At 63.7% G+C, this 48,411-nt stretch carries 38 protein-coding genes and 1 pseudogene; 14 read left to right on the plus strand and 25 right to left on the minus strand.

Going from position 1 to position 48,411, the window contains the following annotated elements; translation table 11 throughout:
• Positions 1 to 315: 315 nt before the first annotated feature.
• Genes BLV04_RS09825 through BLV04_RS09835 form a run of 3 tightly spaced genes read left to right on the plus strand, consistent with a single transcriptional unit; the run spans position 316 to position 6,134 of the window.
• Positions 316 to 2,514 (plus strand): bifunctional serine/threonine-protein kinase/formylglycine-generating enzyme family protein, encoded by a 2,199-nt coding sequence (locus BLV04_RS09825; RefSeq protein WP_139191898.1) that lies wholly within the window; start codon positions 316 to 318, stop codon positions 2,512 to 2,514.
• Positions 2,511 to 3,608, plus strand: a complete 1,098-nt coding sequence (locus tag BLV04_RS09830) for a tetratricopeptide repeat protein (protein WP_093030704.1) — start codon at positions 2,511 to 2,513, stop codon at positions 3,606 to 3,608. The genes BLV04_RS09825 and BLV04_RS09830 overlap by 4 nt, the downstream gene beginning before the upstream one ends.
• A 39-nt stretch (positions 3,609 to 3,647) precedes the next feature.
• Positions 3,648 to 6,134 carry an autotransporter domain-containing protein gene (locus tag BLV04_RS09835; RefSeq protein ID WP_093030707.1) on the plus strand — a complete coding sequence of 829 codons (2,487 nt, stop codon included), beginning with the start codon at positions 3,648 to 3,650 and terminating at the stop codon, positions 6,132 to 6,134.
• Positions 6,135 to 6,164: 30 nt separating this feature from the next.
• On the opposite strand, the gene BLV04_RS09840 is transcribed toward BLV04_RS09835, so the two are convergent.
• From BLV04_RS09840 to BLV04_RS09920, 17 genes are all read right to left on the minus strand, one after another.
• Positions 6,165 to 6,893 carry an alpha/beta fold hydrolase gene (locus BLV04_RS09840; RefSeq protein ID WP_139191899.1) on the minus strand — a complete coding sequence of 243 codons (729 nt, stop codon included), beginning with the start codon at positions 6,891 to 6,893 and terminating at the stop codon, positions 6,165 to 6,167.
• Positions 6,894 to 7,035: 142 nt separating this feature from the next.
• Positions 7,036 to 8,454: a transglycosylase SLT domain-containing protein gene (locus tag BLV04_RS09845; RefSeq protein ID WP_175534572.1), complete on the minus strand. Its 1,419-nt coding sequence runs from the start codon at positions 8,452 to 8,454 to the stop codon at positions 7,036 to 7,038.
• 184 nt (positions 8,455 to 8,638) lie between these two features.
• Complete coding sequence (locus tag BLV04_RS09850; protein WP_093030716.1) at positions 8,639 to 9,055, minus strand: PAAR-like domain-containing protein; 417 nt, start codon at positions 9,053 to 9,055, stop codon at positions 8,639 to 8,641.
• Between the two features lie 11 nt (positions 9,056 to 9,066).
• Entirely contained in the window at positions 9,067 to 9,615 is a 549-nt protein-coding gene (locus tag BLV04_RS09855) for a DUF3540 domain-containing protein (protein ID WP_093030719.1), read from the minus strand.
• Positions 9,612 to 11,555: a pentapeptide repeat-containing protein gene (locus BLV04_RS09860; RefSeq protein WP_093030722.1), complete on the minus strand. Its 1,944-nt coding sequence runs from the start codon at positions 11,553 to 11,555 to the stop codon at positions 9,612 to 9,614. The genes BLV04_RS09855 and BLV04_RS09860 overlap by 4 nt, the downstream gene beginning before the upstream one ends.
• A complete protein-coding gene (locus BLV04_RS09865) occupies positions 11,545 to 13,815 on the minus strand; it encodes a DUF2169 family type VI secretion system accessory protein (RefSeq protein ID WP_093030725.1) in 2,271 nt (756 codons plus the stop codon). Before BLV04_RS09865 ends, BLV04_RS09860 begins: the two co-directional genes overlap by 11 nt.
• Positions 13,816 to 13,844: 29 nt before the next feature.
• Entirely contained in the window at positions 13,845 to 16,094 is a 2,250-nt protein-coding gene (locus BLV04_RS09870) for a type VI secretion system Vgr family protein (protein ID WP_093030728.1), read from the minus strand.
• Between the two features lie 82 nt (positions 16,095 to 16,176).
• Positions 16,177 to 18,984, minus strand: a complete 2,808-nt coding sequence (gene tssH, locus BLV04_RS09875) for a type VI secretion system ATPase TssH (protein ID WP_093030731.1) — start codon at positions 18,982 to 18,984, stop codon at positions 16,177 to 16,179.
• The gene (gene tssG / locus BLV04_RS09880; RefSeq protein ID WP_093030734.1) at positions 18,981 to 20,159 is read right to left on the minus strand and encodes a type VI secretion system baseplate subunit TssG; all 1,179 of its coding nucleotides are present in this window, start codon (positions 20,157 to 20,159) and stop codon (positions 18,981 to 18,983) included. The genes tssH and tssG overlap by 4 nt, the downstream gene beginning before the upstream one ends.
• Positions 20,123 to 22,012: a type VI secretion system baseplate subunit TssF gene (gene tssF / locus BLV04_RS09885; RefSeq protein ID WP_093030737.1), complete on the minus strand. Its 1,890-nt coding sequence runs from the start codon at positions 22,010 to 22,012 to the stop codon at positions 20,123 to 20,125. The genes tssG and tssF overlap by 37 nt, the downstream gene beginning before the upstream one ends.
• A gap of 8 nt (positions 22,013 to 22,020) precedes the next feature.
• Positions 22,021 to 22,533, minus strand: a complete 513-nt coding sequence (gene tssE, locus BLV04_RS09890) for a type VI secretion system baseplate subunit TssE (RefSeq protein WP_093030741.1) — start codon at positions 22,531 to 22,533, stop codon at positions 22,021 to 22,023.
• A gap of 5 nt (positions 22,534 to 22,538) precedes the next feature.
• Positions 22,539 to 23,345, minus strand: coding sequence for a type VI secretion system accessory protein TagJ (locus tag BLV04_RS09895; RefSeq protein ID WP_093030744.1), 807 nt, complete (start codon positions 23,343 to 23,345; stop codon positions 22,539 to 22,541).
• A gap of 275 nt (positions 23,346 to 23,620) precedes the next feature.
• Complete coding sequence (locus tag BLV04_RS09900) at positions 23,621 to 24,109, minus strand: Hcp family type VI secretion system effector (RefSeq protein ID WP_093030747.1); 489 nt, start codon at positions 24,107 to 24,109, stop codon at positions 23,621 to 23,623.
• A 204-nt stretch (positions 24,110 to 24,313) separates the two neighbouring features.
• A complete protein-coding gene (gene tssC, locus BLV04_RS09905; protein WP_093030750.1) occupies positions 24,314 to 25,813 on the minus strand; it encodes a type VI secretion system contractile sheath large subunit in 1,500 nt (499 codons plus the stop codon).
• 1 nt (position 25,814) lies between these two features.
• A complete protein-coding gene (gene tssB, locus BLV04_RS09910) occupies positions 25,815 to 26,339 on the minus strand; it encodes a type VI secretion system contractile sheath small subunit (RefSeq protein ID WP_093030753.1) in 525 nt (174 codons plus the stop codon).
• A 67-nt stretch (positions 26,340 to 26,406) separates the two neighbouring features.
• Positions 26,407 to 27,450 carry a type VI secretion system protein TssA gene (gene tssA / locus BLV04_RS09915; protein WP_093030756.1) on the minus strand — a complete coding sequence of 348 codons (1,044 nt, stop codon included), beginning with the start codon at positions 27,448 to 27,450 and terminating at the stop codon, positions 26,407 to 26,409.
• A 172-nt stretch (positions 27,451 to 27,622) separates the two neighbouring features.
• Positions 27,623 to 28,921 (minus strand): cobyrinic acid a,c-diamide synthase CobB, encoded by a 1,299-nt coding sequence (locus BLV04_RS09920; protein ID WP_093030878.1) that lies wholly within the window; start codon positions 28,919 to 28,921, stop codon positions 27,623 to 27,625.
• Positions 28,922 to 29,097: 176 nt separating this feature from the next.
• Between BLV04_RS09920 and cobM the strand changes: the two genes are divergently transcribed.
• The 5 genes from cobM (at position 29,098) to lpdA (ending at position 36,987) form a co-directional block, all read left to right on the plus strand.
• On the plus strand, positions 29,098 to 29,886 hold the full coding sequence (gene cobM / locus BLV04_RS09925; RefSeq protein ID WP_093030759.1) for a precorrin-4 C(11)-methyltransferase: 789 nt from the start codon (positions 29,098 to 29,100) through the stop codon (positions 29,884 to 29,886).
• 10 nt (positions 29,887 to 29,896) lie between these two features.
• Positions 29,897 to 30,343 carry a DUF29 domain-containing protein gene (locus BLV04_RS09930; protein WP_093030762.1) on the plus strand — a complete coding sequence of 149 codons (447 nt, stop codon included), beginning with the start codon at positions 29,897 to 29,899 and terminating at the stop codon, positions 30,341 to 30,343.
• A gap of 176 nt (positions 30,344 to 30,519) precedes the next feature.
• Positions 30,520 to 33,174 carry a pyruvate dehydrogenase (acetyl-transferring), homodimeric type gene (aceE, locus tag BLV04_RS09935; RefSeq protein ID WP_093030765.1) on the plus strand — a complete coding sequence of 885 codons (2,655 nt, stop codon included), beginning with the start codon at positions 30,520 to 30,522 and terminating at the stop codon, positions 33,172 to 33,174.
• A 220-nt stretch (positions 33,175 to 33,394) separates the two neighbouring features.
• The gene (aceF, locus tag BLV04_RS09940) at positions 33,395 to 35,101 is read left to right on the plus strand and encodes a dihydrolipoyllysine-residue acetyltransferase (RefSeq protein ID WP_093030768.1); all 1,707 of its coding nucleotides are present in this window, start codon (positions 33,395 to 33,397) and stop codon (positions 35,099 to 35,101) included.
• 155 nt (positions 35,102 to 35,256) lie between these two features.
• A complete protein-coding gene (gene lpdA / locus BLV04_RS09945) occupies positions 35,257 to 36,987 on the plus strand; it encodes a dihydrolipoyl dehydrogenase (protein WP_093030771.1) in 1,731 nt (576 codons plus the stop codon).
• Between the two features lie 266 nt (positions 36,988 to 37,253).
• On the opposite strand, the gene BLV04_RS09950 is transcribed toward lpdA, so the two are convergent.
• The 3 genes from BLV04_RS09950 to BLV04_RS09960 form a co-directional block, all read right to left on the minus strand.
• Positions 37,254 to 37,535: a BPTI/Kunitz domain-containing protein gene (locus BLV04_RS09950; RefSeq protein WP_093030774.1), complete on the minus strand. Its 282-nt coding sequence runs from the start codon at positions 37,533 to 37,535 to the stop codon at positions 37,254 to 37,256.
• A complete protein-coding gene (locus tag BLV04_RS09955; RefSeq protein WP_093030777.1) occupies positions 37,532 to 38,035 on the minus strand; it encodes a hypothetical protein in 504 nt (167 codons plus the stop codon). The genes BLV04_RS09950 and BLV04_RS09955 overlap by 4 nt, the downstream gene beginning before the upstream one ends.
• A 517-nt stretch (positions 38,036 to 38,552) precedes the next feature.
• Positions 38,553 to 38,972 (minus strand): rubrerythrin family protein, encoded by a 420-nt coding sequence (locus tag BLV04_RS09960; protein ID WP_093030780.1) that lies wholly within the window; start codon positions 38,970 to 38,972, stop codon positions 38,553 to 38,555.
• A 211-nt stretch (positions 38,973 to 39,183) separates the two neighbouring features.
• Between BLV04_RS09960 and cpdA the strand changes: the two genes are divergently transcribed.
• Positions 39,184 to 40,062, plus strand: coding sequence for a 3',5'-cyclic-AMP phosphodiesterase (gene cpdA / locus BLV04_RS09965; protein ID WP_093030881.1), 879 nt, complete (start codon positions 39,184 to 39,186; stop codon positions 40,060 to 40,062).
• 41 nt (positions 40,063 to 40,103) lie between these two features.
• Here cpdA and BLV04_RS09970 read toward each other — a convergent pair whose 3' ends face one another.
• Positions 40,104 to 40,394 (minus strand): acylphosphatase, encoded by a 291-nt coding sequence (locus BLV04_RS09970; RefSeq protein WP_093030784.1) that lies wholly within the window; start codon positions 40,392 to 40,394, stop codon positions 40,104 to 40,106.
• A gap of 57 nt (positions 40,395 to 40,451) precedes the next feature.
• A complete protein-coding gene (locus BLV04_RS09975) occupies positions 40,452 to 40,961 on the minus strand; it encodes a thioredoxin family protein (RefSeq protein ID WP_245731826.1) in 510 nt (169 codons plus the stop codon).
• Between the two features lie 501 nt (positions 40,962 to 41,462).
• On the opposite strand from BLV04_RS09975, the gene wrbA reads away from it, so the two are divergent.
• Both wrbA and hda read left to right on the plus strand, forming a co-directional pair.
• The gene (gene wrbA, locus BLV04_RS09980; protein ID WP_093030790.1) at positions 41,463 to 42,062 is read left to right on the plus strand and encodes an NAD(P)H:quinone oxidoreductase; all 600 of its coding nucleotides are present in this window, start codon (positions 41,463 to 41,465) and stop codon (positions 42,060 to 42,062) included.
• Positions 42,063 to 42,098: 36 nt separating this feature from the next.
• Positions 42,099 to 42,803, plus strand: coding sequence for a DnaA regulatory inactivator Hda (gene hda / locus BLV04_RS09985; RefSeq protein WP_093030792.1), 705 nt, complete (start codon positions 42,099 to 42,101; stop codon positions 42,801 to 42,803).
• A 149-nt stretch (positions 42,804 to 42,952) separates the two neighbouring features.
• Here the strand turns inward: hda and BLV04_RS09990 are convergent, their stop codons facing one another.
• Positions 42,953 to 43,411, minus strand: a complete 459-nt coding sequence (locus BLV04_RS09990) for a hypothetical protein (protein ID WP_093030795.1) — start codon at positions 43,409 to 43,411, stop codon at positions 42,953 to 42,955.
• Positions 43,412 to 43,793: 382 nt separating this feature from the next.
• Here BLV04_RS09990 and BLV04_RS09995 point away from each other — a divergent pair, with 382 nt between their 5' ends.
• On the plus strand, positions 43,794 to 44,645 hold the full coding sequence (locus tag BLV04_RS09995) for an alpha/beta hydrolase (protein ID WP_093030798.1): 852 nt from the start codon (positions 43,794 to 43,796) through the stop codon (positions 44,643 to 44,645).
• Positions 44,646 to 44,999: 354 nt separating this feature from the next.
• On the opposite strand, the gene BLV04_RS10000 is transcribed toward BLV04_RS09995, so the two are convergent.
• Positions 45,000 to 45,560, minus strand: coding sequence for a lipocalin family protein (locus tag BLV04_RS10000; protein ID WP_093030801.1), 561 nt, complete (start codon positions 45,558 to 45,560; stop codon positions 45,000 to 45,002).
• 306 nt (positions 45,561 to 45,866) lie between these two features.
• On the opposite strand from BLV04_RS10000, the pseudogene blaOXA reads away from it, so the two are divergent.
• Positions 45,867 to 46,637: pseudogene (gene blaOXA, locus BLV04_RS10005) on the plus strand (class D beta-lactamase); the annotation flags it as partial.
• Positions 46,638 to 46,933: 296 nt separating this feature from the next.
• Positions 46,934 to 47,722 (plus strand): transposase, encoded by a 789-nt coding sequence (locus BLV04_RS10010; RefSeq protein ID WP_093030807.1) that lies wholly within the window; start codon positions 46,934 to 46,936, stop codon positions 47,720 to 47,722.
• On the opposite strand, the gene BLV04_RS10015 is transcribed toward BLV04_RS10010, so the two are convergent.
• A partial coding sequence (locus BLV04_RS10015) for a helix-turn-helix transcriptional regulator (protein WP_093030884.1) occupies positions 47,695 to 48,411 on the minus strand: 717 nt, incomplete at its 5' end. The two genes, BLV04_RS10010 and BLV04_RS10015, sit on opposite strands and share 28 nt — an antisense overlap.

Raw genomic sequence — 48,411 nt, forward strand, 5'->3', positions numbered from 1 at the left:
GCGAAGATAGCGTCCCGGAGGCGTTTTCACGAAGATGCAACCCTTGAGTCATCGTATCGTTCATCGCGAAAGACCATAACTCGATTAAGGTTGATGGTTTATAGCCGGGAGGGCGATCCGACGACATATGATCGAGTATAGTCGAGTCGGTCGATCTGCTCCTAAAGTCGTCCGAGACAGTCACCGCGCATCGCATCTCGAATCCTTGCCGATCATCCGTCACACTCCGGTGATAATCGCACGCAGCGGTGCCGCAACCGCGAGAGGTCATCGCGGGCTCGAATCAAGAACCATGCGTTCAACACAGACAGCATCGTGACTCAAACAGATCAACAAACCATCCCCGTCGGCGGAATGATCGACGAGTTCCGCATCACTCGCGTCTTGGGCGCGGGGAACTTCGGCATCGTCTACGAGTGCGAGAACATCCACCTCGACGAGACGGTCGCCATCAAGGAATTCCTGCCGACCGAGCTTGCGCGGCGCGGCGCGGACGGCCAGATCGCACCGCTGTCGCCGGCTACCGCCGAGGCATTCCTCTGGGCTCGGGACCGGTTTCTCCAAGAGGCACGCACGCTCTGGAATCTCGCACGGCCCGTGCCCCATCGCAACATCGTGCGGGTCACCGGCTACCGCGAGGCCAACGGCAGCGCCTATATGTTCATGGAGTTCGAGCGGGGACAACCGCTGTCGGATCTCCTGGAGCAACGCGGGACACTGACCTTCGAGGAGCTGCGCCCGATCGTCGCCCCGCTGCTCGATGGCCTGGAACGCGTCCACGCGGCGAACGTCCTGCACCGCGACATCAAGCCGGCGAACATCCTGATCCGCCCGGACGGATCCCCGGTCCTGATCGATTTCGGCGCGGCCCGCAACGTCGCCCTGAGCGGCGAGACCTCGGTCTTCACGACCTACACGCCACGCTATGCAGCCATGGAGCAGCACTATCCGGGCGGAGACCAGGGACCCTGGACCGACATCTACGGACTCGGGGCCACCCTGTACCGCGCGGTGACGGGCCGCACGCCCAAAAGCGCATCGGAGCAACTGCTCGGCCATACCCAGGAGCCTGCGGCGGATCTCTGTCGCGGGCGCTACCCGGACGCCTTCCTGCGGGCCATCGATGCCGCCTGCGCGCTCAAGCCAGACGACCGTCCGCAGTCCGTGTGCGCGTGGCGAGCGCAACTGCTTTCCGATGTGTCTGCCGCGGATGATTCGACGATGGTGCTGCCCAGGGTCTCTGCGACGGATGTCACCCGCTTCTCGGCGGCGCCGAAGACGCCGACATCGAGTCAAAGGACCGGGACGGACGCAGTCGAGACCGGACTTCAGCCCACGCCGCGGCGCCGGTCCCGTGCATGGATCCTCGCGACCCTGGTGCTCGCAACCGCCGCCGCGGCCTCCGCGTTGTATTGGTGGACGCAACACCGACCGGCCAGGGAAGCCGAGCGCGAAGCGGTCGAAGAGACCTCGCGGCCACCCGAGGTCGAGCCGATTCGGACGGAGCGCGAGCCTGCGCCCGAGGATCGCGATGTCGCCGAAACCGAGCCGCCGCCGAGTCCCGAACGGACCTTCGAGCCATTCGCCCCCCATCAGCACTTCGCCGACCCCCTGAGCTCGGGAGGCACCGGTCCGAGCATGATCGCAATTCCTGCCGACGAGGTCGCGATGGGTTCACCCGTCGAGGAGGACGGCCGCAATAGCGATGAACGTCTCCACGCCGTCGTGGTCAGCGAGCCCTTCGCCATGAGCCGGACCGAGATCACCATCGGAGAGTTCTCGGAATTCGCTCGATCCGTAGGCTATCGCACCGAGGCCGATCGCGAGAGCGCATGCCTGCGTACCGACGAGGGAGGAATCGAGCTTGTCGCCGACCTGAGCCTGTCTTGGGATAAGCCAGGTTATCCGGTCACGCGGGAACATCCGGTCGTCTGCGTGACCTGGAACGACGCCCGCGCCTATGCCGACTGGCTCGGCGAGCAAACCGGCCGCGAGTACCGTTTACCGACCGAGCTGGAATGGGAATACGCGGCGAGGGCCACCACGACAACCAGCCGTCATTGGGGCGACAACCTCGAGGCGTCATGCGATTTCGCGAACACCGCCGATGAGACCGTGCTCACCGGCGCAGAAGAGACCCGACGCATCGAAGGCGCAAGATCGGCGTGTCGAGATGGCCATCTCTACGCCGCGCCGGTCGCGACCTTTCAATCAAACCAGTTCGGTCTTCACGACATGCTCGGCAATGTCGCGGAATGGACATGTTCGGTCTATGATCCTGTGTATGGCGGAGCCCAAGCCGAATGCCTGGATGCGACACGACGACGCGGCCCCGCACCCATCGTGATCCGGGGCGGCTCTTGGCTGACCTCGCCGGCCTTGGCGCGCTCGGCCGCGCGTGACGGGCTACCTTCGAATTTGGGTCTCAATACGATCGGCTTCCGCGTGCTGGCGACCAATCGCCCGTGGACAGGCCGGGCGAGCGTAATCACTCACGGGAGTGCGGACGAATGAGGCGCATCCGATCGTTTACAGAAGGCTTCTCTCGAATCTCGGCGGGGGCAATTGCCGTCGCCATTACGCTGCTCGTCGGCGGCTGCGCGACCACCGGCTCCGCCACCGACCCCTCCGCCATGTATGGACAGGTCTCCGGGACGGCGGACGCACCCGGCGCGACCGGCTATGTCATCGCCCAGCTGGAAGATCTCACCGTCGTCGATTGTCTGCTGCCCGGGCGACTGCGCAAGATGGGCTCGACCATCACCTGGGTCGGTCGCCCTCGTCCCGTCAAGAAGACCATCAGCGACTGCGAGATCCTCGGCGGGCAATACGTCCTCTTCGACCGCGCCGACTTCGACACCGCCTTGGCCGTCTGGAAATTCGCGGCGGAACAGGGCGACCCGACCGCACAAACCTATGTCGGCGAGATCTTCGAGCGCGGACTGGGGCGCGCGCCCGACTACGCGACGGCGGCGCAATGGTATCGAAAGGCCGCCGTCCAAGGCTCGCCACGCGCCCAGCTCCGGCTCGGCGCACTCTACGAAAAGGGTCTGGGAGTGCAGCGGGATCCCGTCGAGGCCCTGGACTGGTTTCGTCAGGCCGCCGGACTTCAGAAGGACAAGATCGTCTATCTTTCTCAAGCCGTAGCCCAGACGAAACGGCGCTCCGGCGGCTCTGTACCTCGGCCCGCCGCCACATCGCGCACCGCCCCGCAGCGATCGGCTCCGTCATCCCCGCGCCCGGTCGCGGCGACCCAACCGCCCTCGGCGGACCTCGCCCGGCAGCCCGACATCGAACGCGTCTCGACCGTTCAGCCGGACGTGGTCCAGCCCGCCCGAGCGGAGCTCAAGCAGATCGCAGCGGTCTCGCAGACACGCAATCAGGAGCTGATCCGCGCCGAGACCGCGCGTGATCGTGCCAAGGAGGACATCGTGCTCCGCAGTCGGGAGACACGACTCATTGATCAGGCAAAGCCGGCGATCCGCGCCGATCGCCGCTTGATCGACCAATACGTCGCGCTCACGCAAGAGGCCGAGACGCAACGTGTCGCCGCCGAGGGTTTGGAGCGGGTGCTGGAGGTCGCCGCACCTGTGATGGCACAACAGTAACCGAGAGACATCGGTTCGTTATAAGAGGGGGCAAACGTCATGTCGACGTGGAACAACGCGCGCTCGGATTCAGAACAACCAGGGCGGAAGAAGGGCTCAGACGCCTCGACCGTGATCGGCGCTCGACGGTCTGCCGTCGCGCGCTGGCTGCTCGCGGGCCTCGTGCTGCTCGCGGGATCCATGCCGCTCTCGCAAGCCACCGCGGCGCCCGCGACAACGATCACCGCGGATCCTGCCGGCATTCAGGAAGGCGGAGCGCCCGGGGCTTTCATCATCCAGGTCACGGACCCGGATTTTCCCTGTTTCCTGAACACGTCCACTGTCGAGGTCTCCGTCGCCTTCGGGGGCAGCGCAATACCCGACGTCGATTATCTCGCGACCGGCGCACCCGGCAACCTCGTCTCGGTTCCGATGACCCTGGACACGCAGGACTGCGAATTCGGAAAGGCATCCGGGACGGCTTCGGTCAGGATCGATCCGCTCGCCGACGATCTCGCCGAAGGAGACGAGACGGTCGTCCTCGGCAGCTCGACCTGTCGGATCCCGGGTTTCGACGTTCCGCCGAGCGACTGTGTCGCGTCCGCGACCATGACCATCCTGGATGCCACCATGATCGCAAGCATCGTGGCGAGTGACCCGACCGCGTCGAAGGAGCCGCTCGATCCCGGCGAGTTTCTCGTCAGCCTGTCGAGTCCTGCAGGCGAAGGAGGCGTCACGGTCACCTACAGCCTTGGCAGCAGCGCCACTGCCGGGGTCGATTTCGAACCGCTGTCCGGCGCACTCGTGATCCCTGCCGGACAGACCAGCGCCAGCATCAGCGTCACCCCGATATCCGGAGAGCCGGGCAGTCCCGACACCGATCTGACGGTCACCCTCCAGCCCGGGCAGGGCTATGTCGTCGGCACGCCGGCATCGGCAACGCTCTCAATTACCGGTCGGACGGCATTGCCTCTCGCGTTGACCGTCGTCTCGGGCAACGATCAGCTCGTCACCTCGCAGCAGCCGCTGGCGCCATTCATCGTCCGCGCGACCAATACGCTCGGAGCGGTGTCCGGTTTGGCTGTGCTCTGGGAGGTCGTACAGGGTGACGGCAGCCTCTCGACAACCCAGTCGACCACGAACGCATCGGGGGAGGCCAGCGCCGTGCTGACCCCCGGCAACGAAACGCAATATGCCGTGCGCGCCACCTTGAGCGCACAGGGTGGAACGGTCTCGACCACATTCAACGCGATCGCCTCGTCGCCGCTCGCGGATCTGCCCGGACTGAGCCCCGGTCAACGCTCGGTGGCGGGCGCTCTCGATTCCCTCTGCCCCGCCCTGAACACGCTCGGACAGCGCAGCGCACTCTCGGCAGGCGAGCAGGACCTGCTCAATCAGTGCAGAACCCTCATCGCCAACTCGGGGACGAACCTGGGTGCCGTCGCTCAGGGCATCGTCGCCTTGACCCCCGAGCAAGCCAGTGCACCACGCAAGCTCGTCACCCAGATCTCATCCGTCCAGGTCGACAATCTGACCGAGCGGCTTTCGGCCCTGCGAAGCGGCGCGCGCGGGATCAGTCTGCGCGGACTCACGGTCGGGATCGGCGAGCAGACCATTCAAGGCGGGTTGTTGGCGAGCGCCATCGATCGGGGCATCGAATCCGGAGGAGGCGCGAGTGCCGACGAGGCGTGGCCGTTCGAGCGTCTGGGCATCTTCATCACCGGAGATGTCCAATGGGGCTCCAAAGACAAGACGACCAACGAGGACGGCTTCGAGTTCGACACCCTGGGATTGACCGCGGGCGCGGATTATCGCTTCACGGACGGATTGATCCTGGGCGCGGCAATGGGGTTTGCGAGCACCGAGGTCGACATCGATGCCGCAGGCGGCAGTCTCGACGGCGATAGCTGGAGCCTGTCGCTCTACGGCACCTACTATCCCACCGATCATTTCTATCTCGAGGGATCGGCCACTTACGGGTGGGACAGCTACGATCAAGACCGCAATATCGCCTATAGCCTCTTGGGCAACACCAGACAGGCCAAGGCGAATTTCGACGGCGACCAATATACCCTTCTGTTCGGAGCCGGATATGACCTGATCCGCGGCGGCAGTATCATCGACATGTATGGCCGCCTGCGCTACACGAGTGCTTCGCTCGACGACTATCGCGAGCAAGGCGCAAACGGACTCGACCTCGTCATCGCGGGACAGGACGCCACCTCATTGTCGAGCATCCTGGGCGCTCAGCTTTCTCGCTCGATCAGTACCAGTAAAGCCGTGCTCATCCCGCAAGGCTGGATCGAGTGGGAGCACGAGTTCGAGCAGGGCGACGACGAGGTGCAAGGGTATTTCGCGAACGACCCGAACCGGTTTGGATTTGCCTTGCCCACGGATGCGCTGGACACCGATCTCATCCGTCTCGGCGTCGGCCTCGGCGCCCAATTCGGACAGGGACGTATCGCCTTCGTGAGCTTCCAGACCTCGCTCGGCATGGAGAATTACAGTGAGCACAACGTGACCGCGGGGGTTCGGATGGAGTTCTGACCCGCGCCTGTTCGGCTTCGCTCCCCTCGCCTATCGAGGCGAGGGCTGGAGAGTCTCTCCGATGATTTTCGGCCACTGCTCGATCCAGCAACAGCGGTGGTCGAAACCCGGGATGCTCTTGAAGGTCGCGTCGGGATTGACCGCACGGAACCGCTCGATGGTCCAGGGAGGGACCTGACGATCGCGATCTCCGAACAGATGGATCTGCCGGATTCGCGGGTCGAGAGGCCCTTGCCGGGTCGGATTCAGCGATCCAGCCAACCGATTGTAGCCGTGGTGGTCCGCCCAGGCATCGATATCCAGATTGGCCGCGACCGTGATCACGCGCTCGACACCCTCGAACCGCTCCGCGATCAGCATGGTGAGGACGCCGCCTCCGCTGTAGCCGATCAAGGTGATCGGCGGTCGCTCCGACGGCGGCAAGGCGTGCTCGATGGCCGACACCATGCTCTCAACCACCTCCGAGCCATAACGGTCATGTGTCCAGAGCTCGGGGCGGCAGCCTTCGGCGTAAGCAAACCCCTGATAACAGGGTCTCCCGACATACACCACGGGCGCCGGATCTCGCACCATGAGTTTCAGCGCAAGCGGATTGCTCGGCGTCGGGTCGATCGAGACCCGATGACGCGTCTCCCAAGGCCGGCCATCGCCCTCGAGATAAACGTGGATCCCCGCCGGGTGATCGGCGCCCGCCGGTAATGCCGGTCGCCGAAAGATCAGATGATCGAACCCGCGCCCCGATACCACCTCGCGGGTCAAACCATGCGAATCCGCAAGCGCGTCGGCAGATTGACCCGGATCGGTCGCGCAACTCCACAAGAAAAGACTCGACACCAGGACAGATCCGGCCCAAGCACACCGCATCCCTTGCCGCATCATCCGGCGCACATCCGGGTGCACATCAGGGTGCCAACGGATTCTCGAAATCGAATCCGAACAACGCAGGGTTCTCGCCGATCACAGCCGCGGCGACGATGTAGAAGACATAGTCGTAGGTCTCCTTCGGGATCTTATGCTGGCGCAGCAGTTGCCAGAAGTTGCGCTCACGGGGATTCGCCGGCATCTGCCGCACCCGTTTGATGATGTTGCCCTCTCCCCAGTTGTAGGAGGCCATGACCAACAGGCCCGAGGCTTGGGCATCTGTCCGATAGATGTCCTTCAGATACTTGGCGGCGGCCTGGGTCGACTTGACGAAATCGTGCCGCTGATCTGCGGGGTCGTACTCGCCGAGATGTTGCAGCGGCCCGGGTTGCAGCCCGTATCGCTTGCCCGTGTCGGGAATGAACTGCCACATCCCCTTAGCGCGACCGTAGCGGGTCGGCGGACCGACGATCCGGGGCTGAAAATTGCTCTCCTGCAGCGCCAGATAGATGAACTGCGGCGGCAGACCTTGCTCGGTCAGGGCGCGCTGAATGGTCGGAGCGTACCCGTTCTCGTTGAGGCGGCGAATCGCCCGGACGAGTCGCGGCGAGGATTGCCATTTGCGGATGTAGGACTTCACCTCCGCGGTAAAGTCATCGGGAACATCCACCTCGGTCTCGCCGAAGACACGGGCGATATGCAGGATGAGCTTGTCCTCGCTATTCAACGGCACCGGCCTAGCCGCCTGGACCTTCTCGACGAAGGCGTCGTAGCGCTCGCGCATCGCCGCAAGCCGACGCTTCGACTCAGCAACCTGCGCCTTCAGCTCGGCGGAAGCCTCCTCGCCGATGCTGACCTCCAGATTGACGACCTGGAGCTCCAACTCCTTCATGTCGTAAAAGATGTCGTTTGCCAGACGAGCTGTCTGCTGCAGTTGCTGATGCTGAAACCAGGCGAAGCCGCCGACTGCGACCAGAAGTAGAACGACCGCCCCGATGAGCCCGACATAGACTGCACGCTGCCGGCGCCGCAAATCCCGGAACGCCTTGCGCACCATCAGGGTGTGCTCGCCGGCCACGCCCGGTGGGTCATCCTGGAAGTAATGTTTGGCGATCTGCTCCAACGACCCGGACCCCCGCTCCGCCGGCTGCACCCTGGGCAGGATCAACTTGATGCGCGGCCCCCCGGGACCGAGCGCCAATGTCGTGGTTCCTTCAAGCGGGATTTTGTCGATCGCACGACCATCGATCAGCGTGCCGTTGCTGCTTCCCAGATCACGGGCCCACCAGCGTCCCGCCTCGGGAAAAATCGCCAGATGATGACGACTCACCTCCGAATGCAGGATGCGCAGCCCGCAATCATCACCACGACCAATGAGGACCGCTTGGTTGTAATGGCACCGACAGGGGATACCTCGCGCATCCGGATACTCGACCTCGATCGGGGGAAGAGAAGGCATCGAGACCCTCCCGCGAGGAACGAAAACGGTTTCATCGTTGGCCGGCATCTGCAGTGATCGCGACTCGGCTTGAGCTGGTTGCGGAACGGCGAGATTCCGGAGCTAGCTTCCGGGCCAAACCCAACCAGACGCGGAAACCAAACCGCGACGCGCGTTCGCAAGGACCGGTAAGTGCGAAATCGGACTAAGGCATCACCGTCACCTTCGTTTGGCTTGGGGCAATCTGCGCACCCACTGTATTATCGGGAGTTCCGTTCATACCGGTCATCGATCCGAGATAACAGACCTTCTTTCCCTCCGCTTTTACTCGGGAGCTACCCGTCTTAAAGGTGCATTTTCCTTTAATCTTATTCGAAACAACACCGCCGCCCGCGGAGCCAGGCTCGTCTCCTGTCGACAGGCTGATCTTGGTGCCGACAACCACCGTCTTTTTGTTGAGTATCTTGACCTTCTTCGAGGCAGATGAACCCTGAACTTGGGTGTTCTGAGCAATATTCGGATAGGGCATCGGCACTGGTCCCCCGGGGGTCGGAGTCTTGCAGACATCCGTCGGCCCGGTCGTCGCGCAACTACCGCCACCGTTTGTAGATGCCTGCATCATCTCCCGCGCCCCTATCCCAGGTGAATTTTCCGCCCGTCCAGCTTGACCTCATCCTGTGCACGCTGCACGATTCGATCGGCGCGAACCCGGAAATCGCGATCGACCGTTGTCCGTATCCATCCTGCACGTAGGTCGAATGCATCCTTAATGGTTCGCGCGGCATACTCGAACGTTTCTTGAATGCTTTTGGCAATGACGGACATTGCGTCTGTATGGATCACTAGACGGGGGCTGCGCAGGCGCATTCCTTTCGCTGCAACGAGATCGATCCGCCCTCTTGGCGCGCTCAGCTTAAGATCACCGGGTACGGACAAGACCGTGTCTCCGTTGCCCGAAAGCACACCGATCACGTACCAGGATCCATTCTGCGCGATTGCAAGAACCGTATCTCCGATCCGGGCGCGGTACGGGTATCCAAGCGCAAGTTGCGCCCACTCGCACTGCTCGGTGACAGCAATCTTCAGCTTGGCGGGGGTGACGGCAACAACCCGACCCGGCCCAAGATAAAGCGAATGGTCTGCCTCCATCGGGTGAAACGCGGCGTTTGATGTTTGCATCATGGGCTCCCGAGCTCTCTAAGTGGTGGCTGCCACGTCTCGGCGAACAAGCGAGCTTCGTCCGTGCGCCCGACACCATCCAGTTTCACCTCATCCCAAGATGCACCTGCCGCCGCAAATGCATGCAGATTGCTCCCCGAGAGATCGCAGTCTCGAAACTGCGCCCCCGCAGCTGTCGCATACGAAAAGTCGGCGTATCGCAGATCGACATCCCGGAAAGTCGTTCCCGAGAGCCGCGATTTTCCAAACAGGGTCTCGGTTAAGCTGCATCCTTCCAAGATGGCTCCATCGAGAATCGCTTGCTCAAAACAGGATTGGGAAAAATTCGATCGCCTGAGCGCCGCGCCGCTCAGGGCGGCGGATGTGAAGTCCGAAGACGCGCCCTGAACATCCGACAGCTGCGCACCGTTCAAAGAGGCTGCCGTGAAATCGCAGCCTTGGAGCGTGGATCTGTCCAAGACGGCGTTCTCGAGGTTCGCACCGGATAAGTCGGCATCCGTAAAATCGCAGTCCGAAAGGTCCTTTCCGGGCAAGGCGACTCCCGTCATGTCGCACGCGAGGAACTGGGTCTTGCGGATGATCGCTTGCTCGATAGCCACCCCTTCGAAATCGGTTCTGAGAAACCGCGTCTCGGTGAAATTGGCCCCACGCAGGCAAGCCCCGGAGAAGTCGGCTGCGACGAGGTCGGAATTGGAAAAATCGGCACCGTCGAGAACGGCATCGCTGTAGTCCGGCCCTTCGTCTTGATGGCTTGCACGGAGATCAGCTTCCGTTAACCTGGATCCCGAAAAGCTAGCGCCGGTCAAGGTTGCGTGATCGAAGCGCGATTTGCTCAGGTCACAGTCGAGAAAGTGGCAATCGGTCAGGTCCTGCGCCGAGAAGACGGCCCCGACGAGCGAAACATCGCGCAGGCGCGACCCGCGGATGTCCGCCGCCTGCAATTGGACCGAAGCGATTCGCGCCCCGCCCAGGTCCGCGCCGCGCAGCGCGCAATCGCGAAACCGAGCGTTATCGAAGCAGCATCGGGTCAACGTGGCTCGATTCGCTGCGACATCCGCCATGATGGCGGCGGTGAAATCCGCGTCGGCACCCGAACCATCAGAGAGATCTGCTCCTGTCAAGTCGGCTTTCGTAAACCGCGCATCCGAAAAGCGGGCGCTCCTGAATACGCAGTTCCTTAGCGTTGAACCCTCGAAACATGCTTCGCCGAGAAATGACCCGCTGAAATCGGTGCCCGAGAGATCGAGTCTCGTGAAATCGCACCGTGAGAAGTCGAGATTCGATACCTTCTTGGGAAAACTCGCCACTCCGACGAAGCTACCATCCATCCAGGAAGCACCATCAACCAACGCGTCCCCGAGAAACGCTCCGTTAAAGATGCATTCCTGGAATTCAGTTGATCCGAGGCGACTATTGCGGAAAACCGACATCGTCAGGTCTGCAGACAAGACTGCACCAGTGAGATCGGAGTCGGTGAAATCGCAACCCGAGAGATCGCATTCGGTCAACCACGCATCCACCAGCACACAATTGGTCAATACCGCGCCGGTGAGGTTACCCCCGACGAGTGCAAGGCCCTTTAGACAGGAGCTATCCCAGCGCGACCCGGGTAGGACGCAGTCCGACACGACAGCGTCCGTGAGATTCGTAGACCCGAAATCGCCATATTCTCCGATGCAGCCCGACAAAACCGCCCCAATGAAGCTCGCACCGTCAAAGCGTGCCCCATCGACTTTTGCTCCCTGTATGACGGCATCGTCGAATCGTGAATGGCTTAGATCCGACCCCGACAAATCGATCTCCGAAAGAAGGGCCCCTCGGAAGTCGCTGCCTTGGAGGTCCATTCCGCTTAGGTCCAATCGGAACAGCTCGCGCTCCGAGGCAAGCAAGCCATTCGGCAGCATTGCCCGCAGCTCATCGAGCGACAATGGCTCACCCTTCATAGGCTTGCTCCAATACCGTCCCTTTCAGGTTGGCGCCACTGAGCATCACGCCGTCCAATCGTGTGTCGGCGAACGAAACCTCGTACAAATTCGCCCCCTCGAGACAGGCCCCTCCAAGATCGGAGCGTTCGAACGTTGCGCGCAAAAGGTTCGCGCAACGCATGCGCGCACCCCGAAGAAACGCATCATCAAAGGCAGCTGACTCCAGACGAGCTGCATCAAATACGGTGCCCTGCAGATGCCCACCGTCGAATCGCGCATCGCTCAAGACGGCACGCGTGAAATTTGCACCGTCTGCGCTTGAGTCGTCCCATATGGAGCCAGGCGCCCAGAGGTCGGTAAAGCGCCCGTTGGAGAAATCCGATCCATCGCCGGCATGCAGCCCTTGCGCGCGTGCCTGTACCAGAATGATGCCCTCTGCCTGGACCTCTTCCAGTTGCGCGGCCTCAAGGTCGGCTCCGGAGAAATCGGCCCCGAGCATGATGCTTGCCGTGAAGTCGGCCCGACTCAACCGAGCCCCTCGAAAAAGCGCTCCCGTCAGGTTCGATCTGGAGAAATCCGTCCCGACCGCTGTACATCCGGAAAAGTCGATCGCACTGAGATCGAGCTGCGAGAGCGTTGCGTGATCCAAGGCTGTTCTACGGAACGTCGCGCCGGCGAGAGTTGCTTTGGTGAAATCGGAGTCGACCAACGAGGCCCCGTCCAGATTCGCGTCGCCAAGGTCCGCGCCCGACAAGGTCGCGTTGCTTAGGTTCGCCGACGTCAACCGCGCGCGGCACAAGCGGACCCTTCGCAACACCGCGCCACTCAAGTCCATCTCGGCAAGGTCGAGACCTGATAGGTCCAACCCGGACAGGTCCTTCCCGGCGAGACTGACTCCCAGTTTCCTCGCTGCTGCCACATCGGCGGATGACAGGGCGGTTCCCTCCGCCATCTCGGCCTCCATAGCCTCCATTTCCCGCTCCGCCTGTTCCGTCTCCGCAATGAAATGCTCCATCTCCTCCGCAATTGCAGGATCATGGACGGCGACTTCCGCCCGAAACCGAGCGTGATCGAAATCGGGTATCGAATGAGCAACCGAGACGCCCGCCTCGACAAAAGCCATCAGCGCCCTTTGGTGCTCGGCATCCCAATCGGCCTCGATACGCGCAAACTCCTCTTCCGCCTCATGCGCCTCTTCCTCCATCCGGGCAATCTCTTCTCGCCAGGGATCCGGCGGAGCGGAAGGCAACTCGATCTCGGGCTCCGCGCCGCGCAAGAGCTGCGCCAGGCGCACACGATACTGCTCGTGCGGTACGATAGGGACAGCCATCTCCTCGGCGGCGATCAAGACGTGCTCGATCTCCCGGAGTTTCACGGACCGCGTCGAGGCGAGCCCTCTCCACACCAAGTTCATCTTCTCGGCCTGCATATCGATCTGAAGCGTGTCCAGATTCAGCTGTAACTCGTCGAGTTCAAGCGCGCCCGCAGCGCTTCGACGATTCACGAACAATCGCATGCGAAGCCCCGGCAAGCGACTCGTGTAGTGTGCATGAATTGGATGCAGGTTTGTGAGCGAAAGCGATTCATCGCCGCGTAGATAGCCATTGACTTGCTGGTCTTCAGGTGCCGCATTGAAGAACGCCCAATCAAGGTTTTCGGGGTACGACACTCGATCGACTCCGGGCGCGCGTAGACCCCATGTTCCAAACTTTAGGCTCCGTGGCACCCACGACTCGGAAAGAGGTCCAAAGCCAGCCGGGCGCGGTCTCTGGTGTCGTCGTTCGACCAGTTCGCCGGGATACTCGACATTCGGAAGTTCGTCGGAAACCAAACCCTTGCCCACGGGGTTCGGCCGATGACCGGGTCCCCCGTAGGCATTCTCGTATATCAGCGGAATACTGAGGAACGCATCAGGGTCCATTTTCGACCAGCGTCGAGGTCCAATGACAAGCAAGGTTTTTGAGATGTCGCCGACGCAAAGAGTCGTGTCACAGACGGTCACCGCGCGACCCTCGGGCGCATAGGCGACCCCGGAAAGCAGAATATCGGCCCGATGTTTGAAAGGAACAAAGTCTGAAGCGTAGCGCGGGCTCTGCGCGTCCTCGCCCTCGTAGCCGACTTCCCCGATCAGGGTATCCGGCTCTTCCAAAGCCAAGACCGCCTCCCCGTTTCGTAGTAGGAATGTCCCCTTGACGATGAACGACGTCTGATACGTGAACGCATCTTTCTTCCAAACGGTCCAACCAAACGAAACCGGCGTGTCGCAAAAAACATGCATAGGACTCTCCGACTCACCGAGAACCACGTTTATTTGATCACAAGGGTTCCGTCCTTTACATTCATCTTCGCGTTGATCTTGGCATTGGATGCCTTGACCTTCCAATCGTCGGCCTTGCACATCATCGTCTCATACTCTTCGAACGCCTCGGTCGCACTAATCTTGTGTACGCCCCCCTTGAAATCCATGTCCCCGCCGGCGTCCAGATAAATATCCTGTGCCTTCGTATATGCCTTTCCCTCGCATTCGGTTCTCCACGTGGCCATCTTCTGGGCAACAACGCCTTTGACGCTGTAATAGGCCTTGCCGAGGTTGTGTATGAGGAAAGGCGCCTTGTCGGCTTGCTTACTCTTGCCCAATTTCATCTCCGTACCCCAGTGGCCTTTGACCACGCTTCCCTTGACGTACTCGGATTTCCGCCCGCCGATGACCTTGTTCTCCCAACCGAATATGGCTTCGCCCTTGTGCGGACTGATAAGCTTCGTTACCGAGCCCAAAATGGTCTTATGCTGTGCTCCAACGAAGACCTCCGTCACATCGGCACCGACCTTGATCTTCGTGCTGCCGACGATATCCGCCTCCCAGTTACCCTGAAACCGTTCAATGAGATCGCTCAGACTGCTCGCTTCGATACTCTTGCCCAAGACAATTTTCGATTCATGGGACGGGGAATGAATAGTGATGGTTCCGGCAACGGCATCCAGGATGACTTCATTGCCGTACTTATCCCTAAGCTCGATTTTCTCGTTCCCGCTCGAACCGTCCATCAGGAGCTCGTTACCGCAGGATTGCTGAGTATGAATGAACTGCTTGCCCTCAGTGCCTTCCATGATTGTCTCGTTGCCTCCGTGATCCCGCCAGACACTCTGCGTCTGGTGCTCGGGCAGTTTCTCGGGCGGCATGTTGTCCTGGTTGTAGACACGCCCGGTGACAATAGGCTGATCCGGGTCTCCTTCCAGAAAATTGATCAGCACTTCCTGGCCGATGTGCGGCATATACGTCCCGCCCCAGGTCTTCCCTGCCCAGTTCTGGGAGACGCGCACCCAACAGGAGCTGTTCTCGTTCGATACGCTATAGCGGTCCCAGTGAAACTGAACCTTTACACGACCGTACTTATCTGTCCAAATGCGTTCGCCTTCCTTGCCGACCACCGTTGCAGTCTGAATCCCTTGAACGACCGGCTTCGCGGTTACCCGCGCCGGGCGAAACGGGGTTTGCGCATCGATTGCGGTGATTCGGCATTGAACGATAGGATCCTCGGGCATTTCGGCCGCGGAACCAAACGGATCTGACCTCAACACGTAGTCCGTCGACAGGATCAGATATTCCCGATTTTGGTCTTCCCTCCGGTACCCCGTCAGCGTGAAGAGGGCCCCGGATGCCAATCCTCGGACGTTCCCCCCTGCATTGACTCCTTCATAGTCGACCTGTAGCTCTTCAAGGCGGATCCGCGCATAGTTTTCCCCGTCGGCGTTCGACCTGTAGCTTCCCGGGAAGTCATAACGCTCGAGATCTGCAAAGGCATGATCCTTCGGACTGGCACGTTTGGCCAGAAGGTTCTTCTTCGGCGCGGTGAAGTCGTAGTCCGTGTGGGCAAAAGCGCCTGCGCACACGGTGCTGACGATCGCCCAATCACTCAGATGCTCCCGCTCGCGCAGTGACGTTTCGTCCGGCGGGAAATACGGAATCTCCTCGTAACCCTCAACGACCTTGTGAGCACTGTAGCTGTCGGCCAGGACCAGCGTGTGTTTGCCGTCTTCATGCCTGAAGTAGTAGTAGATACCCTCCTGCTCCATCAACCGAGTGACAAAGTCCAGGCAGGTCTCTCGGTACTGCACACAATAGTTCCAGGTTCGATAGGATCCGGAGAGGTGCTCCTCGAAGTCTGTGAATCCATGCTCGCGGAAGATACCTTTGATGATGTCGGGAACCGCCTGTTCCTGAAAGATTCTGCAATCGGAGGTTCGGGAGAGAAGCCACAGCCAAGGGACGAGGGTCGCGCGGTAAAGCCCATTCGCGCCATCGAAACCAACGTGAGAAAAACGGCTGATATGGCCGTTGAAAAAGCGCTTTCCGCCGCGAGGCAGGCGTAAACTGATAGTCGCTGTCTTCCCGAGTAGGTCACCGGGAAGAATATCGACATCTTCGCTGACCAGATCCAGTTCATAGGCGAATGGAGCACCGAGACGCTCCGCACCCGTCACACCACGAAGCAGCAGCACGTCCTCGCCGAGTGGCGTGCTCACCGAAATAGCGCGATGGCTTTGACTCAGAGGCATTGCAGAATCTCGATTGAAGTGTTACCCGAGTATAGTCAAGCCGAGCCTTTCCGCCAGATCACCACGGCGGGCTAGCAACTGATCACTCGAACGCGTAGCCGAACCCGAAATCGTCGACCCCGATCGAGACCCGCGTAAGCCCTTGGCCATCGAGTGTACGATTGAGCAGCTCACGACTGATGGCCGGCAGCACCGTATTGGTGAGGATGGCGTCCACTACGCGCGCACCGCTCTCGACCTCGGCGCAGCGCCGGGCGATCAAATCGATGACGGCCTCGTCGTAGGTCAGCGCGGCACGATGGTTCTCTGCGATCCGCCGAACGATGCGGCCCAGCTGCAACCGGATGATGGCGCCCAGCATCTCGTCGCTCAGCGGATAGTAAGGGATGGCGACGAGTCGCCCGAGCAGCGCGGGCGGGAAGACCTTGAGCAGTGGCTGACGCAGGGCGCTGGCGATCCCCTCGACATCGGGCATCAGCTCGGGATCCTTGCACAGCGACATGATCAGATCCGTGCCGACGTTGGTCGTCAGCAGGATCAGGGTATTGCGAAAGTCGATGTAGCGTCCCTCGGCATCCTCCATCCAGCCCTTGTCGAAGACCTGGAAGAAGATCTCGTGCACGTCGGGGTGGGCCTTCTCGACCTCGTCGAGCAGGACCACGCTGTAGGGCTTGCGCCGCACGGCCTCGGTGAGGATGCCGCCCTCGCCGTAGCCGACATAGCCGGGGGGCGCACCCTTGAGCGTGGAGACCGTATGGGCCTCCTGGAACTCGCTCATGTTGATCGTGATGATGTTCTGCTCGCCGCCGTAAAGGGCCTCGGCGAGGGCGAGGCCGGTCTCGGTCTTGCCGACACCGGAGGGACCGGCGAGCAGGAAGACCCCGATCGGCTTGCTCGGGTTGTCGAGACGCGCGCGCGAGGTCTGGATCCGCTTGGCGATCATCTCGAGCGCATGGCGTTGGCCGATGACACGTTTGTTGAGCGTGTCCGCCAGGTTCAGGACGGCCGTCACCTCATCCTTGACCATGCGTCCGACCGGGATGCCGGTCCAATCGGCGACGACCGAGGCGACGGCCTGAGCGTCGACGCTCGGGAGGATTAGGGGACGTTCCCCTTGGAGGCTCTGCAACTCGGCTTGGAGCGCGCGCAGCCGCTCCAATGCGGACGTGCGCTCGGCGTCCGACAGCGTTGGCGAGACCGCCGAAGACGCCGATCCCGGATCGGAAGACGGCTCCGGCGTCGACGAATCGGCGTCGTTCGGATCTCGATCCGCCGGCGCCGGCGCAACCGCCTCTGCGGCCTGTTCCAACGGACTGCCTGTCCCTTCGACCGGTGCCTGATGGCCGCGCAGCACGGCGCGCAGATCGAGGATCTCGTGGACCAGCGCCTTCTCGGCCTCCCAACGGCCGCGAAGCCCCTCCAGGCGCTCGCGCTCCTCGGCCACCGCCTCCCCTGCCGCGCGTGCCCGCTCCTGCGTATCGACACCCACCGCCGTCTCGCGATCGATGATCGCCAGCTCCGTCTCGAGCCCCTCGATCCGGCGTCGGCAGTCCTCCACCTCGGCCGGCTCGGCCGCCTGACTGATGGCAACTCGGGCACAGGCGGTATCGAGCAGGCTGACGGCCTTGTCGGGCAATTGACGCGCGGGGATATAGCGATGGGAGAGTCGGACCGCACTCTCCAGACCCTCGTCGAGCAGCTGCACCTGGTGATGCTTCTCCAGGGTTGAGGCGATGCCGCGGACCATGAGTATCGCCTTCTCCTCGCTCGGCTCGTCGATGGCGACGACCTGGAAGCGGCGGGTCAGGGCCGGATCCTTCTCGATGTATTTCTTGTACTCGCTCCAGGTCGTCGCCGCGACCGTGCGCAACGTGCCTCGGGCGAGCGCCGGTTTGAGCAGGTTGGCAGCGTCGCCGGTGCCGGCGGTCCCGCCGGCGCCGATCAGCGTGTGGGCCTCGTCGATGAAGAGGATGATCGGCTTCGGGGACGCCTGCACCTCTTCGATGACCTGACGCAGCCGATTCTCGAACTCGCCCTTCATGCTCGCGCCGGCCTGCAGCAGGCCCACGTCCAGGGTCCGCAGGCTGACCTCCTTGAGCGGTGGCGGCACCTCGCCCGAGGCCAGCCGCAAGGCGAAGCCTTCGACGACCGCCGTCTTGCCCACGCCGGCCTCGCCGGTCAGGATGGGGTTGTTCTGGCGCCGACGCATGAGGATGTCGATCATCTGGCGGATCTCCTCGTCACGCCCGACGATAGGATCCAGCTCGCCGTTACGGGCGTGCTCGGTCAGGTCGATGGAAAACTGCTTGAGCGCCTCCTGCTTGCCCATCTGGGCCGGGGCCATGGCCCCGCTCGCCTCTCCCGGCGCTGCGCCGCCGCCGACCTGAAAGCCGTCGCTTGCGCTCAGGCGATCCTCGGGCGAGCCCGAGACGATCTCGGCAAAGCGGTCGGTCAGGGTATCCGTGACGATCTTGTCGAACTGGCGCGAGATCCCGAGCAGGGCGCTGCGCAGACCGCGGGTCTTGAGCATCCCGACCAGGAGATGGCCGGTACGCACCTGCGACTCGCCGAACATCAGGGTCCCGTAGGTCCAGCCCCGCTCGACGGCCTCTTCGACGTCGGAGGACAGATCCGAAATGGAGCGCGAGCCGCGCGGGAGTCGATCCAAAGATTCGGTAAAGTCGCGCGCCAATCCGGCCGGATCCAGGTCGAACTGCCGGATGATCCGATGCAGGTCCGAGTCCTGATTCTGGAGGATCTGATTGAGCCAGTGCACCAGCTCCACGTAGGGATTGCCGCGCATCTTGCAGAAGACGGTGGCACTTTCGATCGCCTTGTAGGCCAGCGGATTGAGCTTGCCGAAGAGGGCGGTGCGGCTGATCTCGGTCATCGTGTGCTCCTCGTCGTATCGAGCCGCTTGTGCGGATCGAGCTTCAAATCGTCTCCGTCGCGACCCAAGGGGCCGCTCGCGAGCCAGGTCGTCCAACCCAGCTGCCCGCCACTGCCTAGACGCAGCGGCGGCACCTCGGCAGCCGCGAGCACCGGGTTCAGATCCCAATCGAGCTGATCCCCGACATAGTTCCGCACCAGCGCCTTGATCCGCTGCAGGGTCTCCCCGCCGGGCAGCAGCCGAAGATAATCGGCCAAGCCGACCGGACCGATCGACACGCGAAACTTCGATTGGTGATCCCACACCCGCCCGCCGAGCGTCGTGGTAAGTCCCAAGGCCCCCGTGCCGGGCGACTCGCCGAGGCGCAACAGGCAATCGGGAGGCAGCACCAGCCAATGCCCGATAAATTCCTCGATCCGCACCGGCAGCCGCAGAAACTCGGCCAACATGGCACGCAGCCCGTCCGGATGGCGCGTCTGGCAGGACAGGTGCCCGGCGAAATGACGCTTGGCCAGATCCGGCATGGCATCGCGGCCCTGATAGGCAGGCATGCCGGTCCCGGCCAGTGCGCCGAGATAGGTCCCGAAACGATCCTGCGTCGGGCGGTCGAAGCTGACGGCCGGCTGGGCCTGGGCCCAGCCGCGATAGAAGAGCGTCAGCATCCGATGGTGAAAGAGATCGAGAAACCGCGCGAAGGTTGGATCCGAGGCGTTGCGTTGCCGCTCGCGCGCGTACTCGGTGAGATGCAGCGGCAGCGGACCGTTGGGGCCAAGCAGGCCAAAGAAGTAGACCAGGAGCCGCGGCGGCCGTCCGGACGCGGGCCGAACCAAGGCGGCGAGCTCGGCCGGCGCGAAGATCATCGAAGGCTGCTGGCCCAGTCGGATCGGATCCTCGACGGGCCGGGCCGAGGCGCCGATCCTCGGGCGCTCGGGCTGCAGGGCTTCGAGCCGGCGCAGTGTCTGATAAAACCCGAAGCGCCAGGGTGCGGCCGCCAGCTCGCCGAGTAGGGTCTGCTTGCCGCGGTCGGAAGCGCGCGCCCTGTCGGGCAGCGCCCGGTTCTGCGTCGCCTGTGACTCGGGTCGAGCACTCTGCTCCGGTTGCGCAAGATCACCCGGAGCAAGGCCAAATGCAGGCGCCGTCACAGGATCGGTCTGCGGCCGATCGTCGCTGGCCATCGCATCACCTCTCCACGGTCGGTCTTGAGCAGGGTCTCGGTAAAACTGTTGATCGAGCAGTAGCGGGCGAAGAAGCGTTCGAGCACGGACCCCAGGAGGAAGACGCCGGTCCCCTCGAAGGCGGTCTCGTCGCAATGCAGACTGATCTCCAAACCGCGCGCATAGGTGACCGGCCGCACGCCGGGCAGGCGTCGGGTGACGGGGCGCGAGGCCACACCGCGCAAACCTTCGACCTGATGACGGACATCGGCGTTGGCGAGATCCGCGTAGAGCGCCAAGAGCTCGCGGAGTGCCGCCGCGCCGGTACCGCCGTCGCTGTCGGCGATCGAGAGATAATTCAGAGACAGATGGCTGATGAGGCGCCAGGCGGTGTCGCCGTGCGCATGCGAAGGCTGCGGTCGCGTCGGCCCGGCCACCACACGCACCGCCTGCACGGGCGCGCCGATCTCGAGCGAGAAATCCGTCGTGCCGGCGCCGACGGGCATCTGCAGCGGCAAATCCCGGTTGGTGCAGAGTCCGGTCACCGCGAGCTGACGCAGCTGACTCGACCAAGGGGCATCCCCGCTGTCGACCAGATTCACATAAACCTCGCTGCCGATGTAGCTCGAACGCGGCCCCTGTCGGCGCTGCCGCGAGGAGAGGCGGCGCGGCACCCGATGCACGCTGTAGTAGGCAGGCTCGGCTTCTTGCGCGCTCATGTCGGTGGCGGAATAGAAGGGCCTGAACTCGCGCATCTCCGTGGTCGCGGCCCCGTAACCCGTCACACCGTCGACGCGATAGACCTCGAAGTCCATCGGGCGGGTCCGGTCCGGAACGACGTGATAGTCCGGCCCGGCATCGCCGAGATGGATTCGGTCGCAGCGCTTGGGAAAGAGGTTGATTGCGGGGGTGCAATGGAGTGCGAAGTTGCCCGCGCCGAGAATGCCGTCGAGTGACGGGGCCGTCTGATCGAAGAGCAGAATCAGATCCACCTCGGGCGCGGCGATGCGTCGCAGGATCGACCCCAGCGCCTCGATGGCCACGAAGAGAAAGCGCTGGGGAAAGGCGAAATATTCATGCAGATGCCGATACCCGTGAAAGGACGTCGGGGCATAGGGCAAGAGGGCCTCGTCCTCTTCGAAGCCGAGCGGATGCAGGACGCTCGGCGGGAGCACCTCGATCCAAGGCACCGGCCGCGCCGTCGGCTGGACCAGCACCGCCGTGGTCTTGCCGAGCAGCTGGGCATAGAGATCGAACGGGATCTGGTCGGTCCCCTGCAGGAAGAGATCCAGGCGGAACAGGCCGGGCCGGCTCGGGGCGAGCTGCGCGAAGGTCAGGCCGGCCGTCATGCGCAGACGCAGCCGGATCCCGGCCTTGCTGCGTTGCAGGGCCGGCAGATCCGCCCTCGCGACCGGCCCGATATGGGTGAAATATTCCGCTTCCGTCAGCTCGAGGGGCCAGAGCCGCACCTCATGGGCCGTGCGGTAATCGCAGGCGGTCTGCTCGCCCTTGCCGATGGTGCTGCGCAATTGCGTCTCGCGCGGCAGAGCGACACCCTCGGCGAGCGCCCCTTCGTTGAGATCCGGCTGAAGCTGGACCACCGTCATCGATGGAGTCGGCGCCAGATAGTGGGGATAGACGGTCTCCAACAGGTGCTGCGTGAAGGCCGGAAACTCGGCGTCGATCTTGAGCTGGACCCGGGCGGCCAGGAAGGCAAAGCCCTCGAGCAGACGCTCGACATAGGGGTCGGCACACTCGAAACCGGAAAGACCCAGCCGTCCGGCGATCTTGGGGAATTCGGCCGCGAACTCGCCGCCCATCTCGCGCAGATGCGTAAGCTCGCGGTTGTAGTAGGACAGGAGACGTGGATCCATGATGTGGCTCAGCCGCTCGACGGCGTCGTCTCGTAGACATGGATCTCGCCGTTCTCCAGGTCCACGTCGGTCTTGAGATAGAGACGCTGCGGCATGGGCGTGCCCCAAAGCTCCCCTTCGATATCGAAACGGATGGCGTTCGGTGTCATTTGCTCGGCGTCGACGATGGCGCGGATACTCAGACCCTGCCGCAGGATGCGCGGCTCGAAGCGCAGAATGGCTTGGCGCAGCAGGCGCTCCAGGGTCGGGACGTCGAGCCCGGAGAGGTTGCGCCCGGCGAGATCCGGCATCCCGTAGTTGACGACCGAGGATTGGACCTGCGGATAGGGGTCCAAGTCCTGGACCGTGGCCAGATCGCAGGCGTTGAGGAGCCACTCCAGATCCCGAATGACACATTGCTTGAGCTTGCGCGGCGAGAGGACACGCTGCTCCCGCGACTCCTCGCGCTGTTGCGGCGCATCGTCCGTCAGCCGGTCGAGCAGCGAGGGCTGCAGACGCTCTTTCGGGGTCAGATCCGCCATTGCGCTCAGGACACCCCTTCCGACGGCGGATCGATCTCGACACGGCGGGTCGCCAGCAGGGGATAGTCGCCGACGTCCGTGGTCAGCATGCGTTGACCCAGACCGGTGAAGAGCTCGCCGCCCTGCTCCGTCCACTCGGTCAGACGCGCGAGTCGGATGCGCGGATCCGGACTCGACTCCGAGCCCGGATAACGGCACGGGACGAAGGCGACCGCCTCGCCCCCGTTGGCCCAGGTGATGTGTGCCGGTGCCCAGACCAGGTCGCGCAGATCGGCCGGCTCCTCCAGCACCAGCGCCCGCAGATGCTGGAAGGGGACCCAGAAATAGCGTCCGTCCACGATGATCTCCAGCATGGGTCCCAGGCGCCCGTCGGCATCGGCGATCCAGGCAAACGGCTCCCCGTCGATGCGCCCCTCCGAGATCGGGGCCGCCTCCAATGCCTGCTCGCGCAACGCCTGCGACTGCTCCATGCGCCCCTGAGCCGCGAGACGCAGTGACTGGAACAGGAGTGCGACCCACTGCGCCGGCTCGCCCAGAACCAACGGGTCGCGCTCCCCGGCGAAGACCTGCGCACGCAGGGCCTCGCAGCGCAGGACATCGCGATAGGTGCTGACCATCGCGAGGGTGCCGGCATCCAGCTCCCCGGCGACATTGAGCTGACTCAGCGCCCGGTCCCACTGACCCATTACGGCGAACAACTGGAACAGAAAAGTCCGCAGACGCGCGTCCGCCGGCGAGCGGCGAACGCGATCGGTTAAATCGGAGAGGGCGGCATCCAGGTCGCCTTGCTTCAATGCCTCTTCGGCACCCATAGGCGTCTCCCGGCGCCGGGCATCTGGTGTCCGGCGCGCTTAGGCTTCAGCGGTTACGCATGACCCGGCGACATAAACCGCGTCCCGAGCGACATGCGTCGTTTTCCTTGTGCTTTTTGCTTCGGAGATATCCTCGATCCCAGTGAGAGATCCCAGTGAGACGCGGTTTAGAATTTAATATTTTTTAGTATCTTAAACCGCGCCGACTCCAACGGTCGTCAAGCCTGACCGGGCCATTCCCATCCAAAAACATCGCATACCGCGCCGGGCGCGATTTAATCCTGCTTGTTGGTCTCCAGATTCCAAGTTCGGTCGGTCGCCGAACCCGCCTTGCCGGCATGGTCGATCGGCGTGTACTCCCACTTGATCTTGCCGTAGGCGAAGGTGACCTGCTCGAGGGGCTTGATCTCGTCGCCGCGACTCCCGCCCGGCGACACGGAGGTGACGATGCAGTCTTCGAGCGTGTACTTCATGAACGTGTGTTTGTCGCCGGTGGCCAGGCAGAGTTCAAGCTCGACCTTCGGGATGTGCTCGCCCTTCGCGCACTTGATGTTGAGATCCGGCGTGGCATTGTCGATGGTCTTTGTCACGGCGAGATTCTGGAAATCGGCACGGCCCCCGGTGCGTCCGCCGGTGGCACTGGCACCCGAGACGGGCTGCGAGACACCGTGACTGAAGCTCAGGATCTCGATCCACTTGCTATGGGCATCGTCGCTGCTTTCGCCATCGATGCCTTCGATCTTCAGGAACATATCAACGGCCATGACAAACCTCCTCGCTGCTAAAGTAGGAATGTTGTTTGCCGACGTCTTCTACCATCGCATCGGCTTGTGGAGTCGCCGATTCCCTGACGGACCTGCGTGTACCCTAACAAACGAAATCGATACTGAACCGCGCCCGGAGCGAGATGCTCATTTTCGAGTGAGCTCGACGTTTTGTGCATCCCCGACCCTTAGCGGAGACGCGGTTTAAGTCTTCTGCGAAGGTAGCTTCGAAACCAACCGCAGAGAGACGGTCAGGCCTTCGAGCTGATAGTGCGGTCTCAGATAAAAGACCGAGTTGTAATACCCCGGATTGCCTTCGACCTCCGTGACGACGACCTGCGCGGCCGCCAGCGGTTTACGGGCCTTGTCGACCTCCGAGGCGTTGGCCGGATTGGGCTCGACGTACTTGTTGATCCATTTGTTGAGCCACTTCTCCATGTCGTCGCGCTCCTTAAACGACCCAATCTTGTCGCGCACGATCGCCTTCAGATAATGCGCAAACCGGCAGACGGCAAAGAGATACGGCAGACGAGCCGACAGATTGGCGTTGGCGGTCGCATCCGGGTCGTCGTACTCGAAGGGTTTTTGCAGCGACTGGGCGCCGATGAAGGCCGCGAAGTCGGTATTTTTCTTGTGCATGAGGGGCATGAAACCGTTCTTCGCCAGCTCCGCCTCGCGCCGGTCGTCGATGGCGATCTCGGTCGGACACTTCATATCCACACCGCCGTCGTCGGTCGGGAAGGTGTGAACGGGTAGCCCTTCGACGGCGCCGCCGGACTCCACGCCGCGGATGCGCGAGCACCACCCGTAGAGCTTGAAGGCCCGATTGATGTTGACGGCCATCGCATAGGCGGAGTTCGACCAGGTGTAGCGGCTGTGGTCGCCCAAGCCGGTGTCTTCCTCGAAGTCGAATTCCTCGACCGGATCGGTCTTCGCCCCGTAGGGCAAGCGGGCCAGGAAGCGCGGCATGGCCAACCCGATATAGCGTGAATCCTCGGACTCGCGCAGCGATTTCCAGGCGGCATATTCGGGCGTTTGGAAGATCTTGGTCAGATCGCGCGGATTGCTCAGCTCCTGCCAGGACTCCATCTGCATGATCCCCGCGTCCGCCCCCGCGATGAAGGGGGTATGCGCGGCTGCGGAGATCTGGGCCATTTGGCCGAGAAGCTCGACATCCGGCGGGCTGTGATCGAAATAATAGTCCCCGACGATACAGCCGAACGGCTCCCCGCCGAACATGCTGTATTCCTCGGTATAGATCTTCTTGAAGATCGGGCTTTGGTCCCAGGCCGTTCCCTTGAATTTCTTCAAGGACTTGTGCAGCTCCTTTTTCGAGATGTTCATGACCCGGATCTTGAGCATCTCGTCCGTTTCGGTGTTGTTCACGAGATGATGCAGACCGCGCCAGCTGCCTTCGAGCGCCTGGAAATCAGCGTGATGCAGAATCAGATTGACCTGCTCGGTCAGCTTTCGATCGATCTCGGCAATGATCGACTCGATGGTGCGCACGGCATCGTCGGAGATGAGCGCGGTCTGCTCCAGCGCCTGCGCCGCGAGGGTCTGTACCGCACCCTCCACCGCCTCGCGGGCACGGTCGGAGCGGGGCTTGAATTCCTTCTGCAGCAGCGAGGTAAAGGCACCGGCCTCGATCGGTTCGGCCGTCGCGCTCTCCCGGGCCAGAGGTTGGGTCTCGGTCTCGGCCATCTTATTTCTCCTCCGCCTGAGACTGCGCATCCGCCGGCTTCGGCGCGGCGGCAAGGGCCTGCAATAGGGTCGGGTCTTGGAGCACCTTGGCGATCAACTCCTCGGCACCGCTCTTGCCGTCCATATAGGTCAGGAGGTTGGCGAGCTGCGAGCGCGCGGTCAGCAGGTTGTTCAAGGCGTCGACCTTGCGCGCGACCGCCGCCGGCGAGAAGTCGTCCATGCTCTCGAAGGTCAGCTCCACGTTCAGGTTGCCCTCCCCGGTCAGTGTGTTGGGCACCTGGAAGGCCACGCGCGGCTTCATCGCCTTCAATCGATCATCGAAATTGTCGACGTCGATCTCGAGCATCTTGCGATCGGCGACCGGAGGCAGGGCGTCGACGGGCTTGCCCGAGAGATCCGCGAGAACGCCCATCACGAAGGGCAGCTGGATGGTCTTTTCGGCGCCGTAGAGCTCGACGTCGTACTCGATCTGCACCCGCGGTGCCCGATTGCGGGCGATGAACTTCTGACTGCTTTCTTTCGCCACTGAGAGTCTCCTCGCTCTGGAAGGGTCCGCGGCTTCGGGTCAACAGCATGTGGCCGCAGGCCAGGTTTCAGCCCTTGTCGTCGATCCCGCACACCTTCTGAATCTGGGGTAATGCATCCGGGGCAAGATCGCGCACGATGTCGACGAAGCTACCGGTCACGAGCCGTCGAGCACGCTTCAACAACAAGGGAACGGGGCTCGATGGCTCGAAGCGCAGGTAGTAGTCGCAGATTCGGTCCAGGGACCGGACGACATCCTCGCGCGAATGGATGCCGACTCCGGGATGACCCGCGGTCGATGGCGGCGGTCTCTCCCCGCCCGGTCCGGCGTCCGGGTCGCTCCGCACCCCGGTCACCGACGCGGGCCGGCGCTCATCGAGGCGCACCTGCAAGACCCCCTGCATTGCGCCGAGTAGGTCCGTCAACGGCGAGAGGTCGGGCATGAGATCCGCGGAGACATGGGTAGCAAGGGCATCGCTCAGCGCGCGCGCCCCGGCAAGCGCGGCATTCGCACCAAGCGCGGCCGAGCTCAGCTCCTCCAAGTCGCAATCCTGGAAGGCCCCGGCAATGGCCGCGCTGTCGCGTGGCTGTGCATCGCCGGGTGCGGCCGCCTTGCCCTCGGCAATCTCGATGTCTCGATAGGTCACGTGACCGAAGACCCGAGAGCGAATCAGCGGGGTCGTTCTCAACGGCATGAGGAGGGTGCCGTGTCCGCACAGATCGAGAAGCACATTGACCCGGGCGCCCGGATCCATGTCCTCCTCGGGATCGAGCCGGGGATGAAGATCATCCCAAAACCCACTGACCAATCCGGTCAATACCCCGAGCCCGTCACTCAATCCCGGAAGACCACGTGTTTGCAGCAATGCCCGCGCCAGGAATACGGCTGGGCGCAAATCCTTGGATCGCTTTAGCAGAGCGACGGCCAAGGTATGCACATGGCGCCAATCCGGCTCCTCCGCGGGGACGAGGCTGTCGCCCATGCGACGCTCGGGCGTGCCTGCGGCCGCCTGAACCATGGCGAGGAAGTCCGAATCGTATTCGAGATCATCCCCTACCGGAGATTCGGCAGAGATCGGCTGGAGGAGGATATCGAGGTCGAGGTCACTCATCGTGTCTGCGCACCGAGTCGGGGAGACAGCAAAAGAATCCAAGAGGACGACCCTATTCAAATCCTATAGCACAGGACCCTGATCCCTGCAAAGACGGATCGGCGATTCCCCGGCAACCCCGACGCCTGGAGCGACTTCGCGATCTCGCCCAGAAACAGGGTGGAACAGGTGCTCAAGGCCCAAACAACGCCGCCACCGCCTCCGGGGCGGACGGAAAATAGAGATGCAGGTAGCTCGCCCGCACCGGACCGAGCCGATAAAAGGGCTCGCCCGGCTGTCCGTCGGAACGGCGTCGTCCGGTGCAGGTCGGCGTCATCGGACTCTTCAGGGCTGAATGATGAAAGCTGTGCCCGCGCGCTTCGCCCCCGGGCAGCGCGATCGATTCGAGGCCCAACCCGACCAGACGCGGCATCAGACGACCTTCCCCCGGCAGCAGACCGACCATGGCGCCGCGCTCGCCGTCGCGATCGAGCAGTGACTCAAGTAGATAGAGCATACCGCCGCATTCGGCATAGATCGGCCGACCGGCGTTCGCATGCCCCTGAATGGATGCCTTAATCGCGCGATTGCCCTCCAGCCGCTTCAGATGCAGCTCGGGGTATCCGCCGGGCAGGTAGATGGCGTCGGCGACCACGGCGGTGTCGGCGAGCGGGGAGAACTCGACCAGCTCGGCACCCATCGCGCGGAGCAGGTCCAGGTTCTCGGGATAGATGAAGCTGAAGGCGGCATCGCGGGCAACGGCGATCCTGCGCCCGGCCAGCAAAGGCGGCGGGGCCACGGCGACCTCGGCGGGTGGTTCAAAACGAACCGGATCGGGCAGCCGGGCCAAGGCGCTGTCGGCGATCACCTGCGCCGCGGCGTCGAGACGCCCATCCAGGTCGGCGATCTCCCCGGCCTGGACGAGGCCCAGATGTCGACTGGGCAGCGTGGCCTTTTCCACCCGTGGCAACGCGCCGAGAAAGGGAATGCCGTCCGGCATGCCGGCCGCCAGCATCTGGGCATGACGCGCACCGGCAACCCGATTGGCGATGACGCCTGCGAACGGGAGGCTCGACCGATAGCGGGCCAGGCCGAGCGCGAGCGCGCCGAAGGTTTGGCCCATACCGCCGGCGTCGATCAGGACCGCCACCGGGACACCGAAGGTCTGCGCGAGATCGGCCCCGGAAGGGGTGCCGTCGAAGAGCCCCATCGCCCCTTCGATCAGGATGAGATCCGCCGCGCCGGCGGCCGCATAGAGCTTGCGCCTCGAGTCTGCCTCGCCGACCATCCAGAGGTCGAGAGACTCGGCCTGCGTCCCGGCGGCGCGTCCGAGGACCATGGGGTCCAGGAAATCCGGTCCGGTCTTGAAGACCCGCACCCGCCGCCCTTGGTTGCGATGATGGCGCGCCAGTGCGGCGACCAACGTCGTCTTGCCCTGACCGGATGCGGGAGCGGCGAGAAACAGCGCGGGACAGGTTCGGGCAAGGGTCATGGCTCGAGAGTCGATGCGGCCGTGTTGAAGACGAGGACCGGGCGCGGCCGGACGCATTGCGCGCCGATCGACCGGCCATCTATGCTGTCGGTTCGAGGCATCATGCTGGAAGCGACTTCGCCGATGCAACTCACCGTGGGTCGACAGCGAGCACAGTCTTATGGGTGAGGTTCAGTATGGGTAAGGTTTGGTTCGTCGGTGCCGGTCCGGGTGCGGCCGATCTGATCACGGTCCGCGGCAGTCGTCTGCTGGGCGATGCCGGGGCCGTCCTCTATGCCGGATCGCTCGTCTCCCGGGCCGCCCTGCAATGGGCGTCGCCCGGCTGCGACATCGCCGACTCCAAAGGCATGGATCTTGGCGAAATCACCGGCTGGCTGATGGATCGGGCGCAGCGCCACGAGACGGTCGTCCGTCTTCAGACCGGCGACCCGGCGCTCTACGGAGCACTGGCCGAGATGGCAGGTCCACTGGACCGCGCCGGGATCCCGGTCGGCATCGTGCCCGGCGTCTCCTCGGCGATGGCCTCGGCAGCGGCTGCGGGCGAGACACTGACCCTTCCGGAGATAACCCAAACCGTCATCCTCACCCGCATCGAGGGACGCACGCCGATGCCCGAGCGCGAGTCGCTCGATGCGCTGGCACACCATCATTGCTCGCTCTGCATCTTTCTCTCGATCGCCCACATCGATGCGGTCATCGACGCCCTGCGTCGCGCGGGCTGGCCGAACTCCGCCCCCATGGTCGTCGTGGAGAAGGCGACCTGGCCGGGCGAGGAGCGCGTCCTGCGCGGAACCCTCTCCGACATCGCCGAGCAGTGCCGCGCGGCCGGGATCGACCGCCAGGCCATGATCCTCGCAAGCCCGGCTCTCGGTGCACGCGCGCGCACCGACATCGAGATGTCCCGACTCTACGCCCCCGAGTTCGGACACGGCTTCCGCCGTGCCGAACGGCCACCCGAGACCTGAGGCCACCGCGATGAGCGCACTTTCCGATCTCTACAAGACCGATTTCCACGCCTGGACGCTGAAGGCTGCGGAATTGATCCGCCAGCATCGCTTCGACGAGGTGAACACGGACGACCTGGCGGAGGAGCTGGACAGCATGGGTAAGAAAGAGCGCAACGAGATCGCGAACCGCCTGGTCGTCCTGCTGGCCCACCTGTTGAAGTGGCAGTTTCAGCCGGCCTACCGAAGCACGAGCTGGCGTAGCAGCATCATCGAGCAGCGCAAGCAGATTCAGCGTCAGATCCAGTCAAGCCCCAGCGTGAAGCCTTACGTGCCGGAGGCCGTCGAGGATGCCTACCCCGACGCCGTGGACATCGCCGCGCGCGAGACCCTGTTGAGCCCAGAGCGCTTCCCCCAAACGTGCCCCTACGCGATCGATCGGATCCTCGATTTCGATTTCTACCCGAATGAACCATGACCCCAAAGGTTAAAGGTTAAAGGTTAAGAGCTGGAGGCAGGAGGCCGGAGGCTGGCGGCTATCCCCCGGCCCAGCCATACATTGACCCCCTAAATTCTCACCATTGCAAACCTGAAGCGCTGATATAATCCGCGCTTTGCCCGTGCCGACCGCTTCGACCGCTTCCGGGAAACATCATGACCAACAAGCCCGATATCGATCCCCAAGAGACACAGGAATGGCTCGATTCGCTCGAGGCCGTGCTCGAGAACGAAGGCGTCGAGCGCGCCCACTTTTTGCTCGAGCGTCTGATCGACAAGGCGCGCCGCTCGGGGGCTTATCTCCCGTTCACCGCCAACACCGCCTACGTGAACACCATTCCGGTTCAGCAGCAGGAGCGCTTCCCCGGCGATCGCGCGATGGAGCGACGTATCCGCTCCTTCGTGCGCTGGAACGCGATGGCGATGGTGGTGCAGGCCAACCGGCTCTCGACCGAGCTTGGGGGTCACATCTCGAGCTTCGCCTCCTCCGCGACCCTGGTCGACGTGGGCTACAACCACTTCTTCCGTGCGCGCGACAAGGATCACGGCGGCGATCTCATCTTCTTCCAGGGCCACGCGGCGCCCGGCATCTATGCCCGCGCGTTTCTGGAGGGACGCATCAGCGAGGAGCAGCTCTACAACTTCCGCCAGGAGGTCGACGGCAACGGACTGTCCTCCTATCCGCACCCTTGGTTGATGCCCAACTTCTGGCAGTTCCCGACCGTCTCGATGGGGTTGGGTCCGCTGATGGCCATCTACCAGGCGCGCTTCATGCGCTATCTGAACGACCGCGGGCTGGTCAACACGAGCGAGCGCAAGGTCTGGGCCTTCTTGGGCGACGGCGAGATGGACGAGCCCGAATCGCTGGGCGCCATCTCCTTGGCGGCACGCGAGCGTCTCGACAACCTGGTCTTCGTGGTCAACTGCAACCTGCAGCGTCTCGACGGTCCGGTGCGTGGCAACGGCAAGATCATCCAAGAGCTCGAAGCGGTCTTCCGCGGCGCCGGCTGGAACGTCGTCAAGGTGGTCTGGGGCAGCTACTGGGACCCCTTGTTCGCACGCGACAAGCAGGGCCTGCTGGTCAAGCGCATGGAGGAATGTGTCGACGGCGACTACCAGGCCTACAAGGCCAAGGGCGGCGCCTACACCCGCGAGCACTTCTTCGGCAAGTATCCCGAGCTCAAGGAGATGGTCGCGAACATGACCGACGAGGACATATGGCGCCTGAACCGCGGCGGCCATGACCCGGCCAAGGTCTATGCCGCCTACGACTCGGCCATGCGCATGAACGGCAAGCCGACGGTGATCCTGGCCAAGACCGTGAAGGGTTACGGCATGGGCGTGGCCGGCGAGGGTATGAACATCACCCACTCGCAGAAGAAGATGGGCGAGACGCATCTGAAGGCCTTCCGCGACCGCTTCAATATCCCGATCTCGGACGACCAGATCGGCGCCGCGCCCTTCTACAAGCCGCCGCAGGACAGCCCCGAGATGCAGTACATGCACGAGGTCCGCGAACGGCTCGGCGGCTTCTTGCCGCTGCGTCGCGACGATGCCGCGGTGCTGCCGATCCCCGAGCTGGATGCCTTCAAACCGCTCCTGGAAGGCAGCGGCGACAAGGAGATGTCGACCACCATGGCGATGGTGCGCATCCTCACCATCCTGGTGCGCGACAAGGAAATCGGCAAGTATTTGGTCCCCATCGTTCCGGACGAGGCACGCACCTTCGGCATGGAGGGCATGTTCCGCCAGCTCGGTATCTATTCCTCGATCGGCCAGCTCTACGAGCCGGTCGATGCCGATCAGGTGATGTACTACCGCGAGGACAAGAAGGGTCAGATCCTGCAGGAAGGCATCAACGAGGCGGGCGCCATGTCGTCCTGGATCGCGGCGGCCACCGCCTACGCGAACCACGGCCAGAGCATGATCCCCTTCTACATCTACTACTCGATGTTCGGGTTCCAGCGCATCGGCGATCTGGCCTGGGCCGCGGGCGACATGCAGGCCCGCGGCTTCCTGATCGGCGGCACCGCCGGACGCACGACACTCGCCGGCGAGGGACTGCAGCATCAGGACGGCCACAGCATGGTGGTCGCCGCGACCATCCCGAACTGTGTCGCCTACGACCCGGCCTACGCCTACGAGCTCGCCGTCATCATCCAGGACGGCTTGCGCCGGATGTATCGGGAGAAGGAAAACGTCTTCTACTACGTCACGGCGATGAACGAGAACTACGTTCAGCCCGGGTTGCCCGAGGGCGCCGAGGCCGGGATCCTCAAGGGCATGTATCCGGTCCAGCAAGGCGAGGAGCACACCCATCGCGTGCAGCTGCTCGGTGCCGGGACCATCCTGCGCGAGGTCTTGGCCGCGGCCGAGCTGCTCGCCAAGGACTTCAATGTCGGCGCCGATGTCTGGAGCGTCACCAGCTTCAACGAGCTGCGGCGCGAAGGCATCGATGTGGAGCGCTGGAACATGCTCCACCCCGATCAGCCCCAACGCACCACCTATGTCGAGGAGCAGCTGGCCGGGACCCAAGGCCCGATCATCGCCGCTACCGACTATGTCCGGACCTACGCCGACCAGATCCGCCCCTACATTCCGCGACATTACCTGGTGCTGGGGACCGACGGCTTCGGGCGGAGCGATATGCGCAGCCAGCTGCGGAAATTCTTCGAGGTCAATCGTTACTACATCGTCGTCGCCGCCCTGAAGGCATTGGCGGACGAAGGCGAGATCCCGACCGCGACGGTCTCCGAGGCGATTCGGAAATACCGCATCGACCCGGAAAAACCCAACCCGGTGACGATCTGAACCGCGCTAAACCGTGCTAAACCGCGTCCGTCATCCCATGCGGTGATACGGCGGGTCGACCAACGACTAAGAACCAAAGAAGGGCTCGGTCGACGCGGTTTAGGATATTTATCTATCGATGACTGGACCGCGTCCGGGACGAGGCGCTCGGGTCGAACCGAGCGGCGCAACACAGGGATCTGGTGTGATCGCCCCGGACGCGGTTTAGGGAGGACAGAGCGTGGCAACCGTCGAAGACATTCTGCTGCCGGACATCGGGGACTTCTCGGACGTCGAGGTGATCGAGATCCTCGTCGCCCCGGGCGACCGGATCGAAGCCGAGCAATCGATCCTCAGCCTGGAGAGCGACAAGGCGACCATCGAGATCCCCTCGCCGCTGGCGGGGGTGATCCTAGAGCTGAAGATCAAGATCGGCGATCGGGTCAGCCGGGGGGATCTCCTGATGACGCTGGAAACCGAGGGAATGCAGTCCGGGGAGGCGCAAACCGGAGAAGCGCCGGCCGTATCGGGCGCCGCCCGCGCGGCATCCGGTGCGGCGGTGCCAGCTGCCACAACGACTCAATCGCCGAAGGCACCACCTCCCCGTCCGGCGAGCGCCGGTCAGACCATCTCGGTGGTCCTGCCGGACATCGGCGATTTCGCGGACATCCCGGTGGTCGAGGTGCTGATCGCGCCCGGCGATCGCATCGAGGTCGACCAGTCCCTTCTCACGCTCGAGAGCGAGAAGGCGACCATGGAGATCCCCTCGCCCAACGCAGGCATCGTCGAGGAGCTGGCCGTCAAGGTCGGGGACAACCTGAATCAGGGCGATCTGATCCTGACCCTGCGCACCGACACAGAAGCCGACAGAGGCGAGCCGAGCGCAACCTCCGAGCCGATGGCTGCAAGCACGGCGGAGGAGCTCGAGGCACCGCCCGGGCCGGCCTCGATCGCTAAGCGCGCGCCCGGTGAGTCCGAGCGACGTCCGGCCCCGGTACTGCCGCGTCCCGAGGACATGGCGGCCATCGCGAAGGGCCGCAAGGCACATGCGAGCCCGGCGGTGCGACGCTTCGCCCGCGAGCTCGGCGTGGACCTGACCTTCGTCAAGGGGTCGGGGCCGAAAGGTCGCGTGCTCAAGGACGATGTGCAGGGCTTCGTCAAGCAGGCGCTCGCGCAGGGGGCCCCGACCGCGGCCGGAGCCGCCCTGCCCTTCGCTCTGCCTGCCGCGCCTGAGATCGATTTCGCCAAGTTCGGCCCGGTCGAGGTCGCCGAGCTATCGCGCATCAAGAAACTCAGCGGCCGGCATCTGCATCGGTGCTGGTTGTCCGTTCCGCACGTGACCCAATTCGACGAAGCGGACATCACCTCGCTCGAGGCCTTCCGCAACGCGCAAAAGGCAACGGCCGCCGAGAAGGGCATCAAGCTGACCTTCGTGCCCTTCCTGCTCAAGGCTGTCGCAACCGCCCTGAGCCGGATGCCGATCCTCAAGGCATCGTTGACGGCGGACGGCGAGGGTCTGGTGCTCAAGCACTTCACCCATATCGGTGTGGCGGTCGATACGCCGCAGGGTCTGGTTGTCCCGGTTGTGCGCGACGTCGACAAAAAGGGCATCTATGCCCTGGCCGCCGAGCTGTCGGAGCTCGGCGAAAAGGCACGCACGGGCAAGCTGCTGCCCGGCGACATGCAGGGCGGCTGCTTCACCATCTCCAGCCTCGGCGGCATCGGCGGAACCGCCTTCACGCCGATCGTCAACTCCCCGGAGGTCGCCATCCTCGGGGTGTCGCGCGCGGCGACCAAGCCGTTCTGGAACGGGCAGACCTTCGAGCCGCGCCTGATGCTGCCTCTGTCGCTGTCCTACGATCACCGCGTGGTCGACGGGGCGGACGGGGCGCGCTTCACCAGCCTGCTCGGCGATCTGCTAGGCGATCTTCGACAAGTGCTGCTCTGATCGGCACGGGAGCGCGAGCCCGGCAGCCCGCGCTCCCGCACCCAATGCACTGAATAGGGCCGAGGGCTTCGCCTCGTGCCCTGCTTTCGTCTAGGATTGGGCGCTATCCTCCCATCATCGCGCGGCCACAGCGGCCCCAAGAGAAGAAGCACACCATGAACGACACCAGTGGCGACACCATCGAGATCAGGGTCCCGGACATCGGCGATTTCAAAGATGTGGAGGTCATCGAGGTCTTGGTCTCCCCGGGCGACTCGGTGATCGAAGAGGCTTCGCTGATTACCCTCGAAAGCGACAAGGCCAGCATGGAGATCCCGGCTCCGCGTGCCGGGATCGTTCGGTCCGTCGAGGTCTCGGTCGGAGATCGGATCTCGGAGGGCACACGCATCCTGACGCTCGAGATCACGGATACGGGAGCCGAGCGCCCGTCGTCGGACTCGGAAACGCGGGGGGGCACTGCGGCGTCCGGCACCGCACAGGAGATCGTCACCCAGGTCGTGGTGCTCGGCGCCGGCCCCGGCGGCTACACAGCCGCCTTTCGCGCCGCCGACCTCGGCAAGAAGGTCGTCCTGATCGAGCGCTACGACACCCTCGGCGGCGTCTGCTTGAACGTCGGCTGTATCCCCTCGAAGGCATTGCTGCACACCGCCGCCATCCTCGAAGAGGTCAAGACACTCGGCACCATGGGCGTAACCTTCGGCGAGCCGCAGATCGATCTCGACAAGATGCGCGCCGGAAAAGAGCAGGTGGTCGCCAAGCTCACCGGCGGTCTCGCGGCCATGGCCAAACAACGCCGGGTCGAGGTGATCCAGGGCACCGGCCGGTTCGAGGCACCCAATCGGATCGCCGTGGCCCAACCCGGCGGTCCGGTGCGGATCCTGTTCGACCACTGCATCATCGCCTGCGGCTCGGCGCCCATGAAGATCCCGGGCTTCCCGCACGACGACCCGCGTGTCATGGACTCCACCGATGCGCTCGAGATCGCGGACATCCCCGCGCGTCTCCTGATCGTCGGCGGCGGCATCATCGGACTCGAGATGGCGAGCGTCTACAGCGCGCTCGGCTCGACAGTCGAGGTCGTCGAGATGAAGGATCAGTTGATGCCGGGGGCGGACATCGATCTGGTGCGCGCGCTCGAAAAGGTCATCAAAAAACGCTACAGCACCATCCGACTCGAGACCAAGGTCGCGCAGATGAGCGCGACGGCCGAAGGCATCAAGGTCGTCTTCGAGGGCAAAAAGCCGGGCGAGGAGGTCTACGACAAGGTGCTGGTCGCCATCGGCCGGCGCCCGAACGGCAAGCTCGTCAACGCCGAGGCCGCCGGGGTGAAGGTCGATCAGCACGGATTCATCAAGGTCGATGCCCACATGCGCACCAACGTGCCGAACATCTTCGCCATCGGCGACGTGGTCGGCGGGCCGATGCTCGCACACAAGGCGACACACGAGGCCAAGGTCGCGGCCGAGGTCATCGCCGGGATGCCCGCACTCTTCGACCCCATGACCATCCCCTCGGTCGCCTACACCGACCCCGAGGTGGCCTGGATGGGCCTGACGGAGACCGACGCCAAGGCCAAGGGCATCGCCTACGAGAAGGGCGTCTTCCCCTGGGCGGCGAGCGGCCGCGCACTCGGCATCCATCGCGACGAGGGTCTGACCAAGCTACTCTTCGATCCCGAGACCAAACGCATCCTGGGTGCTGGGATCGTCGGCCCCAATGCCGGCGAGCTGATCGGCGAGACCGTTTTGGCGCTCGAGATGGGTGCGGACATGGAAGACATCGGTCTGACCATCCATCCGCATCCGACCCTGAACGAGACCATCGGGCTCGCCGCCGAGATGGCACACGGCTCGATCACGGACCTGCTGCCGCCGAAAAAGCGCTGATGCGGGACGGCGTGTCGGGGCGAATTTATTCGCCCCGACACGCCGGTCGATCCTTTCACGGAAATCACCTAAACCGCACCCAAACGCGGTATGGGATGTTTTGGATGGGATCGGCACCGGAAAACTTGACGACCGCTGGGGCCGACTCGGCTTAAGATATTAAAAAATATATAATTTTAAACCGCGCCCCCACTAAGGGCCGAGGATGCAACAAACGTCGAACTCACTCGAAGATCAGCATCTCGCTCTGGACGCGGTTTAAACCCTCACCGCTTCGCCCCGCAGAAGTCCAAACAGTGCTGCAGGGTCGGGAACGGCACCCGACCCGCGCAGCCGCCGTAGGTGAAAGCCTTGCAGCGATCGTCTCGGTAGTCGTAATAGAACCCGAGCTGATTGGAACGACAGGGGCCGGGGTCGGGTTTGACGAGACAGCCGACGGGCAGCTCATCGCTGCCGCCTCCTGTAGGAGCGCCGCCACATCCCGCGAGGCCCGCCATGAGGATGACGAGCACCGGAACGCAAAGCCGGCATAGTCCCACAGCCCTCATCGAGACCGGCTCCGCGCCGTCGCGCGGACTTGCGCACCGGTCGGTGCATGCTTCCACCAATCGCGATGTCGAAACTCGCTGCAGTCCTTCGCCATGACCTGGACGGATCCGCCTCGACGGAATCCCCAGCCTTTGATCCTCGGGCCATGCAGGAAAAGCGTCCAAGCCGGCACGCCCGCACGCAAGACCACCCGGTGATAATCCGAGCCGCGCAGCCTGTTGAATCGCCCCGGAGCGCAGAAGCGCACCCGGGTCTGCTCTGAGTCGCCGTCGAGGCCGCGGATCTCGTCATAGCCGCCCGAGAGCACCAAGCTCAAGGCATGTCCCCAGGGGTGATCGTGAAGGCCGCGATCCGGATCCGAATCGACGAAGCGATGCAGGTAGAGATGCCAGCCGAAGGCGCCGAGGAGGTAGTAGCGTTCGAGGTAGGGCTCGCCCCGCTCGCCTTCGATGAGACGACAGGGTCGACGCGCGCCGATCCATTCAAGCAGTCTTTCCATCGGGGCCTTTAAACCGCGTCCGTTGCGATAAAAACTCTTCTCACGCTAACTCCGCGTCGCATTCATTCACAGGCGTCGCAGCGGACGCGGTTTAAAGAATGAGAAAGGTTTGAGGTGGGGAGAGCTCCGTCATGTAAGGTCAAGCATCGACCTTGCGCGCCGTGGTTCGGCGGCGAAGCTCGTGACTTCGCGCGATTCGAGCGCTTGAGGTCAAGGCGCGATTATACGGCGGAGAGAGGAGCTGCGTGAGGCTGCGACGCACACGCCGCTCCGAGGAGCTCCTGCGAATCTCGGGGGCGATTTCCGAACGTCGGCATCCGCACTGCGCCTCGCGGCAAAATGAGAAGGGGCGACTCAAGTCGCCCCTACATGCCCCTACATGTCCTTAGTTCCCGGTCGCTCGGTCTCCGCAAATCATCGAAAGCGCTTTTTCTTTAAACCGCGTCCGACGCAGAGGCATTTGGTATCCAGCCCGTCGAGCGTGTCGACGAATCGACCTGTTAGCTCGGGACGCGGTTTAGGCGTCGAGGTTGTCGAGCGCCTTCTGGAAGCGGTTGGCGTGCGAGCGCTCGGCCTTGGCCAGCGTCTCGAACCAATCGGCGACCTCGTCGAATCCTTCGTCGCGCGCGGTCTTCGCCATGCCGGGGTACATATCCGTGTACTCATGGGTCTCGCCCGCGATGGCCGCGCGCAGATTGTCGCCGGTCGGTCCGATCGGCAAACCGGTGGCCGGATCGCCGACGGCTTCGAGATACTCGAGGTGGCCGTGTGCATGACCGGTCTCGCCCTCGGCGGTGGAGCGGAAGACCGCCGCGACATCGTTGTAGCCCTCGACATCGGCCTTGGCGGCGAAGTAGAGGTAGCGGCGATTGGCCTGAGACTCGCCCGCGAAGGCTTCCTTCAAACTCTCTTCGGTTTTGCTGCCCTTGAGCTCCATGTCGATCTCCTCACGATGGAATGAACGGGGTTGGCTGAACCTACACCGATGACCTTAGTCACCTACAAGCCGTTTCAGAAATTGTTTGTTCCAATGGGTGCGATCGTCTCTTTTTATGGGCGACGGCGCTCTTCGACAAGTCTGTGAACTGGTGCGGCGACGCGACCCTGTGCACCTGCTATATCCTATGCTGATCACCAAGGAGCAGACTATGCCAGCGTCCACCGGCTTAAGGACATTCGACATCGCGCCCGACATCGCTCCCTCTCAGGCCCCGGGGGAAACCCGTTCGGGGCGCACCGCACAAAGGCGGACGCTTCTGCAGTTGACCGATCCGCACCTCTTCGCCGACCCCGAGGGGCAGTTGCTCGACGTCACCACGCGTCGCAGCTTCGAGGCGGTGTTGGAGCTCGCACTCGCGCATTCGCCGCCGGCCGACGCTTTGGTGCTCACGGGCGATCTCGTCCACGACGAGTCGCGCGAAGGCTATCGTACGCTTCGCCGCTTGCTCGATCGCACCGGGCTGCCCTACTACTGCATCCCCGGCAACCACGACTCGCGCCCGCTGATGGACGAGCTGCTCGGACCAGCAGCGCTCGGGCCGGTCGCCGCGCGCGAGCTCGGCGGCTGGAATCTCGTGTTTCTCGACTCCACCGAGCCGGGACGCGAAGGCGGGCGGATCGGCGCGGCTCGACTCGCAGCGCTTCGCGATGCCGTCGCGGCAGACCCCTCGCCCGCCGTCATCTTCCTGCATCAGCATCCGATCCCGGTGCGCAGCGCATGGATGGACAAGCTCCGGGTCGAGGACGGAGACGAGCTCCTCGGGATCTGCGACCGACACCCTCAAGTCAAGGCCCTGGTATGCGGTCACATCCACCAGGAATTCGAGCATCGGATCCAGGGTTGCCGCATCCTGGGAACACCCTCGACCTGCGTTCAGTTCGCGCCGCGCCAAGCCGATTTCGCGATCGATACCCACGCCCCCGGCTACCGAGAGCTTACGCTCCTTGCCGACGGCGCGTTGGAGACCAGAGTCGTCCGTCTCGACGGCTATCCGGAGCACCCGAGTCGAACGGCGGGCGGTTATTGAGGCGCCCGACACCTGTGAGACATCGCTCGGGGAACGCCCCGTCAGTCGATAGCGAAGCTCGGATGCTGCTGAAAGCCCAAAGGCTCGCAAGCAACCCCGGTCACGGCAGCACCCGGTGGACCGGTGCGCAACCAGTCGCGCAGATGGCCGACGGCATTCGCCTCCCCGCAAATGAGCAGCTCCACGCGGCCGTCGGGGAGATTTCGCGCATACCCGGTCACGCCCAGCCGCATCGCCTGCTCGCGGGCCGACGCACGGAAAAACACCCCCTGCACCCGCCCGCCGACGAGGCAGCGGTAACAGATGCGATGCTCGCTTTGATGCTCATCCATTCTCTGCTCCTCGGATCGCGCCCCGAAGGTCGCCGGGATTCGGTCTTGGCTCGCGGTCTATCCCTTGGCGGCGGCTTGGCGCTCGCGCTTGTAGGCCGGGAAGGTGACATCCTTGTAGCGCTCCTGAACGACATACTCCCCGAGCCACATGAATTCGGTCGCATCGCCGGTCGCGCCCGTGTACCTGGCGACCAGGTTGCCGTCCAGGTCGAAGAAGGCGAACACCGGGGTCGCACGCACCCGATGCGTCTTCAAAGCAAAATCCTTTTGCGCCATCGCCGTGCCCGTAAAATCATGGATCTCGACATCGCCCTCGATATCGATCGGGAAGATCATGAAGTGCTCTTTGAAATAGTCCTGCACCTCGGGCTGGTTGAGCACCGTGGTCTTCATGCGATGACAAAAGGGACACTCGTCCATCTCGAACATCAGCAGGACGCCCTTCTTGCCCTCGGCTCTCGCAGTCTCGAGCTCTTCGGCGAAATCGCCGAAGGTCGAGTCGAAGAAATACTGGGCCGGATCCCGGGTCGCAGCGCCGACCGCAGTCGCGCACAGCACGAGCAGCATGAACATCAGTCGAAGCTGTCGCCGACCATCACACGAAAGCAGGTGAGCCATTCTTGTCATGCCTCTTCGCAGTATCTGGGCACCGGGCGAATGTCCGGGCCGTGTCGGCTGATTCTCACCAGTTCGGCGTTACAGTTCAATGCCCGGATCTCGCGACGTCGGATGCGGCGGCTCGGGCGGACGAAACATCGGCTTTCACTGCCGACGCGGTTTAGACTAAACCGCGCCCGGTGCGGTATGCGTCGTTTGTTGGATTGGCTTGGCCGCGCCACCTCCAACAACTGTCGGTGCTGGCGCGGTTTAAAGTATTAAAAAATATTAGATTTTAAACCTCGTCACCACAAAGTTCGGAAAAACCCTTAAGCCCGACACGAAATGAAAATAACGCATTTCACTCTGGACGCGGTTTAATGCCCGACCCACGACACCAGTACCACGCCGAGCGCCGGTCCGATCCGGGATCCGCGTATTCCGGCGTCCCTTTTCGGAGACCGTTCGTCCATGAGCTACATCCTCGTCCTCTACTACAGTCGCTACGGCGCCACCGCCGAGATGGCTCATCATGTCGGGCGCGGCGTCGAGGCCGGCGGAATGGTAGCGCGCCTGCGGACGGTTCCTGCCGTGTCGACCGTCTGCGAAGCGACCGAGGACAGCGTCCCGCCCTCCGGTGCACCCTATGCCGATCAAGACGACCTGCGCGGCTGCGCCGGCCTTGCCCTCGGCAGCCCCACGCGGTTCGGAAATATGGCCGCCCCGATGAAATATTTCCTCGACGGAACCAGTAGTCTGTGGCTCTCCGGAGGACTTTCCGGAAAACCTGCCGGCGTCTTCACTTCGACATCCAGTCTGCACGGCGGTCAAGAGGCCACCCTGCTCACCATGATGATCCCGTTGTTTCACCACGGGATGCTGTTGACGGGGCTCCCCTACACCGAGGCCGACCTGCTTCACACCCGCTCCGGGGGCACGCCCTACGGCCCCTCCCACCTGGCCGGACCCGACAGCGCACTCCCGGTCACGGACGAGGAAAAGCGTCTGTGTTTGGCCTTGGGCCGTCGGCTCGCCGAGACCGCGGCGGCACTCTCGCGCCGGCCGGGCTGAAGCGCCGGACCCGCATCTCCCCGAGCAGGCGGAACCTTGACCGACCATCCCGGGCAACTGCATCTGCCGATCACGCTGATCCGCGAGCCGACGCTCGAGGACTATCGCGCCGGGCCAAATGCAGAGGCGCTCGCCGCGGTCGAGGCATTGGTGTCCGGGGCAGGCGAGCCTTATGTGTTTCTCTTCGGAGGCGCATCGACCGGCAAGACCCATCTGCTGCAGGGCGCCTGTCAGGCTGCAATCAAACGGGCACGCACGGCGCAGTACATCCCGCTCGGCGAGGCCGGGCTGATGCCCTCGATCTTCGACGACCTCGAAACCCGCGATCTGTTGGCGATCGACGATGTGCAGGCCATCGCCGGCAAGGCGGACTGGGAGGTCGCCTTGTTCGATCTGTTCAATCGTGCGCGCGCGCGCGGATGCGCGCTTCTGATTGCGGGGAGCTCGGCCCCGGACGCCCTGGGACTTGGTCTGGCGGATCTGTGCTCGCGCCTGCAATGGGGGCCGCGCTACTGTCTGCTGCCGCTCGCCGACCCGGACTGCGAGCGCTTGCTCACGGAGGTCGCCACGGAGCTGGGTATGCGGATGGGTCAGGAAACCGCTCGCTACATCATGAACAACTATGCCCGCGATCCCGGCTCGCTGGTCGCCCTGATCGAGCGGATCGACCAAGTCAGCCTGCGCGAGCAACGCCAGCCGACCATTCCGCTGGTGCGTCGGGTCATGCGCGGCGAGAGCTGAACGGCGATCGATTTGCGGTTTGACGATCCGGCGGTGTGACGCTCCGGCGCAACGATCCGGCGAATCGACGCCCGACCGACTGATGTCCGATTCACGCCTCGCCGTCGGGCAGCGTCGCCGCTGCAGCCGCTGCCGGGCATTCAGCGGCCTCACTCGCCGCAGATCAGGCGCCCGAACCTCGCCCGGTCGATCGTCGCCGACTGCGTGCAGACCCTCCTCAACCGCTCCACGAGCGGGCCGTCGGGATCAAAGATCAGAACCCAAGAGGTGGCGGCCATGCTCATGCCCTCGAAGCCATCCACTCGGCAGGCCGCATAGACCTGCTCGTAGAGGTCATCGCAAAAGGCGGGGCCGATGCGCTCGGAGCGATAACCGCATTGATCGATCACCGCTTGGAGCGCTCCGGTACCGGTCGCACCCGTATAGGCGCTCACATCGCCGAAATCCCGCAGACCGGCCGCCTCGAGGTTTGCGATCACGCGATCGCGGCAAGCCTCCCAAGCCGGCCCCGACTTGGCGGAGAAGCCGGGAGCCGCATAGTGCAGAAGGATCAGGAAGAGGCCGGCGGCAAGTAAACCCTGAAGCCGTGGGCGGGAGACATGAACCATGTTGAGCTCCTGTCCGGACGACGAAGGCAACGCCCTCTAGCTTGGCGATCGAGATCAGCAGGGCGCCACTCACGACGAATCGGAGATCTCCGTATCGAGGCTGCGCGGCCGATGTCGGTCAAGTCCTTCACAGCGCGCTCGATGGCATGAGTGTGTTTTAGTCAGTCTATGCCAAGACCGACGGTCCTGCACCCGACACCGCCGGATCTTGTCGGTCGGGGTCAAAGACGAGTCATCGCGGCCTGAGCATTTGGAAAGGCCAGGCGACGCCATCACTTCCGTAGAGCCGAACGCTATGCGCTGAAGACGACCGGACAAGGTCGGTATACAGGGAACGCCGGTTCGGGCGCAGTCTTCCAAGCCGTATCGGAGCTCGACCGACATGCTCACGACCCTGAGTCTCTTCGCCGTTTTGGCTGCTGCCGCAATCCCGGCAGGTGTGCATCTGGGATTTCGCGCACCCCGGCTCCGCGAAATCGGCACGCCGGCGGACTCCGGCCTCGACTTCGAGGCGGTTCGCATCCCGACCGTGCGATGCCGATCCCTCTTCGGCTGGCTGCTTCCGGCAGCCGACTCGACACGCACCCTCGTCATCCTGCACGGCTGGGGCGGCAACGCCGAGCTGATGCTGCCCATCGCAATCCCCTTCCGAGAGGCCGGCTTCAACGTCCTGCTTTTCGATGCCCGCAATCACGGCGGGAGCGACGGCGACACCTTTTCCTCCTTGCCTCGATTTGCCGAGGACCTCGGAATGGCCATCGCCTGGCTCAAGCGGCATCACCCGGCACGGGCCGAGTGTATCGCCGTGCTCGGCCACTCCGTCGGGGCAGGTGCTGCCCTGTTCGAGGCATCGCGCAACCCGGACATCGCGGCCGTGATCAGTATCGCCGCGTTCGCCCACCCCGCCCGCGTGACCGAGGCATCGGTGCGACACCTGCACCTGCCGGCTCCGATCGTCTACGGGATCATCCGCTACGTGGAATGGCTGATCGGACACCGCTTCGACACCATTGCGCCGATGAACACGGTCACCCGCATCACCTGTCCGGTGTTGCTGGTGCACGGCCGAGCGGATCGCGTAGTTCCGGTGGAGGATGCGCGGCTGATCCACGCGCGATCCTCCGGAACCCATGTGCATTTGCTGGAGATCGACGGCGCCGATCATGATTCGGTCGATCGCATCGAGGACCATGTCAGTGAGTTGCTGGGGTTTCTTGAGCTTCAGTGCGCGTGAGAGGGGTCGTATCGCGTACGGTATGGCGACGACCCGCGGTTTGATTCGGCCGCATCCAGCTCCGCGCAAGCGCTCCGATTCAGGTCCAATTGGGTTCGCGCCTGACTCGCGCCGACAGCGAGAAGGAGGAAAAGCAAGAGGTTGGCTCGCATCATCGTGCAGTGTCCCCCGAGACAATGGATGTCGATTCCACCGACCATACGGGCGCTGGCGCGCCCCTCATGGACGGCGACCGTCGCAGGTTTTGAACCCGCTCGCGCCGGCCATGACACACGACGCCGGTGACCGGCACAACTCGCGTTTGGAATGACGATGCGCACCCTACCGCGGTCGGGGAAGCGCCTCCATCGATCCTCATTCGGGACTGGCAGGTGTGCCCGGTGCAACGCTGGGCAGGGGGAAGATCAACGCGCCGGTCTCGAAGCCGGCCGCCTCTGCCTTGGCGATCAGATCCTCCAGGATCTCGGCCGGTAATTGCGGTTGCCGAGCCAGGATCCACAAATACTCCCGCGTCGGTCCCGAGATCATCGCCCAGCGGTACTCGGGGTCCAGCGCGAAGACGTGATAGCCGCCGTAGAAGGGGCCGAAGAAACTGACCTTCATGCTGGCAACGTCCGGAGTGGACAGGAAGTAGGCGCGGCCCTCCGCTGTTTTCCATACGTCCTTGGCCGGCTCGTAACCCCGGTTGAGCACGGCAAGACCTCCATCCTCGCGCCGACTGTAGGTCGCGGTCACCTGCTCCAGACCGCGCTCGAAACGATGGTCCAGACGGGCGATCTCGTGCCAGGTGCCGAGGTAACGCTCGGCGTCGAAGCCCCGCACCGGCTCGATGCCCTCCGGCACGCCGGTACAGCCGCCGGTCAGCAGGATCGGGAGCAGGAGGAAAAGCACGAGCAGCGACGGGCGGGGATTCATAGCGGTTACCGGGTCGGGTGGATGTGGGTGTCGGTTGCCCATCGTGCGAGGCATCATGACCAGCTCGGGTGCGCGTCCCTCGGCGAAACGGGTCGCGCCGGACGGCACGGGACGTCAGGCTAGGGACCGTCCAAAGGCCTGTCAAGGCAAGGGCAGGGCAACGCTGCGCAGGGTCCGGATCGCATATCGGTTCGGGCGCCCGCGGCCACCGCAGACCCGGCACGCGCCCCGGCCATTCCGGATCGCGTGGTTGCCGCCCGGCCGGTGTAAGCTCGCGCCGTTGCTCACCCGAACCTGGATCTCCCGATGCCACGGCTCCTTGCGCTGCTCGCGGCGCTCTTCATCGCCGCACCCGGCCATGCCGAGGACGCCGACCTCGCCGCGCTGTTCGCCGCGGCCGGCGTCGAGGGCACCCTCGTCATCGCCGACCTCGCCGGCGACTCGGTGCATGTGCACAACGCCCCGCGGGCTGCGCAACGGTTCCCGGCCGCCTCGACCTTCAAGATCCTCAACACCCTCGTCGCGCTGGAGGAGGGCGTCGTCGCCGGACCCGATGCCCTGATCCCCTGGGACGGGCAGATGCACGACATGCCCGACTGGAATCGCGATCACACCCTCGCCAGTGCCTTTGCGACCTCGTGCGTCTGGTGCTATCAGACCTTGGCTCGAGAGATCGGCGCCGAGCGCTACCGCAGCCACCTCGAGCGCGCGGGCTACGGCGCGCTGGCGGAGCCGTTCGACCCCGTGGCCTTCTGGCTCGACGGCAGCCTCACCATCAGTGCCCTGGAACAGGTTGAGTTCCTGCGTCGGGTGATTCTGCGCACCCTGCCGTATCGTGCATCCAGCTACGCGGGCCTGCGTCGGGTCATGCTCGCCGAAACCACCGAGCAGCACCGCCTGTTCGCGAAGACCGGTTGGGCCGCGCGTGCGACCCCGCAGATCGGCTGGTATGTCGGGTATGTCGAGACCGAGAGGCCCGAGGCGACCTGGATCTTCGCCTTGAACATGGACACCCGCGGTGCTGCCGATCTGCCCTTGCGTCGGGATCTCGTGCGCGCCGGATTGCGGGTGAAGGGGATCATCGTAGGGACAACCATACGTTCAGATTTTCGGGAGTTAAAATCAGATCGGCGCGGGCTATTTCCAGATCTGCTGACGATCGAATCGCTATTCCTGGATTTGCAGACGGCGGGATCGGAACCCGCCGCCGGCTATTTCCAGATTTGCTGAGAATTGAGCGGCTATTCCTGGATTCGTTTCAGTGCCGTCTCCCTACGTGGCCGATTCTCAGCGGACGTATAGTGGCGGCCGCGGTCCGTTGAGCTAAAAGCGGACACACGCAGCCGCCGTCGCGGCTGCGTCAGGTCCTACTCATGGATTTGCGGTTAGTTGGACCATACAGCCGCTTTGAGGCGCCGAAGCAGCTGATGGCCTTCCTCGGGCTGGTGGCCAGCGAGCACTCCATGGGCGGGCGTCGACGCCAAGGCGCGATCACGCTTACCGGCAACAGCCATGCCCGGCGCATGCTGGTCGAATCGGCATGGAGCTATCGCTACCCGGCGCGCCAGACCAAGCATCTCAAATCCAAAGCGGTGAATGCCTCGCCGGAGGCCAAAGGCGTCGCCTGGAAGACACAGGTACGCCTGCGCGGGCGCAATCGCAGCATGACGCGCGCCGGCAAGAACACCAAACTGGTGTGCGTCGCCATCGTCCGCGAACTCGCCGGCTTTCTCTGGGACATCGTGTGCCGGGAGATGCCACACCCTGGCGCAAACGCTGGCGGCGAGCGCCTGAGCGGCGGCGGCCTTGAACACCAGCCCGCAGCGGTGATGATTCGCTACGGATCAGGTGATGCACCGAATTACAGACACATTGCCGCAGGGCATCCGCCCGGACCAGCTCGCCCCGTCCGTTCTCTCGGCCTCGCTCGACGAGGTCGCCGCCGTGCTTCAGATCCTCGACGCCGAGCAATGCGCCGCGCTTGCGGATCAAGCGATCCGTCTGCTCGAAGAGCGTGGGGCGCACAGCGTGGATGTCGCTGCGGTGCGCGAGCGTCTTGCCTTGGTACGCAGGTCTCGGCGTGGACGACGCGCCGCGCCACTGAGGCCGGAACAAGGCGCCGACGGCAGATCCTTCAAACCACGTCGCGCTCTCCGGACTGATCGCTATAAATCGACGCCATCTTCCCCGCCTGCACCGCCACCACATGACGCAAGTCCGGCGGGGAGACCACCTCCAGATTGTCCCCCGCCCCGAGCAGCCAGCGCAGCAGCTGACCCGTGGAGGGCACCCGCGCCGACACCCGCAGATCGAACGCGGAACCCTCCGGCTCGTCCTCGAAGCACTGCCTGGGTACGAGCGGGCAGGCGGCCAACACCGTGGCCAGATACCCGCGGACCCGCAGCTCCAGATCGATCAGCTCGCCCTGACCGAAATCCGCCTGACCGCGCGCGATCGCCTGGTCCAGGTCGAACCCCGCGGCGGCCCGCGCGGGCGTGTCGCTCGCGGCCTCCGCGCGCACCATCCGGTGCAGGGCATAGAGACGCACGGGCGCGTCCTCGTCGTTCTTCAGCGCGAACAGATAGGGGATCGGGCCGCGCTGAAGGAGTGCCTGCGGATGGATGCGCACCGGCGCGCACAGGTCTTCGGCGTTGCGATAGGTGATGTCCAGCGCATGGCCTTGCGCCAAGGCCTCGATGACCGCGCTCAACACCTTGGGATGCAGCTCCACGGGTTGCAGCCGCAGCGTATCCGGAACGATCCGCAGCCGGGTGCGATCCAGCACCGGACCCTCGACCTCGGTCAGCACGCGCTGCCAGAACCGATCGAGCTGGCGTAGGGGCACATACTC

The organism is Thiocapsa roseopersicina (genome assembly GCF_900106925.1).
Lineage (GTDB): Bacteria > Pseudomonadota > Gammaproteobacteria > Chromatiales > Chromatiaceae > Thiocapsa > Thiocapsa roseopersicina.

Bases quoted from the DNA above. Each gene is read 5' to 3' on its own strand.
- BLV04_RS09900 (WP_093030747.1), bottom strand. From the start codon at position 24,109: ATGGCCGTTGATATGTTCCTGAAGATCGAAGGCATCGATGGCGAAAGC.
- BLV04_RS09975 (WP_245731826.1), bottom strand. From the start codon at position 40,961: ATGCTGCTCGTGCTGTGCGCGACTGCGGTCGGCGCTGCGACCCGGGAT.
- aceE (WP_093030765.1), top strand. From the start codon at position 30,520: ATGACCAACAAGCCCGATATCGATCCCCAAGAGACACAGGAATGGCTC.
- BLV04_RS10000 (WP_093030801.1), bottom strand. From the start codon at position 45,560: ATGAATCCCCGCCCGTCGCTGCTCGTGCTTTTCCTCCTGCTCCCGATC.
- cobM (WP_093030759.1), top strand. From the start codon at position 29,098: ATGGGTAAGGTTTGGTTCGTCGGTGCCGGTCCGGGTGCGGCCGATCTG.
- BLV04_RS09990 (WP_093030795.1), bottom strand. From the start codon at position 43,411: ATGGTTCATGTCTCCCGCCCACGGCTTCAGGGTTTACTTGCCGCCGGC.
- tssA (WP_093030756.1), bottom strand. From the start codon at position 27,450: ATGAGTGACCTCGACCTCGATATCCTCCTCCAGCCGATCTCTGCCGAA.
- BLV04_RS09850 (WP_093030716.1), bottom strand. From the start codon at position 9,055: ATGATGCAGGCATCTACAAACGGTGGCGGTAGTTGCGCGACGACCGGG.
- BLV04_RS09920 (WP_093030878.1), bottom strand. From the start codon at position 28,921: ATGACCCTTGCCCGAACCTGTCCCGCGCTGTTTCTCGCCGCTCCCGCA.
- BLV04_RS09855 (WP_093030719.1), bottom strand. From the start codon at position 9,615: ATGATGCAAACATCAAACGCCGCGTTTCACCCGATGGAGGCAGACCAT.
- BLV04_RS09865 (WP_093030725.1), bottom strand. From the start codon at position 13,815: ATGCATGTTTTTTGCGACACGCCGGTTTCGTTTGGTTGGACCGTTTGG.
- BLV04_RS09930 (WP_093030762.1), top strand. From the start codon at position 29,897: ATGAGCGCACTTTCCGATCTCTACAAGACCGATTTCCACGCCTGGACG.
- tssF (WP_093030737.1), bottom strand. From the start codon at position 22,012: ATGGATCCACGTCTCCTGTCCTACTACAACCGCGAGCTTACGCATCTG.
- BLV04_RS09835 (WP_093030707.1), top strand. From the start codon at position 3,648: ATGTCGACGTGGAACAACGCGCGCTCGGATTCAGAACAACCAGGGCGG.
- BLV04_RS09995 (WP_093030798.1), top strand. From the start codon at position 43,794: ATGCTCACGACCCTGAGTCTCTTCGCCGTTTTGGCTGCTGCCGCAATC.
- BLV04_RS10010 (WP_093030807.1), top strand. From the start codon at position 46,934: ATGGATTTGCGGTTAGTTGGACCATACAGCCGCTTTGAGGCGCCGAAG.
- tssE (WP_093030741.1), bottom strand. From the start codon at position 22,533: ATGGCGGATCTGACCCCGAAAGAGCGTCTGCAGCCCTCGCTGCTCGAC.
- tssC (WP_093030750.1), bottom strand. From the start codon at position 25,813: ATGGCCGAGACCGAGACCCAACCTCTGGCCCGGGAGAGCGCGACGGCC.
- BLV04_RS09970 (WP_093030784.1), bottom strand. From the start codon at position 40,394: ATGGATGAGCATCAAAGCGAGCATCGCATCTGTTACCGCTGCCTCGTC.
- tssH (WP_093030731.1), bottom strand. From the start codon at position 18,984: ATGACCGAGATCAGCCGCACCGCCCTCTTCGGCAAGCTCAATCCGCTG.
- cpdA (WP_093030881.1), top strand. From the start codon at position 39,184: ATGCCAGCGTCCACCGGCTTAAGGACATTCGACATCGCGCCCGACATC.
- wrbA (WP_093030790.1), top strand. From the start codon at position 41,463: ATGAGCTACATCCTCGTCCTCTACTACAGTCGCTACGGCGCCACCGCC.
- BLV04_RS09955 (WP_093030777.1), bottom strand. From the start codon at position 38,035: ATGGAAAGACTGCTTGAATGGATCGGCGCGCGTCGACCCTGTCGTCTC.
- BLV04_RS09960 (WP_093030780.1), bottom strand. From the start codon at position 38,972: ATGGAGCTCAAGGGCAGCAAAACCGAAGAGAGTTTGAAGGAAGCCTTC.
- BLV04_RS09830 (WP_093030704.1), top strand. From the start codon at position 2,511: ATGAGGCGCATCCGATCGTTTACAGAAGGCTTCTCTCGAATCTCGGCG.
- BLV04_RS09950 (WP_093030774.1), bottom strand. From the start codon at position 37,535: ATGAGGGCTGTGGGACTATGCCGGCTTTGCGTTCCGGTGCTCGTCATC.
- BLV04_RS09870 (WP_093030728.1), bottom strand. From the start codon at position 16,094: ATGCCTCTGAGTCAAAGCCATCGCGCTATTTCGGTGAGCACGCCACTC.
- BLV04_RS09895 (WP_093030744.1), bottom strand. From the start codon at position 23,345: ATGGGTGCCGAAGAGGCATTGAAGCAAGGCGACCTGGATGCCGCCCTC.
- tssG (WP_093030734.1), bottom strand. From the start codon at position 20,159: ATGGCCAGCGACGATCGGCCGCAGACCGATCCTGTGACGGCGCCTGCA.
- lpdA (WP_093030771.1), top strand. From the start codon at position 35,257: ATGAACGACACCAGTGGCGACACCATCGAGATCAGGGTCCCGGACATC.
- BLV04_RS09860 (WP_093030722.1), bottom strand. From the start codon at position 11,555: ATGAAGGGTGAGCCATTGTCGCTCGATGAGCTGCGGGCAATGCTGCCG.
- BLV04_RS09845 (WP_175534572.1), bottom strand. From the start codon at position 8,454: ATGCCTTCTCTTCCCCCGATCGAGGTCGAGTATCCGGATGCGCGAGGT.